This window comes from uncultured Marivirga sp., from assembly GCF_963974845.1.
In the GTDB taxonomy this organism is placed as follows: domain Bacteria; phylum Bacteroidota; class Bacteroidia; order Cytophagales; family Cyclobacteriaceae; genus Marivirga; species Marivirga harenae.
Genome location: NZ_CAXBEQ010000002.1, coordinates 288,357 through 346,027, shown reverse-complemented (window position 1 = coordinate 346,027; position 57,671 = coordinate 288,357). Strand labels below are relative to the sequence as shown.

Here is a 57,671-nt window from a genome sequence, read left to right as displayed (position 1 = left end):
CCAGTAATTTCTTTGAATTGGCAGTGGCAGTAGCCATAGCTTTGTTCGGATTGCAAAGCCCGGCTGCATTAGTAACGGTTGTGGGGGTTTTAGTGGAGGTACCAGTCATGCTTTCTTTAGTGGCATTGGCCAATAAATGGAAGTATTAGATTACAATTACGTATTGTAAAATTGCTTGATCAATTTTCGGTCGGTTAGCCCCCAACTCAGGAAAACAAAACTTGCATAATGGAATGACATGTATTTTTAATTCTCCGCTAGATGATCAAGCTTTATTTTATAAATTACCCCTTGCCCAAAACAGCATAATCCCGAATTAAATACCAATAGAGCAAAGGTTCCATAATAAATCCATTCTAATCCGTCTCTATGTTGCATTCGGTAAAAACCGGCATCAATCGCCAAGCTTAAACCAGCCCCGATTAATATTAATCCTAGAATTGAGAAAATTAACCATTTACGTTTTATCGCCTGCATGACATTAGTTACTTTACGTCCAACAAAAATTAACTATCTTCGTGTTTTATTTTTGTAAGTCGAACAGGCCTTATTAAAAGTTTATGAGATATTTAGTTTACAGCCTACTTTTGGTGGGTTTATTTTTGCAAAACACCTTTGCCCAAGTTATTAAACCCATCAGTTGGGAAAGCTCCATTTTAGAGGAAAATTTAGAAGTAGGCGATACAGCTACGCTTTCGTTCAGAGCAGAAATAGATCAAAATTGGTATTTATATTCTTCCGACTTTGATCCTGATTTAGGTCCAATGCTTACAGAATTTGATTTTGTGGAGGATGATTCTTATCAATTATTGGATAGTATTATCCCAATCAATCCTTCGGAAGGTTATGATGAAATATGGGAGGGAGATTATACTTATTTTAAAGGGAAAGGAGAATTCCAGCAAAAAGTTATTGTAAAGGAAATTCCTTTTATAATAGAGACTAGTAATAGCTACCAAGTCTGTTCTGATGTTGATGGAAAATGTATTCCATTTAGTGATGACTTCTCATTTGGAAAGAAAACTAAATCATCAACAAGCTCAATTCAGAAAGATAAAAAACAAGAATCATCATCTGATCAATCCCAAAAAGAAGGTAAAAAAAAATTAATTGACCTTCAACAAAAGGATTCTAACTCTCCTTATTCCCTCTTAGGGTTTATGTTAGTGGCTTTTTTGGCCGGATTAGCCGCATTATTAACGCCTTGTGTTTTTCCTATGATTCCTATGACGGTGACATTCTTTACTGGAAAAGCTAAAACCAGAGCAGGAGCCATTCGTCAAGCAGTGATTTATGGGTTATCAATTATCGTAATTTACGTGGTTGCAGGAACTATTATTGCGGTAATTAATGGTCCTGAATTTGCCAATTGGCTCAGCACGCATTGGATTCCAAATGTATTTTTCTTTTTGGTATTCTTCATTTTTGCCTTATCATTTTTGGGTCTTTTTGAAATCAATTTACCTTCTAGCTTTGTCAATAAAGTGGATGCTAAAGCTGATAAAGGTGGTTTAGGAGGCGTTTTCTTTATGGCTTTCACTTTGGTTTTGGTTTCATTCAGCTGTACTGGTCCGATTGTAGGCAGTATTTTAGTAGAATCTGCTGGAGGAATGGTAATTAAACCCTTATTAGGGATGTTTGCCTTTAGTTTGGCTTTTGCTATTCCATTTACGCTTTTTGCTATTTTCCCTGAATGGCTAAATAATTTACCAAAATCAGGTGGATGGCTAAATTCAGTAAAAGTAGTGCTAGGATTCTTAGAATTAGCCCTAGGGTTAAAATTCTTAAGCATAGCCGACCAAGTTTATCATTGGGGAATCTTAGACAGAGACATCTATTTAGTGCTTTGGATTGTGATCTTTGCTTTCCTAGGATTATATCTATTGGGTAAATTGAGATTACCGGGAGACAGCCCAATTGAAAAATTATCCGTGGGAAGGTTGATGTTGAGTATCGTGACTTTCAGCTTTGTACTCTATATGATCCCAGGTTTATTTGGCGCGCCTTTAAAAGCATTATCTGGCTATCTTCCTCCTATGAGCTCTCATGATTTTGATTTGCCAACATTGATCCGGGAAAACAGCGGGGTCTCGGGAGCTATAAGTGCTGAAGATCAATTATGCGAAGAGCCTAAATACGGAGATATGCTCCATTTTCCACATGGGATTAAAGGTTACTTCGACTATGAGCAAGCATTAGCCTGTGCAAAAGAGCAAGGAAAACCAATTTTTGTAGATTTCACTGGTCACGGATGTGTGAACTGCCGTGAAATGGAGGCTAGAGTCTGGTCAGATCCAAAAGTTTTGAGCCGATTAAAAAACGATTATGTGATGTTGGCTCTTTATGTGGATGAAAAAACTGAATTACCTGAAAACGAATGGTACACCAGTGAATATGACGGAAAAGTGAAAAAATCAATTGGTAAGCAAAATGCCGATTTTCAGATCACTCGTTTCAACAATAATGCACAGCCATATTATGTTCTCTTGGATACAAATGGAGAATTGTTGGTTGAGCCAATCGCTTATGAAAGAAGTATCAGTAAGTTTGTAGATTTTCTTGATGAAGGAAAAGAAAAGTTCGAAGCTAAAAACAAGCCTTAATTGACTATTATTCACTTATTGTGTAAAATTACATTTTATGGATAGTTTTATTGGTTCAGTTATTTTCGAGTTTTGGGGAGCACTTTTGGTCTATATATTTCAACTTGCATTCCGTCCCTTAATAGGAAAGAAGCCAAGAGCATTTAAAGAAATCTATAATGGAGGAAAAAAGGAAAAAAATGCTGGCATTTTTCTAAATGGGTCAATTCATATTATTGTGGGAATATTAAGCGTAGTTTTTACCTTATTATTATTAAACAAGTAATTTTAATCATAATGAATTTTATTATTGCGCATAAATAGTACGTATACTGGATTTGCTGACTAATTCTAGCAAAGTGTGCAATCCAAACTTAGTTTTAATTTAAATTGGCAGTAATTATCAAATTTTAATTATTTTGTTTGTCGACCGCTTTTGTGTTTTATCCTCTTGATTAGGCTTAGCTTTCTATTTACGTAAAAAAATTTGGTTTTATACCAATTGAATGCCTATGTATTATACTACAAAAGATAAAAAAATCTAACCCGACCACTTCCGAGGAACTCGGAAAAGCGGGAAGGAGGAAAGTTTAGCGGGCCAGCGTAGGCGTTGAGGGCAGAAGCATTAAACTTTCTTGATTTTTTGTTTCTTTTTGATCAAACAAAAAGAAAAAAATGAAAGCAAATGACATTAGCTTAACAATTAATATTGTCTGTAATCCATCTTTCCTGAAAATTGTATTAGAATTTTAAATCAAATTTTGTTACTTATAACAAACCTAATTAAAGAACTATTGTACCTTTGCGGGGTTATAAACATTTCAATAGAGACAATAATTAAGAATGGCAAAAAGAAGAAAGAGCGAATCGCTTAACGAGGAAGAGAAAAAGCCACTCAATAAAGAAAATTTTAAAAAGCTCAGCGGGGTTTTTCAATTTATTAAACCCTATAAAGGCTATTTCATTGCCGGGCTATTTTTCCTTTTAATTTCAAGTACAACACTTTTAGGTTTCCCCTATGTGATGGGAAAGTTAGTAGATGTAGCTCAGGGCAAAACATCAGGTATTTTTACTGAGATTAATACAGTAGCTTTTATCCTAATCGGGATATTGGCCGTACAAAGTTTCTTTTCTTTTTTTAGGGTATATTTATTTGCTCAAGTGAGTGAAAGAGCTATGGCCGATATGCGTGCCAAGCTTTATACAAAGTTGATGAGCCTACCCATGACTTTTTATGATAAAAGTAGAGTCGGGGAACTAGTGAGTCGAATAACTTCCGATGTTTCTCTTTTGCAAGATACTTTTTCAGTTACACTAGCGGAATTTATTAGACAAGTTTCAACTTTAATAATTGGCGCTGCCATTATTTTTTACTTTACGCCTAAGCTAGCCATTTTTATGGTAGCAACTTTCCCTATATTAGTAATTGCGGCTATGATCTTTGGTCGATTTATCAGGAAACTATCTAAAAAAACACAATCAGAGTTAGCCTCAGCAAATGTTATTGTGGAAGAAACTTTGCAGTCTATCAATATTGTAAAAGCCTTCACCAGCGAATTAACAGAAGTTTTGAGATATCGAAAATCACTTGATAAAGTAGTGAAGGTAGCTCTCAAATCCGCTACCTACCGAGGTGCTTTTATTTCGTTTATCATCTTTGCTATGTTTGGTGGGATAGTGGCAGTATTGTGGTATGGTGCTAGCTTAGTGCAAGAGGGTAGCATGAGTGTGGGTGATTTATTAAGTTTTGTGTTGTATACTACTTTCATAGGCGGTTCCATTGCCGGATTAGGAGATTTATATGGCCAAATCCAAAAAGCGATTGGTGCTTCAGAAAGAGTAATGGAAATTTTGCAAGAGGAAGAAGAATTTAAAATAGAGGCAAAAGAAAAAATACATCTTCAAGGATCAATTCAATTTAAAGATGTACAATTTTCTTATCCAACTCGAAAAGATGTGGAGGTATTGCAAGGCTTGAATCTATCCGTTGGTGCAGGCGAAAAGGTAGCCCTTGTTGGACATAGTGGAGCAGGAAAATCAACTGTCATTCAATTGCTGATGCGTTTTTACCCGTTGGCTTCAGGTGAAATTACAGTTGATGACCTTAATATTAATTCATTGTCCATCACAGCTTACCGACAAAATATCGGAATCGTTCCGCAAGAAATTATTTTATTTGGAGGGTCTATTCGTGAAAATATTGCTTATGGAAAACCAGATGCTTCAGATGAAGAAGTCATTGCTGCTGCCGAAAAAGCTAATGCATGGCTCTTTATTAAAGATTTTCCTGAAGGCTTAGATACAGTAGTGGGTGAAAGGGGCGTTAAGCTGTCTGGAGGTCAACGGCAGCGGATAGCAATAGCCAGAGCAATATTAAAAGATCCAAAAATTCTAGTATTAGATGAGGCCACATCCTCACTTGATGCAGAATCGGAACATTTAGTGCAACAGGCATTGGATGAGTTGATGAAAGATAGAACGACTATTATTATTGCACATCGTTTAGCCACTATCCGCAAAGTAGATAAGATTTTTGTGTTAAAAGAAGGACAAATTTCTGAAGAAGGCTCCCATCAAGAACTTCTAGAATCGGAAAACGGTACCTACAGCAATTTGGTAAAACTTCAATTACAAGATTAAATCATGAAAGCTAAATACTATTTTTTGAAAGCTGTTTTTTGGCTTTTGAGTAAAATTCCGTTTTGGTTCTACCACGGACTTTCGACTCTACTCGGATTCTTCTTCATTAAATTCAAACTTTACCGTCACAAAGTAGTGATGGATAACTTATCAAAATCTTTTCCCGATAAATCTGAAAAGGAAATTAAAGAGATAGCCAAGAAGTTTTACTACCATTTTGTTGATTTATTGATTGAAAGTATAAAAGCATTTAGTTTTTCGAAAAGGACAATCAAAAAACGGTATAAAATTAATACCAGCCCAGAAATTCAAAAACTGCTAGATCAAAAGCGCAATTTAGCGATAACATTACCACATTTTGGTAATTGGGAGTGGTCTGCACAAGGCTTTAATTTTATGACAGACCGTAATCAACCTTTTGGTTTAGCCATATATAAGCCTTTGAAAAACAAAGTCATGGATAAACTTATGAAAGAAAATCGAACCCGGTTTAAAGGGAGTTTGATGATTTCTAAGGACCATGTTTATAAAGAAATAAGAAAACGGCAAGAGGAACATATAATAGTAGGTTTTGCTGCAGATCAATCACCTAATAATCCATATAACTCATATTGGATGCAGTTCCTCGGCCGAGAAACAGGCGTTTTTTACGGGGTGGAAAAATTTAGTAAGCAATTTGACTTAGCTGTAGTTTACGCACATGTTAAAAAGGTAGCTCGATCTCGTTATGAAATTGATTTTGAACTGATCGCAGAGGAACCAAATAAAACCACTTATGGGTATATTACTGAGAAGCATATGCGTTTGCTAGAAGCGGATATCTATAAAACTCCACATCTTTGGCTTTGGACACATAAAAGATGGAAGCGTAATAAACCTTCTGATTATAAACAAAAAAGACAATCAGAGGAAATTTAACCCTCAATTTAAAAATTAAATCGAGCATTTTTTTAACTAATTAAAATGCTATATTAACCTTAAACATAAGTAAGAATGAGCGAATCAAATAACGAAGATAAACTAGAATTAAATAAAATAAGAAAGGCATTCAAAGACAGAGATTGGAACGAAATTAAAAGCTCGGATTCTTGGGCAATTTTTAAAATCATGTCTGAATTTGTAGAGGGTTTTGAAAAGCTTTCCAAAATAGGTCCATGTGTTTCTGTTTTTGGTTCTGCTAGAACAAAGCCCGATCATCCCTATTACAAGATGGCCGAAGAAGTAGCAGCAAAATTAGTTCGTCATGGCTACGGAGTAATTACTGGAGGTGGCCCTGGAATAATGGAAGCAGGAAATAAAGGGGCTAAAAGTGAAAATGGAAAATCAGTAGGGCTCAATATTGTACTACCATTTGAGCAATTCAATAATATCTACATCGATCCTGATAAATTGATAACATTTGATTATTTCTTCGTTAGAAAAGTAATGTTTGTTAAATATGCTCAAGGTTTTGTGGTTATGCCAGGTGGATTTGGCACAATGGATGAACTTTTTGAAGCCTTGACATTAATTCAAACCCATAAAATTGGGCGGTTCCCAATCGTTTTGGTAGGAAAAAAATTCTGGTCAGGTTTAATCGATTGGATAAAAGAAACCTTAATTGAAGCTGAAAATAATGTGAGCCCGGAGGACATGGAATTGTTCACGGTTGTGGATACACCAACTGAAGCTGTAAAAGTAATTGATAACTTCTACTCGCAGTTTATGCTTTCGCCAAATTTCTAAATTCTTTAACAGAAGCGATTCCTTATGTCAGATAGCAGATTAGCACTTTATATTTCAATAGCATCTTTGGTCACTTTCTTGATTGTTGCTTTTTTCGGGAATCAAAGAGGAACAGAAAGGGACAAGCCAATCATGGAACCGGTCCGACCGATTGCTTTCAAGAATGCTAAAACCATTCCGCTACCTGAGGAAATCGACCTTGCCGGAGAACCAGTGCCATTGCATATAGATGATGTGAAAGAACGATTAGACAAAGAATTGCATATCAATTCCTATTGGCATAATAATACTATATTTTTGTTTAAGCGAGCCAATCGTTGGTTTCCGGTAATTGAACCGATTTTAGAAAAAAATGGGGTTCCAGATGACTTTAAATACCTGGCTCTAATTGAAAGTGGACTAGAAAATGTTACTAGTTACGCAGGTGCTGTAGGTTTTTGGCAAATCTTGAAAAGCACTGGGAAGGAATATGGCTTAGAAATTAATAGAGATGTGGATGAACGCTATCATCCCGTAAAATCAACCGAGGCCGCCTGCAAATATTTAAAAAGAGCCTATGACAAATTCGGGAATTGGACTTTAGTAGCTGCTTCATATAATAGAGGAATGCGGGGCATGCAAAATGCTTTAGACAATCAAAAAGTAGACAATAGCTATTATGATTTAATGCTAAATGATGAAACTTCACGTTATGTGTTTAGAATTTTGGCAATCAAACAAATTTTTGAAAGTCCTCAAGATTACGGATTGGATATAAGCAAAGAGCATTTGTATGAACCCTATAGCTATCGAACTGATACGGTTCGCAATTCCACAAATTGGGTGGATTACTCCAGGGAGCAAAATACAACTTATAAAACCCTTAGAATTTACAACCCATGGATTCAAGATGATGACATCAGAATTGGAAGAAATGAATACTATGTAATTAACTTACCAATAGGAGACTAAAAGATAATGCCAATTTCTAAACCTACGAAGTCATTTCTCAATTTAAAATTATCGCCATAAGCATTGTCTTTGATAACATTTAATAAACCTCGTTGGTAAACGATTCCTCCAAATATTTTTGTATTTATGCCGATTCCGTATTCTAATCCAATTGCCAATAAAGAATTCAAATCAAAGAATTTAAAGCTTTGAACAATGTTTTCCTCTTCGCCCTCGCTATTGGTCATGAAATCAACTGTGCCGCCAAATTGGAAATAGATTTTCTTGTCCAAGCCTACTTCCTCAGTGAATAATTTTAATGTTATTGGAAGCTGTAAATACTGCGGATTATATGCTTCTTGATAAGTAGTATTCATTGAATCGGCCACAAAAGTTGATCGCTTGGACGTAAATATTATCCCAGTACTGAAATAATGATTCTCTTTAAACTCGAAATCGAAAACTGGACCCAATTGAAATTTAAGGCCAACTCCATCTGTTCTAAAATCGGTATTATCAGCCTCTGACTCTATTCTATTAAAAGAAATATTTGGCGCAGCTTTAAATCCAAACCTCACTTGCGCTTCAGTTATGTAAACTGAAAACAGGAATATGGCAGAAAAGAGCAATTTTTTCATTTATTTTGGGTTTTGATATTCAAGACAAATATAATTAATGACATATGCAAAGTAATAAATATTATATACTTACTTCTTTAATCTCTTTGATTGTTTTTTCAGCTTGCTCACATAAAGATGATTTTTGCGAAGAGGCACCAAATATTAGTAATATTGACGTGAATATACCTCTTAAAGATCTAACAGATGACATGATCGGTAGCGATACTCAAAATGAAGCGTTAGAATTCATTCAAAAGCATCCTTTTATTGCGGATTACTTTTTTGAAAGAAGAAGGTATGGGCAAGACTCAATTGTGGCAAAGAACATGGTAAATATTTTCTCAAATCCTGCATATAAGGACACACTTTACCAACAAGTGAAAAATAATTTTGATGATTTTGAAGGCTTGAAGTCTGAATTTGAATTAGCATTTAGATATTACAAAAACTACTATCCAGAAGTAGTGGTACCTGAGTTAGAAATCGTATTAGCGGGCTTACAAAAGGATTTATTTGTTTCAGATAGTTTAATTAGTATTGCAGCCGATTATTTCCTAGGTCCCGATGCGGCTTATGTTCCCAATGGTGTCCCTGAGTACATATTAATGCGCTACGAAAAGGAATATATCGTTCCTATGACCATGTTGTTGCTCACCCAAAAGCAAAATGAAACGGATCAAAGCGATCAAACGCTTTTAGCGGACATGGTTTTTTATGGAAAATCTTACTATATGACCAAAATGACTATTCCATGTACTTCGGATTCATTATTGATTGGTTACACGGCCAAAGAAATGGAGGACATTAATAAAAATGAGCACATAATATGGGCTAATTTTTTAGAGAATGACTTACTCTATGAAACCAGTCATTTCATGAAAAATAAGTTTATAGGGGAAAGGCCTAAAACATTTGAAATTAGTCAGGAATGTCCAGGAAGAATAGGGATCTGGGTAGGTTGGCAGATTGTACAGTCGTATATGAAAAATAATCCAGACGTTACATTGCAGGAATTGATGAAAAATAGCGATGCACAAGAGATTTTTAGTCTATCAAAGTACAAGCCTAAAGGGTAAAACTATTTTGAAAGTTGGGTGATATTTGAAAAATGCAATTTCATAATTTCTATTCTGGAAATATTTAGCTAATTTATATGTAATTAGAAAAAAGCTAAATGTTCGCTTATGAATCCTTCTGAAAAAGGTTGGTTAAAAGAATACATAAAATTTAGAGGGCCACATCCGATTGATTTTCTCCAATATCAAATAAAAGATCAAGATAACTTACTCTATAAAATTGTTCAACCCACTGGATTGATTTATGGCCATCCAATTCATGCCCCAGGTATTCGCCATCCGAAGGAGCAGAGATGGAACAGTTTGGGAAAAATGAAAATTGTCTTATTGGAGAGTTTTCTCCATAGTGCAAGTTTGAAGCAGGAAGTACTACCAACAACCCCTAATGATTGGCAAGATTTTTACTTGGAAACAAGTCAATCGATCGGACAGTTTTATTCTGTTTTGGACCCCCAGATAAGGAAAAAGGCTTTTTTCATTTTTGGTAAGAGAAGAAAAGATGAGTTTAGATTTGCAGAACAAGTACTGCATAAGAGGCTTTTTCTTAAATCTCGATGGGATCATTTTTGGGCGAGTCTCTTTCAAAATAGTTTACTCTTTTTAGATACGTATTATTTTGGAGAATGGAAGGCTGCGAGATTCCACAATATGAAGTGGCATAAAGATGCAATGAAGATTTTGCTTTTGAAAGTTATTGCAGCCGCTGCGCACGCTAATCAAATTATTGAGCGAGAGGAGAAAAACATGTTCTTCACCTTTTTAGGATCTTCAAATCTGACAAAGTCTCAAAATAAACTAGCCAAAGAGGCTTTTCGAGATGGGATTAGTTTGGATCAAATTGATTTGAGACAGGCTGACACTTGGTTACTCAAGAAGTATGTTTTGGAGTTAGCAATTTTAATGATTTGGGCTGATAAAGTGGTGAGTGCCGAAGAGCGAGCCTTTTTGAGTGAACTTGCTAGGCGCTTGGGTATATCAGAAGAGGAATTAGATATCAGTTTAATTGCCATTGAATCGTTTGTGATAGAAAACTGGAAAGAGGTATATTTTCTTCAAAGTAAACATTCATTTCAGCTTATCAGTGAAACTATGACTACCAGGATAACTTTTGTCCTTCAGCAGCATAAGGGAAGTATTGCAAAGGAGATTAAGAGTAACTCAGAGCTTTGTTCTTTGTTTGAGAAATCTAAAAACCAGCAATTAACTGAAGACGAACAAAAAAAAATGAAGTCTCAGTTAATAGAGATCCTCAAATCTATTCCCGCATTTGTCACAATTGCTTTACCAGGATCATTTCTGTCATTGCCCACTCTACTAAAGATTTTACCAAAAGACGTCTTTCCGTCTGGATTTCAAGACTAAATGTAATCTTTACTTTTACTTCTTTGAGGGATTAAAAGTGAAAGAAGTATAGACAACAGTAGAGTTGAAAAAATCACACCGAAAGAAACAAGCGTATTAATATGGATATGTACAATTTCCAGTAGCATTTTTGCACCAATAAAAATCAGGATAAATGATAGTCCTTTCTGTAGTAAATAGAATTTATCTATAATTCCTGCCAACAAGAAAAATTTAGCTCGCAATCCTAAAATCGCAAAAATATTTGATGTGTATAAAATGAATTCATTTTGGGAAATAGCAAACACAGCCGGAATTGAATCGACAGCAAAAATCAAATCGGTTGATTCTACTAATAGAATCACCAAAAACAGCGGAGTAAATAAAACTACTTTACCTCTTTTAATTATAAATTGACCACTAAAATTTCCTTTGGTGATTTTTAAGTACTTTCTAGCAAATTTAATTATTACATTTTTTTCGGGATCTAAATCATCCTCTTCTTTTTGGAAGAATATTTTTACACCGCTGTACACCAAGAAAGCACCAAAAATGTATAGGATCCAATGAAATTGCTCTACTAAAAAGGCGCCTAGGAATATGAAGATAGCCCTAAAAACTATTGCTCCTAATACCCCCCAAAATAGGATTTTATGATAGTAAGTTTCTTCTACTTTGAAGTAGCGTAGGATTAAAAGAATTACAAAAATATTGTCAACAGATAACGCATATTCTGCCACATATGCAGAAAAATATTCGAGCATTACTACAGTGCCACCATAGTATTCATAGATGAGGTAACCAAACCCGACTGATATCACAACCCAAAAGATTGATTGATAGGTCGCAGATTTTAAAGAAACCTTTTTGGCATCTTTATTGAAAAATCCTAAATCAAAAATGAGGAAGATGACAATAACAGCCCCGAAAATACTGTATAGTATATGTTCTGTGTTATCAAAAAACCCTATAATTCCATCCATATACTAATAATTCCCCAATTAAAACCGAAAGATAATTTATTTGTAACTTTTAATTAAATTTTATAAAGAAAATTATCTTTAATATACCTAAATCTATCTTCATGCTACATTATATTGACTTTTAAATATAGTGACTAATGTAAGGTTATGGCTAAAAAATAACCTTAATGATTAGTGTTTTTAGATAAATTGAGAGGGGAACAAGATAAAATTGAGTATTTGAAAGATTAAAGGCAAGCTCAAGATCAAGCTTGCCATGCAGGAAATAAATAAGATTGAACTATTTTACAGTTATTATGTCTTGATCTGATAAATTATAATGTTTCATTACAGCATTGTAATCTTTATAATCCACCGGTTCGCTTGTTCTTGAATTCGTAAATTGCCCAGGGACCACCACCACTCTCGCGATCCAATTATCAGTATAGCTTGCATCTAAGAGATTGAGATCAAAATTAGAATCTAGGAACAGATTCACATCAAAAATTGTAAAATCATAATTATAAACTAATGTCCCAAAATCTGTGAATTCGGTTTGAGGAAGTGCTCTCCAAATGTCAAGATCATCCTCTTCGATATAATCATAAAGAAAATAAACAAGAACCTTATCAGATTCCAGCATTTGGAAATCACCTGGGAATTCCAACAAAAGTCTGTATTCATTGGAGGCAGAAAAGGTTAAGTCAACATATTCAAAAACAAATGCTTCCTGCCCATTTTGGCCATCCTGTCCTGAAGGGCCTTGAGGTCCTCGTGGTCCCTGGGGTCCAGGAGCACCATCTTGGCCATTGAAAGTACAGCTTGCTAAAAATAGTAAACTTATTGCGTAGGTAAAATTGAAAAGATTTTTCATGGCTATATTATTTGTTGAGTAGTCAAAAGTAACCAAAAAATATGCCAAAACTGGAATAGTCCTGTGGAATGAAAGTGAAGAGTAATGTGCAGTTTTAAATCTACTTGCCTAAATAATATTTTATTAGCATCCCAATAAAGAGTAGAATAAATATTGCCCCTTTAATGATATTGTCATTAAGACGAGAATTTTTTAATGTTCTGAATACGTTAAAAATCATATGACAAATATAACCCAGTACTCATCAAGATACTAAAGCTATATTTTTTGATAGCGTAAGATTTGTTTCAGTTTTAATATTTGTAAAAAAAATGTTAAATATTATTTCTAAATAATACAGTGCTTTCCCTTAAAATTTTTACGAAAAAGTATGTCAGTAGACTGTCTATCGCTACATAGGCTTGATTTACCTTTTAAATACTCATTAAGAGATGGATTTTACTACATGAGTAAATTTCTTATGCTATTCCTTAAATCAAATCCTTGCCTGATAGGTATAAAGGTCAAAATACCGGCCTTCTTTAGCGATAAGCTCATCATGTTGACCTCGTTCAGCAATCTCACCATCTTCTATTACAAGGATTTGGTTTGCTTGTCTGATGGTACTTAAACGGTGAGCAATTACAAAGGTGGTTTTTCCTTTCATTAATTCTTTTAAGCTAGATTGAATAAAATGCTCGCTCTCAGTATCTAGATTTGATGTGGCCTCATCTAATATTAGTATTTTAGGGTCTGCTAAAATGGCTCTGGCAATGGCGATTCTCTGCTGTTGGCCACCAGATAACTTAACACCTCTTTCGCCAATTTGAGTATCCAAGCCAGCTTCGAATTTATCGGTAAATTGATTTACATAGGCAGAATTCACTGCATTCATCAATTCAGCTTCAGTCGCATTTGGCCTTGGGAATAGAATATTTTCTCTAATGGTACCTTCGAATAGAAAATCTTCCTGTAATACTACGCCTAATTTGCTTCTATAACTTTCTAAGGTCACTTTTTGCAAATCATGTTCGTCTACAAAAATTTGACCTTCATCCGGGTTTAGAAAGGAAGAAACTAAGCCTGAGATTGTACTTTTCCCTGAGCCAGAGGTTCCTACAAAGGCGGTCACTGAACCGGGGAGGGCTTCAAAACTAATGTTTTTAACCACATCTTTTGCTTCTTCATAAGCAAAAGAAACGTTCTGGAAGTGTATATGGCCTTTGATGTCTTTCAGATCAATAGTTCTGTTCGGATTATCCGTTTCCACAGGTGTATTCATGATTTCTTCTGTCCTATCCAGACCAGCAAATGCCTCAGTTAGTTGGCTTCCAATATTACTCATCTGAACTATAGGTGCTATCATGAAACCTAAATATAGCGTGAAAGCAAGAAAGTCTCCGAAAGTTAGTTGCTCGTTCATGATCATCCAACCCCCAATACCCATTATTCCAGCAGACGCTAGGCCTAGCAGCAAAGTGGCGGAACTAGTAATCAAACTTGTTGCAGTCAAACTAGATTTAATGTTTTTGAATAAACGATCAACGCCTTCAGCAAAAACCCTGATTTCTTGTAGTTCAGCATTAAATCCTTTTATCACTCTTATGCCACCTAAGGTCTCTGTTAACCTACCTGTAACATCGGCATTTATTTTTCCTCTTTCTCTGAAAATCGGCCGAATTCTTCCAAAAGCCTTAAGGGAAATAAAGCCGAAAATAGCTACGGGAACTAACACATAAAGTGTCATCATAGGACTGATGGTAATAAGAATGACCAAGCATACTACGGAAGTTAAAATTCCTCCTACCATTTGCGCTAATCCTGTACCTACCAAGTTTCGGACTCCTTCTACATCCGTCATGATTCTAGAAACCAATTCTCCCGTTTTTGCATTATCAAAATACCGGATCGGCAGCTTTAAAATATGAGACTGAACTTTAGAGCGGAGCTGAGCAATTAGGTTTTGAGCCTCAACACTTAAGATTTGTGTAAGGGCAAAAGAAGTGACTGCTTGTACGACTATTGCTCCCACAACAGCAAAAATCAGATACTTTAGCATTTCTAAATCCCCATTGGGAACAATATCATCAACTAAAATCTTGCTGGAACCGGGAAGAACTAAAGAGGCCGCTCTACTAATTATAATCAGTACAAGACCAATCAGAATATATTTTCTTCTTGGCCAAATAATGGTTTTAAATGCCTTACCTAAAGTGGTTTTGGAGGATTGATCTTGCTTTGCCATAAGTTAAAAGGAAAGCTTCTAAGTACGGCTTAGCAATCTAAAAGTTGTTTTATGTTTAACTCTTCTAACTTAGAATGAATGCTGAAACCTGTCAGGTTTTAGTACGATTTCAATTTTGAAAAGTAAATTTATTTTGATTGTTTAATTATTCGCATTAAATACTCACCATAACCACTTTTCACTAAAGGCTCAGCTAGTTTTTGTAATTGCGATTTATCAATGAATCCCATTCTGAAGGCAACCTCTTCTATACAGCCTATTTTCAAGCCCTGTCTTTCTTCAATTACCCTCACAAATTCTGAGGCTTGCATTAGAGATGAGAATGTCCCTGTATCCAACCAAGCGGTCCCCCTGTTTAGCACACTTACTTTTAATCTTCCTTCCTGTAGGTATTTTTTATTGATGTCAGTGATTTCCAATTCTCCCCTCGGACTTGGTTTAATGTTCTTTGCGATATCAATGACACGATTATCATAGAAATAAATACCAGGCACTGCAAAAGATGATTTCGGATTGTCAGGCTTCTCCTCTATGGAAATAGCCTTTCCTTCCTCATTAAATTCCACCACACCGTAACGTTCCGGGTCTTGAACATGATAGGCATAAACAATTCCGCCTTCAGGACTTGTATTGGATTGCAGCAAAGTGGACATTCCCGATCCATAAAAAATATTATCACCTAAAATGAGGGCTACATCATCATTACCAACAAAATCTTCTCCTATGATAAAAGCCTGTGCAAGGCCTTCGGGTTTTTCCTGAACCGCATACTCAAAATTGCAACCAAGCTGACTACCATCTCCTAATAACTGTTTGAAAAGCCCCGTGTGCTCTGGTGTAGAAATGATTAAAATATCTTTAATCCCTGCCAGCATTAGAGTGGAAAGTGGATAATAAATCATAGGCTTGTCATAAACCGGCATAAGCTGCTTACTCAACGCAATGGTTAATGGGTGTAATCTTGTTCCTGATCCTCCTGCTAATATTATTCCTTTCATAATTAAGATTTATAGATGTAAGAACCTAGATCCTAGACTGGCTCTGTAGTTACCTAAATTCTAATTTCTAGTCTTGATTCTAGTGCCTAGATTCTAGTCTTTCTATTTATACATTTCATCGTAATACTGCTGATAAGCACCTGAAGTCACATTTGTTAGCCACTCTTCATTTTGTAAGTACCAATCGATAGTCTTGGAAATCCCTTCCTCAAATTGGAGGCTCGGCTTCCAGCCTAATTCATTCATTATTTTGTTGGCGTCAATGGCATATCTTAAGTCATGCCCTGCCCTGTCTTTCACATAGGCAATTAGTTTTTCAGAAGTTCCTGCTTCTCTACCTAGCTTTTCGTCCATGGTCTTGCAAATAACCTTGATCAAATCTAGATTTTTCCATTCGTTAAAACCACCTATATTATAAGTCTCTTTGTTTTTTCCATTATGATAAACCAAATCAATTGCCTTTGCATGGTCTATTACATAAAGCCAATCTCTGATATTTTCTCCTTTTCCGTAAACAGGTAGTGGCTTGTTATTCCTGATATTATTGATAAAAAGAGGTATTAATTTTTCGGGAAATTGGTTGGGACCGTAATTGTTAGAGCAATTGCTAATCACTATAGGCAATCCATAAGTATTAGCGTAAGCCCTTACAAAATGATCTGATCCAGCTTTTGAGGCAGAATATGGTGACTGCGGGTCATAAGAAGTTTCTTCAGTGAAAAAGCCTCCATCATCAACAGAACCATAAACCTCATCAGTGGAAACATGGTAAAAGCGTTTTCCCTCAAAACTATCCTTCCAACTCTCTTTGGCTGCATTTAGCAGAGTCACAGTTCCAAATATATTAGTCCTCAAAAACTCCAGTGGATTGCTAATGGATCTGTCAACGTGCGATTCTGCTGCCAAATGGATGACGCCATCAAAGTCATATCTTTCAAATAGTTTGAAAATAAAACTCTCATCCGTTATGTCTCCTTTCTCAAAAACATAATTAGGTTTATCTTCTAGATCTTTTAAGTTTTCTAGATTACCTGCATAAGTCAGAGCATCCAGATTGATAATTTTATAATCTGGATATTGGTTCAGAAATAAACGGACAACATGAGAGCCAATGAATCCAGCTCCCCCTGTAATTAAGATAGTTTTCACTGTTTTAAGGTTTATATATAAATCCAAAAATAAAGATTGTCTGACAGAATAAAGGATTCATTACAAAATTTATTTCAATAGTATCCAAAACTTCCGTTTATTTGTAAAAATTTTTAATAAAAATGTCAGAAGCAGATCAAAAACCAAAAAATACGAATAGTTCAGATGAAATTGATTTGAGAGAATTATTTTCAGCCATTGGCAATTTTTTCAAAAGTATTTTCTTCAATATTATTCTTTTTATTGTAGCGATTAAAAATGCTATTGTTGGAAATATCAAGCTGATAGTAATTTTAGGCGTTTTAGGTGGGGTAGGTGGGATTGCAGTTCATTTTACCACTCCTGATGTATATAAAAGTTCTATTTTACTAAAATCCTCTTACTTAAGTGGCCGATTAATGGAAAGCTCAATTGAAAAATTGGACTTGTTAACTGAAGAGGAGAACCACAAGCAATTAGCTAAAGTACTAAAGATTGATACCGTTACTGCGAATAATATCATTGGTTTTTCTTACGAGCCTTTTGTTTCTGAGAATGAAGTAATTGAATTAGAGATATTTAAAGAGCAGTTGAGAGGTGAAATTGAGGATGAAGAAGTGATCAATCGTTTTGTAGAAAGGTTGAGCATGGATAATAAGTCTACCTATAGAATTTTTGTGGAGGTTTTAGACAGAAATCTGATTAATGACTTAGAGGCGCCATTATTGAACTATTTCAGGAATAATCCCTATGTTTCAAAAAGGCTTCAAATTCAAGAGGATAACTTAAAGCTTGAAGCTCAGAATCTTGAAGAAGAATTAAGTGAATTAGATAGTTTAAAGGAAATTCTTTTCAAAAACTTTAGAATGGTAGGTGAACGAGATAGAGATGGATCAAATAATGTGATTTTAGCAGATGAACAAACTACAAATCCTATTTCGGTATTCAATGAATCTAGAAGAGCATATGAAAAGAAGCTTGAAATTCAAAGAGAATTATTTTTGCAGCCTCAATTTGAATTAATTGATGGCTTTACGGTTTATTCTCAACCCGCGAGCTTAGGGCTTTTGGCGTTAGGTTTTTATGGAGGATTAACTGGTCTTAGTATAGCTGCTTTAATTATAGCTATTAGTTTATTTCTGCAATATCTAGAAAAAATTGAAAGAAAAACTAGAGAAGCTAAAGAAGGATTAAAAAAGAAAGTCGAAGCTAGAAAAAGTTAAGTTTTTCTGATCCTTATTAGAAATAATTCTTTTTTCAGGTTCAATTTTCCAATCAATATTCAAGGAGGCGTCATTGTAAATGATGCCTCTTTCATTTTCAGGGCTGTAATAATTATCACATTTGTAGAAGAATTCTGCTTCCTTACTTAGAACGGCAATTCCATGTGCAAAACCTCTTGGAATGAATAACTGCTGTTTATTTTCTGCAGAAAGATGAATAGAAAAGGATTTTCCGAAGGTTGGCTGATCTTTTCGTAAATCAACGACTACATCTAATACTTCACCTTTTAAAACTCTAACCAGTTTTGCCTGGGCCATTGGTGGTACTTGTAAATGTAATCCTCTAATAACACCATAAACGGAACGAGATTGATTGTCCTGGACGAATTCACATTGAATCCCTGTAGAATCCTCAAATTTCTTTTGATGAAAACTTTCAAAAAAATAGCCTCTTGAATCTTCAAAAACACTAGGCTTAATTATAAACAAACCATCAAATTCAGTTGGTGTAATATTCATGCTCAAGTTTTTCTGCAAATTAAGCACAACATTCCATTTTTACCATGTCTTATTAGTCTTTATATATTAAATTTGCACCGTGATAAAGCAAGTGATATCTATTTTAGAAAAAGAAGTAAAATTAGAATGGCGGAATAAAACGGCATTCAACGGAATCTTGCTCTATTTGGTCAGCACCATTTTCATTTGTTACTTAAGCTTTAATTTGAAAAGAGGGCAGATGCAGATAGACACCTGGAATGCTCTCTTTTGGATTATCATTGTTTTTGCCAATATCAATGGAGTAGCGAAAAGCTTTTTGCAAGAGGGAGAAGGTAGGATGTTGTATTATTATACGCTGTGTAAACCGCATATCATTTTAAGTGGTAAACTGATTTTTAATGTATTGCTTTCTATTTTAATTGCCTTACTGGGCTTTGTTGTTTATGCTGTTATAATAGGAAACCCTGTTAATAATTATACTTATTTTCTCCTAACTATACTTTTTGCATCGATTGGATTCTCGGGAGTGTTGACGCTGGTTTCGGGAATTGTTTCTAAAGCCAATAGTAGTACAGCACTAATGGCGGTGCTGAGTTTTCCAATTTTATTGCCCATTTTACTGATGTCGGTCAGGCTTTCTAAAAATGCAATAGATGGGATCAACATTAGCGTAATGAATGACAAACTGTTTACTTTAATATCCGTAGATGCAATTGTCATTACTACGGCATATATATTATTTCCTTTTATCTGGAGAAATTAAATAGAGCCTATTAGGCAAATACAAGAGATGAACTTATCTCTGTTTGAAAATGAGTATCAAATAAGTAAGTGTTTGTGAAATTTATTATTATTCTAAATGAGAAAAATTTGGTGGAAAATTATAGGGGTTGCGCTGGTGTTTTATACACTCATTGCAGGATTATTGATTGAAGCGCCTAGGTTAGCTATTTTAAATGAAACAATCCGTGCCATGCATTTCCATGTGCCTATGTGGTTTGGTATGGTGATTATGTTGACTGCTTCAGTTGTTTTTTCCATCAGATATTTAAGAACAGGCAATCTAAAATATGATACTTACGCCATTGAGTTAGTAAACACCTCCATTCTTTTTGGAATATTAGGCTTGGCAACAGGAATGATTTGGGCGAACTACACTTGGGGGGCTCCATGGAGTGGAGACCCTAAGCAAAATGCTTCTGCGATCGGGATGTTGATTTATTTTGCATATATCCTTTTACGAAATTCAATAACTGATCCGCAACAAAAAGCTAAAATCGGTGCAGTTTACAATATCTTCGCTTATGCTACTTTAATTCCATTATTATTCATTTTACCAAGACTGACTGATTCTTTACATCCAGGAAATGGAGGTAATCCAGGTTTCAATGCTTATGAATTAGATGGCAGATTAAGAATGGTCTTTTACCCTGCGGTAATTGGGTGGACTTTATTGGGAGTTTGGTTAACGGAATTAAGAATTAGATTATCATTTATTAAATCAAAGATTGATGAAGAAGATTAAGTATTTATTAGTTTTTTCTTTACTGATGATCAGCTTGGGGCTTTCTGCTCAGAAAACTGAAATAGTGGAAGAGGACTACACAAACGATAGAATTGAAATGGCAGATGCCATGAGAGCGGATGGTAAGATTTATGTATTAGTTGCTATTATTGTCACACTTTTTGTTGGCTTTATGCTTTACGCGGTAATGACCGAACGAAAAGTAAAAAAAATAGAAAAATCCTTAAAAGAGAGGGAATAAAGAATTTTTTGGATAGTACCTTTGTTCCAATCTGAAAATAAATTATAGTTATGAAGAGATCGTATATTTTCGGCATTATTGTAATTGCAGCAGCAATTATGATGATTGTTTCCACTGCAGGTGATGCCAGTTCTTATGTTTCGTTTAAAGATGCGCATGATATGGCATTGGAGGGAAACGATACAAAAATTCATGTGGTAGGTGAATTGAAGAAAAGTGAGAAAGGAGAAATTATTGGTTTAAACCCATCTGATGACAAACTATCTTTCACCTTTATGATGGTAGATGAAAATGGTATAGAACAAGAAGTTTTTTACAACGAGCCTATGCCAGCGGATTTTAAGCGCTCAGAGCAGGTAGTGGTAATTGGTTCATTCCAAAAAGGGACTTTCATAGCAGATAAGATTTTAATGAAGTGCCCATCAAAATATCAAGAAGAAACTGTTATTTAATTTGATTTCATAAAATATGATACATACTACAATAGGTGACATTGGTCACCTTTTTGTTATAATAAGCTTTGTAGCTGCCCTCATTTCTATATTCAATTTCTACAAAGCAGAAAAAAGTCCATTGCCGGAGATACAAAAAGGCTGGTTGAAAAATGGGCAAATCACTTATGTGATACATGGTTTAGCGGTATTCGGCATTGTCATCACGCTATTCACCATCATTTCTAATCATTATTATGAATATTTTTATGCATGGAGTCACTCATCGAAAGTGCTTCCCGTAGAATATATCATTTCCTCTTTCTGGGAAGGTCAGGAAGGTAGTTTCTTACTTTGGTCGTTCTGGAATGTTCTTTTGGGGTTTGTTATATTATTGACTAATAAAAAATGGGCGCCATCCGTTATGGTGAGTTTTTCTGTGGTTCAAGCATTCCTTGCGTCTATGATTTTAGGGGTTGTTATTGGAGACCTGAAAATCGGTAGCTCTCCCTTTATTTTGCTAAGAGATGCAATGGACGCACCAATTTTCAATATAAATCCAAATTATGTTCCGGAAGATGGAACTGGCTTGAATCCATTATTACAGAATTATTGGATGGTGATTCACCCACCAGTGTTGTTTCTAGGGTATGCTACCACTTTAATTCCCTTTGCATATGCCATTGCTGGTTTATGGAAGAAAGATTTTAAAGGTTGGGTTCGACCTGCATTACCTTGGGCATTATTCTCTGCAGCAATTCTAGGCGTAGGGATTCTGATGGGCGGCTACTGGGCTTATGAAACTTTAAACTTTGAAGGCTTTTGGAACTGGGATCCGGTTGAAAATGCTTCTTTAGTACCTTGGCTTGTTTTAGTGGCGAGTATCCATACGATGATTACTTATAAGAAAAGCGAAACAGCATTGAAAGCTTCTATCATTTTGGTGCTTTCTGTCTTTTTAATGGTATTGTACGCTACATTTATGGTAAGAAGTGGGGTATTGGGAGAATCGTCTGTTCATTCATTTACTGATTTAGGGCTGTCAGGCCAATTGCTTCTTTACTTGCTAAGCTTTTTAATAATTTCAATCGTTTTAGCAATAGTTCGCTGGAAACACATTCCTTCAACTGAGAAAGAAGTTTCAACCTATTCTAGAGAGTTTTGGATTTTCATGGGTGCTACTTTACTTTGTTTGATGGGCTTTCAGATCTTATTGCCCACCTCAATTCCAGTGTATAATTCTATTATTCAATCGTTCGGAGGAATTTCGAATTTAGCTCCTCCAGCAGATCAAGTAGAGTTCTATACGAAATGGCAGATGTGGTTTGCTGTAGGTCTAGCTATATTGTCGGGAACGGGTCAGTTCTTCTGGTGGCAAAAGATGAAAAAATCGGGAGTGAAGGACTCACTTTTGATGCCAATCTTGATCACTTTGGCCATTTCTGCATTAATTATTGTACTAGCCGGGATGACCAATATTCCCTATATTTTATTAGTTATAGCATCTGTCTACACGATTACTGCAAATGCTAAAATTTTCATTAAAATTGTAAAGAACAATTATAAATTATCTGGGGGTGCTATTGCTCATATGGGACTGGGGATGATGTTGTTGGGGATTTTGTTTTCGACTGGTTACTCTAGAACAATTTCTTTGAATGAAACAGGATTATTATTAACTAATTCTGAAGAGGTAGAAGATAACTTCAATCAAGAAAACATACCACTTTTCATTAATGACCCTCAAACGATGGGAGAATACACTCTCACATATAAGGGCCGGTTCTACGAAACTTATGATGGGGGATATGTGAAAGCTTCTTATTTGGAAGATACTCAAAATGAAAATGATAAAATCGTTAAAAGAGATATCAAAAGAGAAGACGAAAGTTTGACTAAGGGAGATACTCTAAAGGTCTATGGCGCTAATCATTATTATAAAGTAGATTACCTTCATGCTGATGGAGAAAAGTTCTCTCTTTTTCCCAGAGCTCAAATCAATGCTGATATGGGTGGGCTGATTTCCTCTCCCGATATCAGAAGAAAATTTACAAAAGATTTATATACTCACGTTTCGTCAGTTCCTGATCCTACTCAAGAGATTGAATGGTCGGAACCCAAGGAAATGGACGTTACTTTTGGAGAGAAATTCTTCCTCAATGATTTCGTTACCGTTTTAGAGGAAGTAAAAAGGGTGGACGAAATTGAAGGAGAGAAACTAAAGGGAAATGACTTAGCCGTAAGGGCAACGGTCAAAGTTTATGGAGATGGAGAAGACTATATCTTAAATCCCTATTATTTAATTAGAGATAATATGGCTGGAAGAATTCCAGATGAAAACCGAGAAATTGGTATAAAACTTAATATTGAGAGTATAAAGCCTGAATCCAATACATTTACTCTTTCAGTCCGCACGACTCAAAAGGATTATGTAATTCTAAAAGCGCTGGAAAAACCTTTCATTAACTTACTATGGATTGGTACTTTAGTGCTGACTATTGGTTTCGGAATGGCAATCTTTAGAAGATATTCTGAATTTTATAAAATGAAGCGTAAAGGCCTGGAGTGAAAAATGTAGCTTATCATATCAGTTTCATAGGAGCAGGCAATGTAGCTTGGCATTTGGCACCTGCTTTAGAGAACGTTGGACACTTTGTTAAGGAGGTTTATACTCCAAATGGAAAATCAGCAAAGAAATTGGTAGGGAATTTATACGATGCGGTGGTGAAATCTGATTTAGATTTTAAGGACAGTCCTTCTCAAATCTTCATCTTGGCTGTTCCAGACGATGCAATTAAAAGTATTGCTCAAGAGATTATTTTGCCTGAACAGAGCTTGATGGTTCATACTTCAGGAAGTAAGGGATTAGATGTTTTAGAGTATTCCTCTGCAGCGGCATCTGGTGTTTTTTATCCACTTCAAACCTTTTCCAAAAATAAAAAGCTCGATTTCGAACAAGTTCCATTCCTAGTGGAAAGTGAAAATAATGAGGCTTTAAAAATATTAAAAAGTCTTGCAAGATCCTTAAGTAAAAATACGCAGATAGTCTCGACCGCTCAGCGGAAGCAAATGCATTTAGCGGCAGTGTTTGCATGTAATTTCACTAATCACATGCTAAGTATTTCTGAAAAAATCATGAGTAACGCTCAACTGGATTTTTCTTTGCTCCATCCCTTAGTATCTGAAACTATAGATAAGGCCCTCAAACATTCACCTAATTCTGTTCAGACAGGTCCTGCTAAACGCGGTGATTTGGAAACCTTAGACAAGCACATGGAAATGCTAGGAAAGGATGAAACGGTGCAAGAAATTTATAGATTAATTAGCCAGAGTATTTTGGATAAGGAGTAATTTCTGAAAAATAGAACTTCACGAATTAGGACAATCGCACTTCTTTAGTGAAATTTAAAAAGTAAATCAGGTAACTTCAAAATGACACAGCAATTGCCAAAGAATTTCTCTTTTCCGGGTTTTGTAAAGTTGATTCGTGTCCAGAATTTGCTGATTATTGTATTGACTCAGTACCTCACTGCACTTTATTTGTTGCAAGGAATCCATATTCTTGATCTTGAGTTATTCCTTCTAAGCTTCAGCACGGTATTATTGGCTGCAGCTGGATATATTATCAATGATTACTATGACGTAAAAATTGATTATATCAATAAACCAGAAAAGGTAATTGTTGGAAAAGTTTTAAAAAGGAGAGTTGTTTTATTCTGGCACACCTTTTTAAATTTTACGGCCATAATTATCGGTACATTTTTAGATTGGAAAATCGGAGCTATACATTTTGCCTCTGCTTTTATGCTCTGGTTATATTCGAACCAATTGAAAAGACTACCATTTATAGGGAATTTTATAGTAGCATTGCTCACAGGTTTATCCATCTCAATTATTACCTTATACTTTGGTCAAAAACCAATCCTGGTTCATACTTACGCGCTTTTTGCATTTGCTATAAGCCTTATTAGGGAGATTGTGAAAGACATGGAAGACTGGCAAGGAGATGCTAATTTTGGGTGTAAAACATTGCCTATAATTTGGGGTATTCGTAAAACAAAACTCCTGCTTTACGTTCTAATTTCTCTTTTTTACTTTCTTATATTTTACATGACTCAATTCCTTGAGAATGATATCTTATATTTTTATTTCTCTGGCTTAACACTTTTTGTAATTTATTTTATCCATAGATTACGCTTGGCTGATACCATTAAACATTATCATTTTTTAAGCACTTTTTGTAAAGTAATAATGCTAAGCGGGATATTGAGTATGCTGTTTTTCGGCCCTAATTGATACTCTGTACCTTTGGAGTATTTTCTATTTAGTAAATTTCCTCAATTAGTTTCTTAAGCAAAAAAAATGATGCTCTTTGTTTCAATTATTCTTCATAAATGACCTGTAATAGCGTTTGTCCTACCGCTTTCAGTGTTTCTTGTGATATGATATCCATATTGTCATTGTGTGTATGATGGAAATCCGGAAAGAAATCTCCTGAAGTAGGGTCGTGAGCGATAATATCAATCATAGGAATTTTTCCTATTTCATTAACAAAATAATGGTCGTCTGTAATTGAGGCGACTTGCTTATTAATGAAAAATCGACCGTAACCAATTTGATCAGCGGTGTTCCAAACTTTTTCTACTATGCTCGGTGCGTATTTCATAGAGTAGCCTTCTTTATGGAACTGAGCATTACTTGCTCCCACCATGTCAAGCAAAACACCATAGTATGCTGAATATCCTGGTATATGTTTATTTTTACTCCAGTATTGAGAGCCTAAACACCACCAGATTTCGGAGGGGTTTCTTGCAGATAATCCTTGTGGCTCACCATTATCTTCTCCGTCAAAGAAAATCACATCTATTCCAACATTGGGCTTATTCTTTGCATTTTGTATTGCATTAACTATCTCTAGAATAACACCAACTCCACTAGCGCCATCATTAGCGCCATCAATGGGTTCCTCTTTTCTCTCGTTGTCCTTGTCTGCAATTTTCCGAGTATCCCAATGCGCGGCCAGGAGTATTCGCTTCTTTTTTTCTGGTTGGATAGATGCAATGATATTGGTTAAATCCCAAACTTCACCTTCATAGGTTTCTGCTTCAAACTTTTGAGTTTTGACGGTCGCTCCAAAAGTTTCTAACTGGCTTATTAAATACTGTTCTGTTTCTGCATGTGGTTTGGTGCCGGGAACTCTAGGGCCAAAATCCACTTGTGTCTGCACAAACTGGTAAGCATTCCCAGCATTAAATACAGGAACTTGTAAATCCTTCTTTTCACGATCTTCAGAAATACTTTCCTTTTTTTCTTTAGAAGAATCGCAAGAGATTAAAAAAAACACAATAAATATGACTGGAATTAAGTTTTTCATGTAGAGTTTTTTTTCAAAAATACAGATAATGAACGTAATGAGTTAAAAATTTATAGCAAAACTTACTATTGAGTATTATATCACAATTAAATAACTAAGTGTTTGATGTATTATTTTGCTCACAAATGTAAACTTTAATCAGACTGCTACAGTTAAAATATGAATCTTACAGTTAAAAATAGGCTGGTGAAAATATTGATCTCTAGTTTCTTGCTCTTTATTGTGAAAAATTAGTGGTTTGTCGATTAAAGACTCTTGTGACTATTATTTTTAGAAAGAAGTAACAAATCAGCCAATCGGTATTTTTTATCAATTATTATCAACTTAAATTTGTGACATCATTCATTCTTAAAAAAAGAACATTTATGAAAAAGTCTTTAAAATTATTCGCAGCAATATCAGGTTTAATACTTTTTGCTTCTGCATGTGCGCAAAGAACATGTCCTACTTATTCTTACGAAGAAGTAGAAAAGGAAAGTTCTATTGAAGCAACAGTATAATTTGCTTAGTTAAAATGATATAGGAATATCAAGGATGCGTTATAAGCAGGTTTTTTCTCGTCCTTAATTTCCATAACAATATCAATTTGAGCTTTGCTTACCCCTCTTAAATCTACTATAGAATTTAATCTAGCTTTTAATCGTACAGAGGAACCAACTTTAACGGCTTGATTGAATTTCATTTTCTCAATTCCATAGTTGATCATCATCTTTAGGTTTGTAACATTTGCAATTTGTTCCCATAAATAGGGAGCTAATGACAATGTTAAATACCCATGGGCAATAGTGCCACCAAAAGCACTTTTTGCAGCCCTTTTCTCGTCCAAATGAATCCACTGGTGGTCAAGTGTAGCATCTGCAAATTGATTGACTTGTTTTTGATCAATTGTATGCCAATCCGATACACCTAACTCTTGGCCTTCATAAGCTTTAAATTCTTCGAAACTGCTGATTTCTATTGGTTGCATAGTATATAATGATGTTTTAATATCAGTTTGCAATATAAAAGCTTATTTACAATTTATTGAATGGAAAAGACAATATGTACTTCTGCTTTTAATTTGATCTCCTTAAAATCTAAATCTGATTCCATTGAAGCAGTTTCTTCTGCCGATGTTGACATCATTCTGTTATTTTGATAGGATTTATAATAAATGGGCTGGAAATTTTGCTGATTTTCATTCAATTCTATTACCTTACCTACTTTCTCATCCAGGGGTTTCAATAAAGCTTCGGCTTTAGCTTTGGCATTTTTCACTGCTTCTACCTGTAATTCTTGATTTAGGTCTTGAAGACGTGAGTGGGTGTATTGACTGACTCTTACGTACTCAATTGACTTTGGATCAATTTTGGAAAGGATAAGGTTTAATTTTTTGGTATCCGACAATTTTAATTGAAATTGCTTTCTTGCCATGAAGTCTTTGTTTTCATTCTTTTTATTCCAGCTGTAATTATAGCCATAGACATTTTCAACTGTCAAGTTTTTCTTATCTACCCCAGCTTTTTCAACGGCATTTATTAATTGATTTTCCAATTCACTGATTTCGAATTTGCTGCCTGTTTTTAACTGATATTCTTTGAGTGAAATGGTGAAATAGATGATATCTGGGAGGATTTCCTTTTCTGCAACCCCTGTAACTGAAATAGTTCTGATGTTTTTATTTACTAATTTCTCTTGAGCTTGTAATTCCGAAGCTGCAAGAATGATTGTTATGACGATAATAAATAAACTTAGCTTTTTCATGTTTTATATTGGTTAAGTTTTCTAAAGATAAACAAGCATTATCAAATGTTGTGCATTGTTTATCTTGTCTATTTCTAAACTGTTTAAAATCTATCAAAAGTAGCCTGACTGGAATAGGCTCAACATTCAATTGATTATCTACCTTTCTAGTTTAGATTTAAGGTTTTCAATATGATTTATGAGTGCTTCTTGCCAATTTTTTCCTGCATCCCAGGTATCTCCTAAATATATGTCTTTTGTATAAAGCTGTTGAATATAATATTTTTGAACATGCTCTTCAATTCCATATTTCATCACTTTAGCATTTTCACCTTTTCTTTCAGATATTAAAATTGTTTCTTCATCTGACAAATTATAGCCTAACATTCTTCTAAGACTTTCACCATTATTTTGCAGTTTTTTCAAAACCATCAAATACCCTTCACTAATCATTTCTTCTACGGTCATATTGGGTTCTACCAAGCCGTATTTAAATGGGTAATGTTCACTCATAATCGAATCCAATTCCGCATTGGCTTTATCTACATCTATATTAAGCATAATATTAGATTCAAATTTCGGCACTGCCAATTTATCTATTCTTATATCAGGATTGAAATTTGCTATTCTTCTCGATTTAATTACGTTGGTTCTTTTGAATGTTTCTGGGATATCAATAATTAGAAAATTTTCTCTTTCCAGGTCTGACTTATTCACCAAGGTCTGTAATGTAGAACCTAAATCTTTTAAGTTAGGAGCTTGTATATGAAAGGCGTTCATTCCATTTTGAAAGAAACCGCCTGATTCGGGTATTTTCGATGCATAAAGCTCAAATCCTTTATCAGTCTGGTGAATTATTAGCATATTTTCAATGCTCCTTTTGGTAATATCAGAATAGAAGGCCGTTGTAGCATCTTCCCCTGACATGATATCAGATAAAGAATAATAGGCTACTGCGTCTATTCCAATCTGGATGAAACTATTATGGATTTTTTGCGCTTCTTCTTCCCATTTTAAGGAATTTACATTCATAAAAACTGCAGCTCTTCTACTGAGGAGATCTTCAGGTAAGTCATTGGTTTTACTAAAAAATGGAAAGTCGTCCTGTCCAAAACCATTAAAACTAATCAAAATCAATAAAATAGAGATTATATGTTTTTTCATAAAAATACATAATATGTAGTCGCTGAATAAGTCAGATGCAAAATATAAACCCTGAAAATCAATAAGTTATATTTAATTCTAGGGTAAAAGTTTAATTATCCCCTTTTAAAATTAGAGGAAAATTAAAGATTTTTGAATAATCGGCTGAATCTTAACGTCATTATCTATAAATTTATTCTTTATCTCTGTAAATTCAACAACATAAAAGTATACTTGTCCTAATGAAGTCTTTAAAGCATTGCCTCGTTCTCCTGTCCCTTTTAATTGCTCAGCAAGGCTTTGCACAAAAGGACTCAATTGCTGTTTTTCCTGATTCTGCCAAAGTAATGGAGGATTTGTTTTTTCTGGCTTCTGATTCACTTCAGGGACGGAAGACCAATAGTCAAGGCAATAAAATAGCCAGAAATTTTATAATAAAGAGACTGCAAAAAGTGGGGGTGTCAGCTTATGTGCAGGATTACACTCAGCCTTTTGCGTTTGGAAAGGATAGCATTCCTGCTGTGAATATCTTGGGTTTCATCGAAGGCTTTTCTAGTAAAAATTATATCGTGATTTCGGCACATTACGATCATGTTGGGATGGAAGATAGTACTAAAATATATAATGGTGCCGATGATAATGCCAGTGGAGTGGTCACACTATTGGCTCTAGCTAAGTATTTCAGAGAAAATCAACCTGAGAATAACTTGCTTTTTGCCTTTTTTGATGCAGAAGAAATGGGTTTGCAAGGGGCAAAGCATTTTATGCAATCAGTCGTGATGGACACCAGTCGAATAAAAATGAATATTAATTTAGATATGGTGAGTCGCGGAGATAAAAATGAAATATATGCTGTAGGAACTTATTTCACACCCTATTTAAAGCCCTTATTAAATGAAGCATCAAAGGATAAAAGTATTAAACTGTTATTCGGAAGGGATATTCCCAAGAAAAAGCCATATTGGGTCAATGCCTCAGACCATGCCCCTTTCCATCAGGCAGAAATACCTTTTATATATTTTGGCGTAGATGATCATCCTGATTATCACAAAATCACTGATACTGCAGATAAAGTTAATCCAGATTTCTATTTGGAAGCCATTCGACTGATTAAAGATGCAATCGAGATTTTTGATGCTAATTTGGACGAGATTGTTTATGGGAAATAATGTTTAGAGGCATTATACTTTTTTCCGAGAGGATAATTTTTAAAATTACAGACTTTAAGAAATTGATAAAATGCAAGAAAGACATACCTACGACCTTGGAATGATAGGCAATTGTGCTTATTTGGCACTTATTGGAAAAGATACGGACATCAAATGGATGTGTATGCCCCGTTTTGACAGTTCCTTTATTTTTGGCAGTCTGATTGGCGGGGAAAAAGGAGGAGAATTCTCCATTAAGCCCACTTCAGAAAACTATAAAATAACACAAGACTATATTCCCAATACCAATGTATTGGAGACCGTAGTGGAAACTGATGAATTTGCATATAAAATAATTGATTGTGCTCCAAGGTTTCGTCAGTTCGACCGCTATTATCGGCCTCAGATGTTGATCAGGAAAATCGAGCCATTGAGAGGTTTACCCCAGCTCAAAGTGGTTTGCAATCCAGTAGGAGATTACGGACAGAAAAAGCTTACTAGAGAAAGAGGTAGCAGTCATATCCGATATTTTGGGTTGCCAGAGACTTTAAGGCTCACTACCAATATTCCAATTAATATGGTGATGGATAGCAGTCCTTTTGTGCTTACTAAAACCCGCTATATGGTGATGACATATGGTGCTCCTTTGGAAGCAGAATTGCAAGAAACAGCTGAAAATTTTATAAGCAAAACTATTTTCTATTGGCAAAATTGGGTGAAATCTACAAGTATTGGTCAACATTATCAAGAACAAGTGATACGGTCTTCTTTGGCACTAAAAATCCATCAGTATGAGGATACAGGTGGAATTATAGCATCGCCTACCATGTCATTGCCCGAGTCACCAGGAAGTACTCGAAACTGGGATTATCGATATTGTTGGATGCGTGACACTTATTATACTCTTACAGCCTTCAATAATATCGGTCACTTTGAAGAAATGGAGAATTACTTTCTATATCTCACCAATATTCCTATGAGAGGAAAGGAAAGAGTTCAGCCTCTTTATAATTTGGTTGGGGAGAGTACCATTATTGAAAAGGAGTTGGATTTGCCAGGTTATTTAGGAAATCAACCCGTGCGAGTCGGAAATGATGCTTATACTCATATTCAGAATGATGTTTATGGACAGATTTTGTTAGCGATTCTTCCTCTATATACGGATAAACGCTTTGCCAACATGGAAAAGTCTCAGTCTGCTTATTTGCTCAAAACAATTTTAGAGAAGATAGAATTTACGATGGATGAGGCAGACGCTGGTTTATGGGAATTCAGAAATCTGAAACAAAAACATGCTTATACCCATCTTTTTCAGTGGGCGGGTAGTCATGCAGCAATGAAAATAGCTAAAGAAATTGGTGAGATTGAGCTTGGCAAAAAAGCAGAAAAATTACTAAAACAGGCCGCGGCTCACTTGGAGAAATGCTATGCGCCAAGCAGGAAGGCTTACGCTCAAGCAGAAGGCGTAGAAAGAATGGATGCAAGTACGCTCCAGCTCATTATGATGAATTATATGCCGCACAATAGCCAGAAAGCCAAAGATCATTTGAAGGCTTTGGAAGAGGATTTGAAAGTAGGAAAAGGGCTATTTTACCGGTATAAGCATGCTGATGATTTCGGAGAACCAGAAACTACATTTTTGATCTGTGCTTTCTGGTATGCTGAGGCCCTCGCCTGCGTAGGCAGAACGGAAGAGGCTATGGAAGCATTTGAGGAGGTAATTGGCTATTCAAATCATGTTGGATTATTGAGTGAAGATGTGAAATCTTCAGATGGCTCTATGTGGGGAAATTTTCCTCAGGCATACAGCCACGTGGGATTGGTAAATGCAGCATATAGAATTAATAATAAATTGGATAAACCAGATTTTTTGCCATAAGTTTTGATTGATAATATTTTTTTAGCGATTGCCTTATTATTCCCCTTATTGATTGTTCTTCTTATGTTGAAGGCTGTTAGGGATGTAATTAAGGTAACATTAAACTACTTCGGTATTTTCGGACTAGGTCGATTGAATCAGGAGCAAGTAAGGAAGCTGAAGAAATATTCTCCATATTTTAGGCAACTCAAATTAAAGTATCAGAAAGAGTTTATTTGGCGTGTGAGCCAGTTTATAAGTGCCAAAAAGTTTGTTTCTAGAGGAATGGAGGAAGTAACCGATGAAATGAAAATTGTGGTCGCAGCTCTGTCTGTTCAAATAACTTTTGGTCTGCCTCGAGTATATCTCACACATTTTAAGAAAATTCTGATTTATCCAGATAATTATTACTCAACGATTAATAATCAATACCATAAAGGAGAGGTGAATCCTCGCTTTGGAATTATAGTCTTGTCATGGAAGAATCTCGTTCAGGGAATAGCTGATGAAACAGATGGTGTTAATTTGGGAATACATGAATTAGCTCATGCCATCCATCTTGAAAACAGGATTTCTAATCATGAATATGGTTTTTTGGATGAGAAATTATGGAAGAAATATTATAGCCTTGCTGAATTTGAGATGTTTAAAATTAAAGAAGGAGATACTTCTCTTTTCAGATCTGTAGCGGCCATTGACCATCATGAATTTTTTGCAGTACTACTCGAAAACTTTTTTGAAAGACCCAAAGCCTTGAAAGCCTACAGCCCTGTATTGTATGAAAAGACAACTAAGTTGTTAAAGCAAGATCCTTTAAAATTGCTTTTGAATTACTAAAGAAGCTAAACGATTAATAAGTAATAATGAGTACCACTAAAATGAACCCTAATGGATGGTTAAGAATTTTAGGAATTAGTATACCTTTTTGACTTTCAATTATTTTCTTTCAGTATTTGTTTGGTTATACCTAGCGGAGCCTCTTCTTATTCTTTAATTGAGCTTGAACTACATAATGATACTCTATTGAACCGTGGAGCTTTCGGATTTGAAGGCTCTTACTTAGCAATAATTGCACATTTAATTGTCATTATTTGTATATGGAATTATTTTAATGCTAGGGCAGGAAATGGCAAACCACCTGAATATTGCTAAGTATTGTTTTGAGAAAAATTATAAATAAGGATGCGTATTCAAAGGAATTTCAACCGATCGTAGTTGTCTTATAGCTTGGATTATGAATTTGGATCAGGAGATACAAAAACTGTTTCATGTTATAATGTTAAGAATATGTAGGAAGAGCATTTCTAATTTACTTAATCCCGACTATCCATGAGATAAGGATTGTGTAGCTCTAAAGATCCTGAAAATAAGGTGCCATCCCTATCCTTTCCATTGAAGCTCATTTTGAAATAAGATGGATCATCTGCATATTCAAGATTGACCTTTCCAGTTTTTAATACGATATATTCTTCTGCCTGCATTTTGTCAATTCTTCTGAATTTGAAGTTAAGAACGTCATTGTCTTTTCCAGATTCAGACTTATAAATATCTAACATTGTTTTAGGTTTCTCTTTCTTGGCACCTAAATCAAAGTTGTGAATTTTACTATTGTATATCTTCGTTGAAAGAATAGTGATCTCGGCTATAGTGCCATCACCAGTTGGGTTTACTATATAAACAACAATGCCTTTTTCTTGAAAGGACAACCTGGAATCAGTTCTGGTCATGTCATCGTACAGATAGCTTTCTCCAGCTATTTCTAACAAAAGTTTGCCCGAGAAATCTGCTTTTTTCTGGCTAGCCGCTGAACCAAATAAGATTAAAATAAATATAATGTATATACTTTTATTCTTCATGAGCTATGCTTTTAATTAAAAGACCTAAGGAGAACATAATTTAGTAAAAAAGTCATATAAAAAATAATTTACTTCAAATTGAGAGGTTTAATGACTTTTGCTAAAAAAATCGAGATCGCTTTTTCCAAAAGAAATCCTAATAGAATCTTCAATAAACTTTTGTTAAGCCGTAGGTTTCGTAACTTTGTACTTTAGAATACGGATAATACCATTATTCAAGGCACAATAAAATATTAATAAACATTACAATGGGTACAGTGGAGAATAAGAACGAGGGAAATAGCAGTACATATGAAGCACTTAAGACATTATATTATTCTGGTAAGGTAAAGCCTTCTCTCAACAAGATTATACCAGCATTAGAGAATGACCCTAAAGACAAAGACCTGACCCTTCTAGTCTGCCAAGTCCTAGAAAGAGCGAAGGATTTTGATCGTTTATCTACCTATGCGGATGATTTAATAAAATTATCTCCTAAAATTTCAGATGGGTATTACTATAAAGGAGTTGCCCTCCAATTTGTGAAAGGAAAAGAGCAAGAAGCACTTAAAAACTTTAACACAGCTTTAGAAATAGATCCAGAAAATTTGCTTTGCCTGAAAAGTAAGGCGACTACGCATTTGTTACTTTTCAAAGATTTCGATCTACCCATAAAATTTGCTGACAAACACAGGATAAAGGCCGAAACCTCCTTGCTAAAAATTGTAGAGTTGGTTGAAAAAGATGAGAATCCATCTTATCAAGATTTATATATCTTAGCAGAAGTAAATATGATGATGGATCAAGCACTTAATGCTAAAATGTTTTACTTGAAAGCAGTAAATGCGTATGAGGAGGCAGATGCAGCCGAACAGGATAAGAATATTTATAAGGATATCATTAAGGCTCAGAAAAAATGTATAAAGCAGTTGGAGAAATTTACTGAATAATTAGCATTATCTACTAGAAAAAAATGGCGGTAAGTTAAGCCTAATATTTTTTTGGTATTTGAGCTATTATTTCAGTAATCCCTATCATGAGCCCGGATGAATATAGAGATATTAAATTCGAAAAACCCATGCTTGAAAAATGGGAGAAAATATAGGATAAGACCAATGAGATTAAAGCATTAGATTCAGCAGAATAATTTTCCCAAACTAGAGATTAAGATTAAGGAGAGTTGCTTTAAGCTTTTGTCCAGATTCCATAACGATTTGCGTGCTACTCCATAACTATTTCCATTTCAAATAATTTTGCCATGGAGCGTTTTTTGACAGGTTTCAGCCTGTTTAAATGATTGTTAATGTTCAGGAAAAGCCATATCTTGCTACTAAAGTAAATTTTCAGAAATATTTTAGAACAGAAATATTTGAAATAAAGATTTCTTAAATCAGAATGGAACAATATTTTTCAAAATATCGCAAAGGAATTATTGGTTATGACAGTTTTATCAGGACTCCTAATCATGCTTCGATCCCGCTCGTTTATGCTGATTGGACTGCAAGTGGTCGTCTATATTTACCCATCGAAGAGCGATTGAGAAAAGAATTAATGCCTTTTGTGGCGAATACACATACAGAAACCAATTACACAGGCTCTTTGATGACTATTGCCTACCATCAGGCTCAGGAAATCATAAAATCACATGTAGGAGCTCATAAAGAGGACGTTCTTATTTCCTCAGATTCGGGAATGACTGGGGTAGTGAATAAATTTCAGAGAATATTGGGCCTAAGAATTCATGAATCTTTCAAAAATTCTATTCAAATCAAAGAAATAGATAAGCCTGTAGTATTCATAACGCATATGGAGCATCATTCCAATCAAACAAGTTGGTTAGAAACTATTGCAGATGTTGTTGTTGTTCCGCCAAATGGAGATGGCCTCGTTTCTTTAAATAATTTCAAGGAAAAAGTAGCGGAGTATGGCCATCGGAAATTAAAGATTGCGGCAATAACTTCTTGCTCAAATGTAACTGGAATTATGACGCCCTATTTTGAAATTGCAAGTTTGATGCACCAAAATAATGGTCTTTGTTTTGTGGATTTTGCTTGTTCGGCACCCTACGTTGATATAAATATGCATCCTGAAGCCCCCGTAAATAGTGATCTGGATGCTATCTATTTTTCACCCCATAAGTTTCTTGGCGGACCAGGGACCACTGGGGTTCTAGTATTCAATAGGCGACTGTATTCCAATAATGTTCCTGATAATCCAGGGGGTGGAACAGTAGATTGGACCAATCCATGGGGAGAACATAAATATTTAGAAGATATTGAAGCTCGTGAAGATGGAGGAACCCCAGCCTTTCTCCAAACCATAAAAGCTGCCATGTGCATGCAATTAAAAGAAGAGATGGGAGTTGATAATATTCAAAAAAGAGAGAATGAAATTTTGGATATAATTTGGCCAAAGCTCAGTATTATTCCCAACCTCCACCTCTTAGCAGCTGATCATCGAGACAGATTAGGAGTCATTTCTTTCTATATAGATGATCTCCACTACAACTTGGCTGTGAAAATGCTTAATGATAGATACGGAATTCAGACCAGGGGAGGATGCTCATGCGCTGGAACCTACGGCCATTATTTGCTTCATGTAACTCAAGAAAATTCGAAAAGTATAACAGATAAAATAGACGAGGGGGATTATTCATTTAAACCTGGATGGATTCGATTGTCGATTCATCCAACACATACTAACTCTGAAATAGAATTTATGCTTGGTGCTATAAAAGATCTAGCTGAAAATCATGAAGAATGGAGCAAAGAATATGAGTTCGATACCACATCTGGAAATATCTTCCATTCAAACAACCAGGCTTCTATGGAATTACGAAATAAATTAAGCACTTTTTTCTCTAAAGCGTTTGCTTAGATTATCTATTAACTTGAGGGATTAATTATTATTACTTGAATTTTTTTTCATTAGCCCTCAGCTACATCATTCTTCACCGCCTTAAAAAATTTCTTTTGAAAGATTAAGATTACGGCTACTCCACAGAAAATTGCTGCGTCAGCTATATTGAAAATCGGCCAAAGAGAAATATAATCTCCGCCCCAAAATGGTATCCATTCTGCAACTCTTCCTTCCCAGATGTCGATGTAGAACATATCAACTACTTGTCCGTGGAACCAGGGGGAAATGGCATTGTACGGAGCGTTATCCAACCAAATTCCATAAAACATACTGTCTATTAAATTCCCAATTGCACCTGCTAGAACAGCCGCCATGCTCCATAAAACGCCCGGATGAGTTTTATCTTTTGCCAATTTGTAAAGGTAGTAGGCAATGAAAAACATTGCCACTAGGCGGAATAAAGTCAAACCTAATTTGCCGTATTCAGAGCCAAATTGCATGCCAAAGGCCATTCCTGGATTCAGCGTATAATACAATTTAAACCATTCGCCAAAGACTTCAATCTGTCCCGCAATGCCCATTTCCATATTAAAATGTACCCAAAGCTTTACCACTTGGTCTAGGGCTATTAAAAAAAATGTCAGTAAAAAATATTTTGTGTATTTCACTTTTATTGGTTTTTCACCACTAAAGACAATTCAATTTTCAAATCGTCTATTTCTAATTCTGTGGTTTCGGTTAAATTTTCAGCCAAATCTAATGAAACTGCCTGAGTTTCGGAACAAATGTAATCTTTGTTTTGCGAAATGGCTGCATCCACTAATTCATTTCCTTTTTTTACCGCAACAGCAATCTTATCTTGAACTTCTAATCCTTTTTCTTTTCTTAAGTTTTGAATCCTGTTCACCAAGTCCCTAGCCAGTCCTTCTCTTCGCAAATCATCATCTATGCTGATGTCCAAAGCAACAGTTATGCCAGCTTCTGAAGCCACTGACCAACCTGGAATATCTTGTGAAGTAATATCTACATCTTCCAAAGTTAATATATGAACTTCTCCATCCAATTCAATTTCAAAAGCATTATTTTGCTCTATTTTAGCGATTTCTTCCTGTCCCCATTGGCTAATAATTTGCGTTACGGCCTTCATTTTAGGGCCAAAATGCTGTCCAAGTTTACGGAAATTAGGCTTTATATTTTTCACCAAAACTCCTGAAGCATCATCTATATATTCAATAGATTTTACATTTACTTCAGAGATGATTAAATCCTCCACAGCTTCAATTTGATGACGCGTTTTATCATTTAAAACAGGTACTAAAATTTTATGAAGCGGTTGTCTCACCTTTATTTTCTGTGCTTTTCTGATGGAGTGCGTTAAGGAACTGATGTGCTGCGCCAAGAACATTCTCTCTTCCAAATCTTTATTAATGACTTTTTCGTCAGCTTGAGGGAAATTCACCAAATGCACTGACTCTTCAGTCATTCTTGCACTCACTTTATTCAAGCTCTGGAATAAGTTGTCCATATAGAAAGGTGCGATGGGTGCACTCATGATAGCAATACTTTCCAAGCACTCATAAAGTGATTGATAAGCTGCTTTTTTGTCTTCATTGTATTCGCCTTTCCAGAAGCGCTTACGGTTCAATCGAACATACCAGTTACTTACATCATCCTGAACGAAATCCTGGATTAAGCGAGCAGCACGAGTTGGCTCATAATCATCATAAGCGGCATCAACGGCTTTTTTAAGAGAATTTAATTTAGATAATATCCAACGATCACTTTCGGTACGATTCTCCAAAGGAATATTGTCCCCTTCAAAAGTAAAGCCGTCTAAGTTGGCGTAAAGCGCAAAGAAGTTATAGGTGTTTTGGAGCGTTCCGAAGAATTTTCGCTGCACTTCCTCAACTCCTTGCAAATTAAATTTTAGGTTGTCCCAAGGATTGGCATTTGCGATCATATACCAACGTGTTGCATCTGGACCGTACTTCTTCAAGGTCTCAAATGGATTGATGGCATTGCCCAATCTTTTAGACATTTTGTTACCCTCTTTATCCAATACCAATCCGTTAGCTATAACATTTTTATAGGCTACCGAGTCAAATAGCATTCCTGATATAGCATGCAAAGTAAAGAACCAACCGCGGGTTTGATCGACTCCTTCAGCGATAAAATCTGCGGGGTAATTTTTCTCAAAAGTCTGGTTATTTTCAAATGGATAATGCCATTGCGCAAACGGCATAGCACCTGAATCAAACCAAACATCGATCAAGTCTGGCTCACGAAACATTTTCTGACCAGATGGACTCGTTAAAATTACGTCATCCACATAAGGTCGGTGCAAATCAAAATCTTCAGCAAGTTCTTCCTGCATAAAACCAGCTTTTACAGACTTTACCACTTCGGCACTTAATTCATCCATAGAGCCTATGCATATTTGCTCTTTTCTATCTTCTGTTACCCAGATTGGCAACGGAGTACCCCAATATCTTGATCGGCTTAAGTTCCAATCCACTAAGTTTTCCAACCAATTGCCAAAACGACCTTCACCCGTTGAGGCTGGTTTCCAGTTGATTGTTTTATTTAATTCCACCAATCGGTCTTTCATTGCTGTGGTTTTGATAAACCAAGAATCTAATGGGTAGTATAAAATTGGCTTATCTGTTCTCCAACAATGAGGATAGGAGTGCTCGTATTTTTCTACTTTAAAAGCTTTATTATCTTCTTTTAACTTGATGGCAATGAGAACATCAGTAGGTTTGAAATCAGGGTCATTACGGGTGGTATCGTCATAATACTCTTCCTTCACGTACTTTCCTGCAAAATCCGTCACTTCATTTACAAATTTGCCTTGCTTATCGACCAAGGGAACATCTTTGCCTTGTTCATCCTTCACCATGACAGCAGGTACATTATTCTGCTGGGCTACTTTAAAGTCATCAGCACCAAAAACTGAAGCGGTGTGCACGATTCCGGTACCATCCTCTGTAGTTACAAAATCACCAGGGATTACTCGGAATGCATTTTGCGCTAAATCTTCTGAAGTAACATAAGGCATCAATTGTTCATAGCGGGTTTCCACTATATCTTTTCCCTTGAAAGTTTGAGCAATTTCATAAGGCACTAACTTATCACCTTCTTTGTAATCCTCAAGTTTTAAATCTTTAGCCTTAGCGTTAAAGTGCTTATTGACCAAGTCTTTGGCCATGACCACAGAAACAGGCTGAAAGGTATATTGATTGAAAGTTCTAACCTTTACATATTCAATTTTCTCACCAATAGCTAATGCACAATTCGAAGGCAAAGTCCATGGGGTAGTCGTCCAGGCAATAAAGCGAACATCTTCATTTTCTTCTTCAAATAAGAAAGCTGATTTGTCGTCCTTTTTTACAGTAAACTGAGCCGTGATGGAAGTGTCTTTTACATCCCGGTAGCATCCTGGTTGGTTTAATTCGTGTGAACTTAAACCAGTTCCTGCCGCAGGGGAGTAGGGCTGAACAGTATAGCCTTTATACAATAAATCTTTATCGTAAAATTTCTTGAGCAAATGCCATAAGGTTTCCATGTATTTGCGGTCGAAAGTGATGTATGGATCATCTAAATCAACCCAATAACCCATTTTACGAGTTAAGTCATCCCATTCGCCCTTGAATTTCATGACTGCTTTTCGGCATCTTTCATTGTATTCGGCTACGGAGATCTTTTTGCCAATATCTTCTTTTGTAATGCCGAGCTCTTTTTCAACCTGCAGTTCTACAGGTAAACCATGAGTATCCCAGCCACCTTTTCTTTTTACCTGAAAGCCTTTTAGGGTTTTGTATCGGCAGAAAATATCTTTTACAGCACGCGCCATCACATGGTGAATTCCAGGTGTGCCATTAGCAGATGGTGGCCCTTCATAAAAAGTAAAAGTGGGTTTCCCTTCGCGGGATGTCATCGATTTTTGAAAAATATCATTTTGATTCCAAAATTCTAAGACTTCATCTGCCAGCTCGGCATAATTCAAGTTTTTGTATTCTTTATATTGACCCATTTTCATGAATTTTTCTGTCCCTCAGGCTTATAAGGAACTTTAGGTTCTGCTTTTTTAATTCTTTTTAAATTGATTTCTTCATCTTCGGACTCCAGATAGAACTCATCATCATATTGTTCGATAAGCGGGTGGCTTCCTTTTCTTCTTTTTCCATCATCGAAAGTCAGTAAAAGAGAGGGTAAAACCAATAAGTTGGTAAGCATTGCTACCAGTAATGTTGTAGAAGTTAATGCTCCCAAAGCAACGGTGCCACCAAAACTTGAAGTCACAAAAATTATAAATCCGGCAAAAAGTACAACTGATGTATAAATCATACTCTTGCCGGTCTCTTTTAATGTCTTGGTTACTGCCAATGGAACGAAGAAATTATTGGCAAATAATTCTTGCCTGTATTTTGCTAAGAAGTGGATAGTGTCATCCACAGAGATACCGAAGGCTATACTAAATACTAAAACTGTACTTGGTTTTAGCGGTACGCCTAAATAGCCCATCAATCCGCCCGTTATTAATAAAGGAATAACATTAGGGATTAGGGACAGGATTATCATTCTTATATTTTGAAATAAAACACCCATTACAAGTGCTATTATCAAAAACGCGATGAATAGGCTCATTCTCAGATTTTCGACCAGGTATTCATTTCCTTTGATAAAAATTGGCGTTGTCCCCGTAATCTGAATATCAAAATCTTCACCTTCAAAAATATCATTCATACGAGGTTTGATAGACTCCTCCAAAAGTGCATTCATTTTATCGGAACCAATATCTGCTATTTTAAGCGATATTCTCATTTCAGATAGTTCTTCATTGGTGAAATTACTCATGACAGATATATTTTCTTCATCCTGTTGAAGATATCGCATGATGAAATTATAATCTCTGGAGTTTGGTAAATCGTAGAAAGCAGGATTTCCATTGTAATAAGCCTGCCTAGCTGCTTTCACCATATCTACAATTGAGATGGGTTGACTAATAGCCGGGATGCTATCAAGAAATTCTTCAAACTGATTTACTTTTCTCAGTGTATTTCTTTGCACGATACCTCTTTTATTCTTGGTATCAATAATGATTTCCATAGGCATAATACCACTGAAATTCTCTTCGAAAAAGCGTAAATCCTTAATGGTCTTACCGTCTTTTGGGAGATCATCCACCATATAACTGATGGAATTCAGTTGAAATCCTCCGATAAAGGCAGCAATCACAATTACTACTGTGACGAAGTAAATGACAGTTCTATGATAATGAACAGACTTATTAAGCCATTTCAAGGCGTAGTCTGTCATTTTGAAATTCATATGTTTCAACTGCTTTCTGCCAGGCTCCGGCAGATAAGAGAAAACAGCTGGTATAAGAATTATGCTGACGATGAAAGTGGCAAAGATATTTACACCAGCAACTATACCGAACTCTTCCAATAGTTTTATTTCCGTAAATGTTAATACTAAAAATCCAACAGCAGTCGTGAAATTCGTAATCAAGGTAACAATCCCGATTTTACGTGTAATGGTACTGATGGCTTTAATTTTATTGCCATGCTCTTCAAACTCCTGATGATATTTGTTGAGCAAATATATACTGTTGGGAATCCCAATGACGACTATTATAGTGGGGATTAAACTCGTGAGAATAGTGATTTTGTAACCCAGCAGATCGAGAGTACCAACTGACCAAATAACCACTGAGAAAATTACTAACAAAGGAAATAATACGGCATCCCAAGAACGGAAGAAAGCCAATAAAATCAAGGCTGTCACTATAACGGATAGAACCAATAATTGAATGATTTCCTGACGGACTTTGCTCATCATGGTCGAGCGAACAAAAGGTAGACCTGCATAATGCAGCTCAATTCCAGTTTTTTCTTCAAATGCGTCCCCGAGTTGTATAATGTCTGACATTAAAGTCTGGCGGTCGGGAGAGTTGAAAATCTTCTCATCTAATGTCAAAATAACAGCAGTTGCTCCGTTTTCTGCATTTAGCAATTGAGAAGAAAAGAATTTTTGGCCTTTAATTTCATTCAATAAACTGTCTAAAGTTGCTTGATCTTTTGGCAACTTGTCCACCATCGGTTGCATTTCAAATTTCCGTTCTTCAGTATTTTTTTGAAGTTTTTGAAAATTCGCAATTGAAAGGATGTTATTGACCCCATTAATATCTTTTAAAGCTTTTGAGAGATACTGAAGTCGAGCAAAGTTTTCTGGCGTATAGAGGGCACTGTCTTTTATTCCCAAGGCAAGGATATTGTCATCTACGCCAAATTTTCTCTCAAATTCTTTTAAGGCTTTATAGTCTTCATCGGCTTCAGGAACCAATTTTGCCAGATCATAATCCAACTCAACATTTCGGGCACGGTAGCCCATAAAGATGGTCACCAATGCCAAAATGATGATTAGAGGCAGTCGATATTTTATTACGTTATGCGCTAGTTGTGTCCACATATTTTTAAACAAGCCACAAAGGTAATGATTTTTCCAGTCGAGGCACTTTAAAAACCATGCTTTTCAGCTTAAATGTAGTATTTTTATGAATTTTAAATTTAGATTATAAAACTCCTTGACGAAGAGAGTGTTTAAGGGTTATATAAATTTGTGATTTTGGATAAAAATAAGTTTAAGGTAATAGTTGTCGGAGGTGGTTTAGCGGGTTTGATTTCGTCAATATGTTTACAAAGGTCAGGCGTTAAAACTCTTTTGATTGAGAAAAAAGAGTACCCTTTTCATCGTGTTTGCGGAGAATATATCTCCAACGAAGTGAAGCCATTTTTGGAAAGAATGGATTTATTTCCTGCTCATTTTAATCCTTCAGTACTCAACAAATTCAACTTATCGGATATTAAAGGTAATATTGCGGAAATTGATTTGCCTTTGGGCGGATTTGGCATTAGCCGTTTTCAGTTGGATGACTTTTTATATCAAAAAGCTGTGGAAACGGGAGTAGAGGTTAAAACCAAAACAGAGGTAAGTGATATTTCATTTAATGAAGATGAGTTTACAGTGAAGCTGAAAACTGGAGAACAGCTCAATTCAGATTTTGTAATCAATGCATATGGAAAAAGATCGAAGCTCGACAAGACTTTCAATAGAGATTTTATAAAGCGGAAATCCCCTTTCCTGGGGGTGAAATATCATGCAAAAATTGATTTCCCGAAAGATGTTATTGGCCTATATAATTTCAAAGGAGGCTATTGCGGGGTAAGTCATGTGGAGGATGAAAAAGTTAATATCTGTTATTTAAGTAGGAGGGAAAATTTAAAAAATAACAGTAATATAGCAGAGATGGAACAGGCCATTTTGTTTCAGAATCCTATTTTGAAAGATATTTTTGAAAGTGCTGAAATGCTTTTTGAAAAGCCTGAAGTCATCAATGAGATTTCATTTGAAAGAAAAGCCTCAGTTGAGAATCATATGCTGATGGCAGGGGATACTGCCGGACTGATTACACCTCTTTGTGGTAATGGGATGGCCATGGCCATTCACAGTGGATTCATAGCTAGTTCTACTATAATTAATTTCTATGAACAGAAAATTAAGGATAGGGCAGAAGTAGAATCTCAATACGAAAAGGTTTGGAATAATCACTTCGCAAAAAGATTGTGGGTTGGAAGGAAAACGCAAAACCTATTTGGAAACCAATTCAGGGCTAGCTTATCAGTGGGGTTTGTAAATAAATTTCCCTCAATGGCTAAAAAGTTAATTCAGCAAACTCATGGTGAAGTTTTTTAGCAATGAAATTTGCTTTAAGCCTGAGGATTACTGAATTCTAATTCGAAGTGAAACTGATTCTAATGTCAACATCATACATCCTTACTTATATGACATAAAAATAGCGCCCCAACTTAATCCTGAAGCGCTATTTTCTGTTTTTTGGAAAACGTATTACTACTTTTAAAACGAATATCCAATTCCTATAGAAGGCACCGTAAAAGATGGTTTTTCCCCAAATATTAAATCCATTCCATAAATTACAGCGTTTCCAATTGCCATTTCAACCAAATCATCAGAAGCAAAACCCAATAGTGTGGTAGAAGTGAATCCTACTTGAAAAAAGACACTATGAGAGGGTTTTTGGAATCTATAATGCATGGAGAAAGTGCTTGTAGGAATTCCGTAATTTCTTGTTTCCTCTTGTCTATTGGAGTACCATTGCCCATAGTATCCTGCCCAGCCAAAACCCATAGTAAACAAATGGCTTTTTCTTCCAACCAACATATTAAACTCAAAGCTTGCATTTGCTAGTGTTAACTTATTATACTCAGGAAATTTAAAGTAAAACCCGCCAATTTTTGCTCCAAAGTTAATAAGACCATTTTTGGTTATTATTCGCTCGTAGTTAATTGATGCTGGAACAGAAGTTCCGAGAAGGTTTAAGTATATCGTATTTCTACTAAACTTTTCACCCTTTATCCTTTGCTCGCCCTTTATTGTGCGAAGCTGGGGAGGGGTAGTTGCTGCTTCCACTCGCGTAGTTGGGGTAGGTTTTTTCTTTGGTTCTATTTTTATGGTTGTTTGTGCATGTGCGGCAATGTATCCCAACACTAATATTATCGTAAATAATTTTTTCATAGTATTTTTTTTGATGAAGAAAGCAAATATCAAACTTAGTGCCACTATGAAAAATCTGGTATTTTCATTGTTCAATTTCATTAAACCAGGTAGCAAAAAACACTTAAATATGATAAGTGGCTATAAATCTAATGTAAATATTCCAATTTTGATATAATTATTAGCATCATTCTTTTACTACTCGCTTTCTATAAATCCCGTTTAGAACTGGGATAGAGGCTTGAATGATCCGAGATCTGCACTTGGGGTGCTATGACTAGCATTAGAGTTTCAACTTTAGAAATCTGCTTTGACTTGACTTTAATTCCACAATACTAAAGAGAGGGCCACAGTTAGAGTAATAGAATCAAACTTCTTCACAGAATTAAAAAAACAAGATCAGCCAGCAGCAGCACTTGCAATACAAAAATTAGTGTACTTATTTTCTTTTTTGAAAAATAAGCAAATGCCATAGTAATCAGTACCAGGAGAGGTATGAAAAGACTCGATATATAACGGAGAGAATAAGTATCACTTTTCTCAAAACTGAGCAGTCTATACTCATTTACTTCTTTGAAGAGCAATGACACCTCAAATTCTATTCTTTCATTAATGTCTATTTCTTTGGCATAATCTCCTGTAATGTAGAAATCATATTGAGAAGTGGAAACTTTATAGGAATAATGAAAATTTCGTGCTGCATTAAAGTATTGTTGTCGCTCTTTTTGTACAGTAGAGATTTCATCTATCACCTTATTCCCTGGTATCAGAAAATCAACCATGATAATTAGAGCAAGTATACTATACAGACTGTAAAAAAAGAAACGTAACTTATTGTGATCAAAACTCATCTCTGTCTGTCATATTATATTTTCTTGTAATTAGATGGTTATTGATAACCAGCAGCCTGCAAATTAAATAATTCTGAATATAGTTGCTTGTTTGCCATCAATTCTTCGTGTGTTCCAATCTCCAATACCTTTCCTCCTTTGAGGACCATGATACGGTCTGCAATCCGGACGGTACTAAATCGATGGGAAATAATGACCGCTGTTTTGCCTTCCGTCAAGGAGATAAAGCGATCAAAGGTTTCTGATTCAGCTCTAGCATCCAGTGCTGAAGTCGGTTCGTCCAGAATCAGAACGTCTGCATCTTTCATATAAGCTCGAGCCATGGCAATTTTCTGCCACTGTCCTCCAGATAAATCTTTTCCATCTCTAAATCGCCTGCCTAATTTTTGATCATAGCCATTGGGTAGCTCTTGAATGACCTCCTCGGCAAGACTCTTCTCTGCTGCCTTTTGAAGTCGATCTTGATTTTCCAATTCTTCAATTTCACCCACTGCAATATTTTCTCGAAGGCTCAGGTCAAACTTCACGAAATCCTGAAAAATAACCCCAAACCGATCGTGATATTCGACAGCATCAAACTTATGAATTGGAATGCCATCAAGTAGAATCTCTCCTTCCGTGGGCGCATAAAATTGCAATAGTAATTTAATGAGTGTTGATTTGCCTGCTCCGTTTTCTCCAACTAACGCTAGTTTTTCTCCAACTTTTAGTTGAAAGCTAACGTTTCGGATTACCCAGTTTTCTGAACGAGGATATTTAAATCCAAGGTTGCGAAATTCGAAACCTTCTTTAATAGTTTCAGGCAAAGGAAGGTTTTCCTCTTTCATTGTTTCAGTGATCTGATCTGAGCTGTAGGAAGTCCGCAAATCCAGAAACTCGAAATAATCTTGTAAATACAGGGCGCGCTCCGTTATGGCTGTGAATCTTATAAACAGACCTTGCAGCTTGCTTCTTAGACGATTAAATGAGCCTGACAGAAAGGTAAGATCACCTATGGTGAGCACGCCAGCAACGGTTCGGAAAACAATAAGTACATAAGCACCATAATAAGCACAGGTGCTGATAATGTTGAAAAAGGAGCCCCAGGTTGCACGTTGATAGGATAGCTTCTTGCTCTCTTTATAATATTGCTGAGATAGCACGCTAAATCGATCTGCCAGGTAGCCGGAGAGCCCAAAAAGTTTGACCTCTTTTGCTGTGACATCACTTGCACCTACATAGCGGAGATAGTCCAATTCTCTGCGCTCCTGCGTCCAGCTTCTGGCTAGAGAATAGCTTGTGCCGCTAAACTTGATTTCATTTAATATTGTAGGGATGATAGACAGCACCAATAAAATAATGAGCCAGGGTTCAAATACCACGACACCAGTAAGGAGGGAGGCAATTACAATAATATCCTGTCCTTGGGTAAGTATATTAGACATTAGCCCTACTCGACCGGTTGTTTGCTGTCTTGCCCGTTCCAGTTTGTCATAAAATTCAGAATCTTCCAGTTGCGAAAGCGTGAGCTGGGCGGTTTTTTTGATGATTTTTACTGATGAGCCAATCGAATATTGATCTCCTAAAAGCGCATCTGTATGAGTAGTAAGCCTGCTAAGTAAATCAGAGGCAATCGCTAAACCAAATTCAAGAAGTATGAACAACCATAACTGACTCATGTCTTCTGTTTTGGCATTTATCTGCAAAACGATTTCATCAATAATCAGCTTCCCGACCCAAAGCATACTTATCGGTAGTAAAGCGCTAATTATGCGACAAATCAAGTTTGAATAAAAAAGGAAAGGGTTTACCTTTCGGATTTCAGTGAAGAAACGTGGGACAAATTGGAGCGTAGCAAAACTATCTTTTAGACTTACACGCTGGGGTTTAAAGGATTGAGGCGCCAAATGCTGTTGTTTTTAGATTGAAGACTATAAGCTAATTTACTCTTTTATGGGCTGATTGTTTTCCGGAGGTGCTAACCTTCCTTAAGAACATACATTTATTACAGGTCTTTGGTGCTTAATCAGTCAGACTGCCTTCATTTTTCTAAGAAGACTTTCTCATTTGACCTATTTTGTCTTCATCTATAAATACTTCAAACCCACCAGCTCTTCCGACTTTTCCCACAGTCGATTAGCAGTATCCTCATCTTTTGCTAAGTCCGTGCTCGACACTTTACCAGGCTTCCCTTTGAACTCATTAAACCCAGTTGGACCAAAATAATCACCACCTTCTGCATCGCCAATTGCTGCTACAAGGGTAGGTTTAGCACCTTCTTTTGGAGCATGCGTGAGGAAAGGGGCCACTGTATATTTTAAAAGTGAGTAAACTATTTTCGGCATATGTCTCGCTAATTCAGTAGTGGCAATACCTGGATGTGATGCGGTTGAGATTGTATTTTCATAACCTGCTTTCTCTAATCTCCTCTGTAATTCAAAAGTAAACATCAAGCAAGCTAACTTTGATTGCCCATATGCATCTGATGCCGAATATTTCTTTTCACTTTGCAAGTCGTCAAAATTGATTTTACCGCTTTTATGCGCAATAGAACTTAAGGTAACGATTCTGGAATTCGGTGTTTTCAAGACCGTATCCAATAACAAACCTGTGAGAAGGAAATGCCCAAGGAAATTGGCTTGCAGCTGAAGTTCGTACCCATCTTTAGTCTTTGTGTAGGGTGGCATCATTACTCCTGCATTATTAATTAAAACGTCTAGGTGATCATATTTAGATTGATAGGATTTAGCAAAATTATGAACTGACTCTAAGCTACTTAAGTCGATCTCCATTACTTCCAGGTCTGCCGTTGGAACTTCCTCTTTTATGCTGTCTTTAGCGGCATTGGCTTTATTCATGCTACGGCAAGCCATTATCACTTTAGCTCCTTTTTTCGCCAGAGATAAACTGTTCTCGTAACCTAGCCCAGTATTTGCTCCAGTCACAATGAAGTTCCGTCCGTCTTGTTCTGGTAAATTATTTATCTCGTCCATGTTTTGTTGTTTTTACTAAGCTTAATTAATCTGTGACTCCATGCATTAGTTGATTGAAATCTTGAGGTCATTCATAAATTATCAAAATGCAATGCTTTAATTAAAAATAGCGACAATTTCGATTTACACCCTATTGTTGTAATGAACATTAACTGAATTCAGGCCATAAGTGTTACTTTCAATTTGTTCTTAAAAAATCAGTTACCACAGTATTATGGCCAGACTCCATTTCACAAGTCCAACTATCTATCCACCACCTACCATTCTCGTAATGAAGCTGGATGCTATTTAATCCGCGTAAATTTGATTTCCTTTCAGGATCAGTCCTGATCTCAAATGCACTCCATACCTGAGCCATATTGCCAAACCGGCTTACCTTTCTTTTCAGTTCGTGCTCGTAAAAATCTTCTTTGGGAGATAATGCCAACGGGATATATTCCTCTGCCAATGAATGCGATTGAGCGTTTCCGTTTTCGTCAATTCTAGTGATGACAGCATTCTTAGCATGAATAAATTGATCTCTTTCAAATTGCCATGGATCTTCACTTGAACCAGAAATGACCTGATAATAAGCATTGATGATGCCATCTATTGATTTTACATCGTTCGCATATTTGTCTTCTGCAGTTTGAGCGAAAAGAGCTGACGAACCCATCAATGCGGTTAGGAGTAATAGGTGTTTCATGATGTAAGAGTGATTGTTTAATGATTCTTTTTTTCAGTTTTCGGCTTCCCTTTTTTTAAAATCATTATTTTCTAGTGCTTTTATATTTAAAATATTGTCAACAATTGTTCATTTTACAAGTCATTCAAAAACACGAATATTTTTGCGTATGCAGCTTCTAATTCTTCCTCGTTTGGACTGTGTTTTCCATCAGGCACGTAAGTTAGGACATCTTTACGCTCTCGTAATTTTGCAGTGAATTCCTCAAATGTTGAAGGGGGAATTTGATCGTCTTGCCCGCCATGCCATAAAAAAATGGGAGGGTCATTTTCATCAAAATAAGTATTAGGCTCATAAACAGCCACTACTTCTTTTGTTGCATAACCTTCTGATGGGAATAGTGCCTTCCCTGCCTTTCTGAATAGTTCGTAATCGTAATCGATAAATATTTTTTCTATTACTTCCAGATCATCTACCGGACCAGAAAAGTTGATTATACCCTTAATTGTTATTCCATCATCTAGTTTGTCCGGAAAAGAGGGGTTATTTTGAGCTAAACCGACATTTGATGCGATCTGTGCACCTGCAGAAAAACCAGTTAAGATGATGTTGTTTAAATTTAAATTATACTTACTGTTTTGGTCTTTTAGGTAATTGAGGGCATTGGTAAGATCGTTTGTAGCGAGCGGAATGCCCCTTTTAATTCGATAATTCATATTCACCACATTCAAACCTTTTTTCAAGTAGGGTTGGATATAAATTTCCTCTTCAGTTTTATCGCTTAAGTAATACGCTCCACCATGGAGGAAAACGATTGTGTAATTATTATTCCTGTAAGATTTTGCGTCTTTAGAAAGATAGATGTCCATTTTTTGTTCAGCATCTGAGCTGTAGAAAACATCTTTCAATATTTCGTAAGTCTCAGAAATTTCATCGCTTGTCTTGTCTGGTATTGAAGTCAACTCTTTAGAACAAGATGATAAAATCACTAAGCTTATGATTGACAAATAGATTATTATATTTCTCATTTTTTTGCATGTATTGTAAAAGAGGATGAATTAGTATTTCATCGAATTTTCCTATCGTAGATTTCATTTAAAAGGAATTTCAACCCTCTTGTTGTAGTAAGTTGAGAATTATTTATCTAAGGAGAAACCGATCAAGGACGAATGCGCTGTCTTACTGTCCAAGGGTGGTGGTTTTCTGTCCGGAGGAAACAAATTGGAAATCTAGAAAAAAACAGGTCTGAAGTTACGATTAGAGAATATAGTTTCCCTAGATGAATTACGTAGTTGTTAGTATTGAGAGTACGAGTAAGGTTGCTTGACCTTTGGGAAAGTAATAGAATTCTAAATTGTCTGAATGCGCTTTAGCAATTCATCTTTTTGTGATTTAGTAACTGGAAGTGCTTTGTTCCCAATGACTACATGTGTGTTACCTATTTCTTTTATTTGAGAAAGGTTAATAATGTACGACCTGTGAGTTCTTAAAAAATGCTTAGCTGGAAGCTTTTCATCCATTTCTTTTAGTGACATAACTACCAAATACTCTTTGCTATTAGAGAAAATGCGACAGTAGTTTCGTTCGGCTTCAATGTAGAGGATATCCTTAATATCTACCTTTACCATTGAATTTAAATGCCTTACAAAAATACAATCACTTAAAAGGAAGGAATTATTATTTTGAGATTCTAGATCAGCATTGTTTTTGACCTTCGACTCCATTTGGTTTATAGTCAGTTCAATGGTCCGTTGCAAATCTAATTTCTTAAAAGGCTTGGAGATAAAGCCGAATGGTTTCGTTGCTTTTGCTCTGTTGAAATGCGCATCATCTGTATTGGCCGTCAAGTAAATAATAGGAATATCATGTGTTTTTTGCATGGTTAAAGCAGTCTCAATTCCATCTAAATCTCCTTTAAGGTTAATGTCCAGCAACATGATGTCTGGGGTGTTTTTCTCTATCTGTTGCAGAGCCTCTTCACCCCTTGGAATGATTCCAGTCACCTCGTAACCTAATTCATTTAGTTGTAATGAAATGTTTGCTCCAATTAGCATTTCATCTTCTACGATTAATATTTTTAGCTTTTCGCTCATTTATGCACTTTTCTTAATAAGGAAATCAAATTCAATATGAGTGCCTTCTTTGGTATGCTCCTTCATCTTTCCGTTCAATTGCTGAGTTAATAACTGCACTAATTGTGAGCCAAAGCCTGTTCCTTTAGGGGCTAAACCAACTACTTTACCCACACCATTATCGTCAACTTTTAGTCTTAAATTATCATCCGAAGTCTTTTCTAAACTGATGAGAATAGTCCCCTGATCTTTTTTTACAAATGCATATTTGAGTGCATTAGTCAAAAGCTCGTTTACAATAAGCCCGATGGGGACTGCTGTATCCACATCCAGCTCTAAATTATCCATAGCGCATTCAATCTTTACTTTTTCTTCTGCATTGAAGGTATCCAGAATGCCTTCGCTAAGGTTTAGGAAGTAGTCCTTCATTTCTATACTGCCAAGATTTGTTCCCTGATATAATTTTTGATGGATGATGCCCATTGATTGTACTCTATTTTGGCTAGCGATCATAGCCTCCTTCGTGGCAGGGTCATCAATCTGAGCAGACTGCAAAGCAATTAGACTTTTGACCATCTCTAGATTATTTTTCACTCGATGATGTATTTCTTTGAGGAGTAGTTCATTTTCTTCATTTCGCTTATCAAGCAACTCGTTTTTATGAGCCAACTCTTCATTCAATCCTTTTAGCTTCTTATTACTCTTTTGTTTTAACCTGAAATTGCGATATAATAAAGCGATCAATAAAGCACCAATAACTAAGGCGGCAATATAAATGAATTGTCGTTGCCGATTTGCTGCGAGCTGTTTATCTTGATTAAGAACGTTTAGTTGTAATTCACTTTCTCGCAGGCTTCTCTGGTTTCTCTCCACCTCAATCACATTATTTGCCTCTGAATATTCAATATAGTGCTCAAGTGCTTTTTTGTAGTCACCTTGAAGTTCGTATGCATTAAATAATTTCCAAATAAAAAATGCAGTATTTGCCCTGGTATTAATTGTAATCGAGGCATTCTTTGCTATTTCAAAGTATTGAATTGCCTTAATATAATTACCTTCCACCTCTGCAATCTCTCCCAACAAGAGGTGAGCAAATTGATACAGGTCAATAGTTTTTAGATTATATTTTTCCAAATTTTCGATAGTCTTATAGAGGTAGGTTTTCGCCTCTTCGTATTTTTCTTTTTTAATCAGCTTGCTGCCCATGGAATAAGAGTGCCATGTATGATGAAATGGATTAGTGATTTGAGGTAATAGCCCTGCAATTTGATCCATATAATAGTAGCTCGAATCAGAATTGGCATCTGCATAATGATAAGTTAAAACCTTATAAATCGTCATAAGTGCCTCATTCTTGTCCGGATAATCGGAATTCTCGTAAGCAATCACACTTTCTCTCATATATTGAAAAGACTCTTCTTGCTCCTCTAGCAAACCGTATTGATATAAAAATCTACCTTTATCTTTCAATAATTTAAGCTGTATTTCAGGTCGTGGATCATTTTCTAATAGGTTTTGGGCTTTGACAAAAAGCTCAAGCCCAGGTTTTGGCTCTCCTCTAATAATTTTTATTAAGGCCCAATTGATCAGCAAATCATAACCCAAAATCTTGTCTTTCCTACTTTCTGGAATTTTTTCATAATACCCCCAGCCTATTGGTGCAAGCGAATCCACTACATTGAAATTATGAGACCTGTTTGCTCTATCCGTGATATCGCGATATAGGTCAGCCAAAAGATCATAACGTAAAGGTTCAGTATTTTGGAGAAGTGCTGCAGCAGAGTCCAAATAAAAAACGGTACTATCTCTATTAAAATGAGGCATTTCTTTAAACCACAACGCTTTCTGTTGATATCTGCTACTTCGTGCAACTGCTTCATCATAAGAAAGGTCCTGGCTGATGCCATGGCCCAGCTCAAAAAGGAGAAATGAAACTATACAAAATACTTTAAACATATTACCTCTCGTAATCATTTCTGAAAATGAACTTGTAGTAGTTTTAAATATACAACAGATTCTAAGTAAAATGCATGTAAATAGTAATAATTTTGTACTAAAAAGGAATAATTTTTAGTATTTGATGTTGTTGTGAGAATGGATATTTTTTGCAGGAAATGCTTTTTACTAGCTTCACTAGACAGGAATTTGAACTAAGTTTTATAGACTATTTAAAACAAAAAAAATAGCACCAAGAAAAATCCTGATGCTATGTAAGTATTTTAATAAGATTAAAAACTGAATTATGTATGGGTCCTTACAATTATTTCAATCCAGCACGCTGTAGTAAAGCCTCAATTTTGGGCTCTCTGCCTCTGAATCTTTTGTATAATTCCATTGGGTGTTCGCTGCCTCCTTTTGAAAGAATATTGTCTTTAAAGGATTGAGAGACTTCCTTGTTGAATATGCCTTTTTCTTTGAATAAGGAGAAAGCATCGGCATCCAAGACTTCCGCCCATTTGTAGCTGTAATAACCAGATGCATACCCACCAGAAAATATATGTCCGAACTGGGTGCTCATCAAAGTCCCTTCCACACTCGGAAATAACTTGGTAGGTGCCATGGCTTTTTCTTCAAATTCTTCGACATCTTTAATGTCCTTTGCTTCTTCTCTTTCCAATGTGAAATAAGCCATATCCAAAAGCGCTAAGCTCACTTGCCTAACAGTGGCATAGGCTTCATGATAAGTACTGCTGGCCTTTATTTTATCTACATAGTCTTGCGGGATTTTCTCTCCTGTTTCATAATGCTTAGCAAATAAATCGAGGCATTCTTTCTCATAACACCAGTTTTCAAATATCTGTGAAGGTAACTCCACAAAATCCCAATACACATTTGCTCCTGTTAGGCTTCCATATCGGCCATTACCTAACATGGCATGTAAGGCATGACCAAATTCATGGAAAAGAGTGGTGACTTCGTTGAAAGTCAATAAACTCGGATTGTCTGGAGTGGAAGGAGTAAAATTACAAACATTGGAAACTAACGGTCTGAATTCTTCTCCGTTTTTTCTGTATTGATCCCTATAAGTCGTCATCCAAGCGCCTCCTCTTTTGCCTTCTCTTGGGTGAAAATCAGCATAGAAAATAGCCACTTGTTCACCAGCCAAATTGCTCACTTCATAAGTGGTGACGTCCTCATGATAGACCGGAATACTCTTAACTTCTTTAAAGCGGATATCATATAATTTCTCCGCGGATTGAAATACGCCATCTAAAACATTTTCTAGTTTGAAATAAGGTCGAAGCAATTCATCGTCTATCGCATATTTCTTCTTTTTCAACTTTTCAGAATAATAAGCCCAATCCCAACGCTGGAGGTCAATATCTTCTCCTAATTCTTTAACAAAGGACTCTATTTCGGCCACTTCTTCTTGTGCCTTAGGCAAAGATTGCTTTAATAGGTCACTTAAAAACTGCTGGACGTTGTCTTTGCTTTCAGCCATTCGTTCTTCAAGTACATAATCTGCATAAGTATCATAACCTAAAAGGGATGTTTTTTCACTTCTTAGGTTGACAATTTCTTTGATGATGGTTTTATTATCATACTCATCGTTTTTGTTGGCCTTAGACATAAAGGCTTTATAAAGCTCCTTTCTTAAAGCACGATTGTCTGCATTTTCCATAAAAGGAACAAAGCTTGGAGCTTGTAAAGTAAACACCCATTTTCCTTCTTTACCTTTAGCTCTTGCAGTATTTTTGGCTTGTTTTTTAGCAGAATCAGGTAATCCACCTAAATCCTTTTCATCCGAAATGACCAATTCATAATCATTGGTTTCCGCCAATACGTTTTCCCCAAATGTGAGACTGAGTTGGGAAAGCTTTTTGGTCATGTCCTTAAAACGCGCTTTATCTTTTTCATTCAAATCCGCACCGTTTCTGATAAAGGCTTTATATGTTTTATCCAGTAGCATTTTCTGCTCATGATCTAGCTCCAGTTGGTTTTTCTGATTGTAAACCACTTTTACTCGCTCAAATAAATCAGCGTTTTGCCAAATGTCATTTCCAAATTCCGAAAGAATGGGAGAGGCTTCTCTCGTTACTTCTTGAATTTTCTCATTGGTTTCGGCACTATTTAGGTTAAATAAAATAGAGGAAACCGAACTTAATTTTTCACCAGCAAATTCCATCGCCTCTAGTGTATTTTCAAAAGTGGGCGTCTCAGACTGCGAGGTAATGTTTTTAATTTCTTGTTTAGCCTCTGTAATAGCGCCCTCTATAGCCGGCATAAAATGCTCTGATTTTATATGGTCAAATGGAGGGGTTTGAAATGGGGTGTTAAATTCTTTTAATAATGGATTATCCATAAATATATTTTCTTGTTAGAATTTCGAATGCAAACTTAAGTTGTTTAGTACGGAATTGGGGAATGGATAGATTAATAAAAAGTAAAAAAAGCCATTTCCTTCTGATATTCCTGGGTGGTTTATGATTACCATTTATGCCTTGAGTTTTCTTTTTAATCTTTTTTATCAAGAAAAAAGGATAGAACAAATCAAGAAAGTTTAATGCTTCTGCCCTCATGGCCTCGCTGGCTTGTCTGCACAAGCAGGCCCGCTAAACTTTCCTCCCCCTCGCTTTTCCGAGTTCCTCGAAATTGGTCGTGTTAGTTCTTTTTCAACTTATTGGTAAAAGTATCATTATCAAATTAAAAAGCTAAAGTTATTCTGTGCGTTTTTCCCCAGTTGGGGGGAATTAAAAGGGGGCTATAATTTCTTTTTTATGGATCGGATTATACTTCCCAAAATAGGAATGTTTTCATAGAACAGCTCGCCTGCATCAAAATAGTCTCTCTGGCTGATTATTTCATTTTCGAAGATCAGGACCGAAATTCCGGATGCTTTTACATTCTTTTTTGGTCTTTTTAATTTTAAATTCATTTCCCAAGATAGATAGGCTTTATTACCCATAATTGATTCATCTGTAAAATGGAAAGTACCTTCTATCAGATTTTCATTTAACTTTTGAAAGTATGCTTTGAGATTTTCAATTCCATCTATTTCGTGAATAGGATCTTTGAAAACTATATCTTCAGAATAAATCTCTTCCAGTATAGAAATGTTATTAAAATCTATTGGAGAGAAGTAATGCTTAAATTTTTCAAGGGTTGTAGTGTTCATGATCTTAGGTAGGTCGCTGTCTTGGAAATTTAACCAAAAAAATAGTTTACAAAAAACACTACAAAAAGAAATAGCGTCAGTCGCCTAACGCTATTGCAATATTTCCTAAATCATTTGACTTAGAATTTTGAATCTACTTCCTACTATAATTCGGAGCTTCTCTAGTGATATGTACATCATGCGGATGACTTTCGGCTACTCCTGCTGCAGTGATTTTAACAAATTTAGCTTCTTTTAATTGCGCTAGGTTTGCTGCTCCGCAATATCCCATACCAGCTTTTAGTCCTCCAATCATTTGGTGTAGTACTTCAGAAACCAAGCCCTTGAATGGCACTCTACCAGAAATTCCTTCCGGCACTAATTTTTTAATATCATCTTCTGCATCTTGGAAGTAACGATCTTTACTTCCCATATTCATGGCTTCCACAGAACCCATACCACGGTAAGATTTGAATTTCC

At 35.7% G+C, this 57,671-nt stretch carries 51 protein-coding genes (2 of these 51 cut by a window edge); 24 read left to right on the top strand and 27 right to left on the bottom strand.

Features of this window, described 5'->3' with window-relative positions; translation table 11 throughout:
• A protein-coding gene (gene arsB, locus AAC601_RS06020; protein ID WP_340152768.1) for an ACR3 family arsenite efflux transporter crosses the window boundary here: on the top strand, nt 1–149 show its 3' end. 889 nt of this gene lie to the left of the window's left edge; only the last 149 of its 1,038 coding nucleotides appear in the window; its start codon lies off the left edge, out of view; its stop codon occupies nt 147–149.
• A 97-nt stretch (nt 150–246) separates the two neighbouring features.
• Here arsB and AAC601_RS06015 read toward each other — a convergent pair whose 3' ends face one another.
• Complete coding sequence (locus tag AAC601_RS06015; protein WP_303271023.1) at nt 247–477, bottom strand: hypothetical protein; 231 nt, start codon at nt 475–477, stop codon at nt 247–249.
• A gap of 83 nt (nt 478–560) precedes the next feature.
• Here AAC601_RS06015 and AAC601_RS06010 point away from each other — a divergent pair, with 83 nt between their 5' ends.
• From AAC601_RS06010 to AAC601_RS05985, 6 genes are all read left to right on the top strand, one after another.
• Entirely contained in the window at nt 561–2,603 is a 2,043-nt protein-coding gene (locus AAC601_RS06010) for a cytochrome c biogenesis protein CcdA (protein ID WP_340152767.1), read from the top strand.
• Between the two features lie 37 nt (nt 2,604–2,640).
• A complete protein-coding gene (locus AAC601_RS06005; protein WP_340152766.1) occupies nt 2,641–2,868 on the top strand; it encodes a hypothetical protein in 228 nt (75 codons plus the stop codon).
• Between the two features lie 557 nt (nt 2,869–3,425).
• A complete protein-coding gene (locus tag AAC601_RS06000; protein ID WP_340152765.1) occupies nt 3,426–5,222 on the top strand; it encodes an ABC transporter transmembrane domain-containing protein in 1,797 nt (598 codons plus the stop codon).
• Nucleotides 5,223–5,225: 3 nt separating this feature from the next.
• Nucleotides 5,226–6,140 (top strand): hypothetical protein, encoded by a 915-nt coding sequence (locus AAC601_RS05995; protein ID WP_340152764.1) that lies wholly within the window; start codon nt 5,226–5,228, stop codon nt 6,138–6,140.
• A gap of 75 nt (nt 6,141–6,215) precedes the next feature.
• On the top strand, nt 6,216–6,947 hold the full coding sequence (locus tag AAC601_RS05990) for a TIGR00730 family Rossman fold protein (RefSeq protein WP_303271019.1): 732 nt from the start codon (nt 6,216–6,218) through the stop codon (nt 6,945–6,947).
• 24 nt (nt 6,948–6,971) lie between these two features.
• Nucleotides 6,972–7,898, top strand: a complete 927-nt coding sequence (locus AAC601_RS05985; RefSeq protein ID WP_340152763.1) for a lytic transglycosylase domain-containing protein — start codon at nt 6,972–6,974, stop codon at nt 7,896–7,898.
• On the opposite strand, the gene AAC601_RS05980 is transcribed toward AAC601_RS05985, so the two are convergent.
• A complete protein-coding gene (locus tag AAC601_RS05980) occupies nt 7,895–8,515 on the bottom strand; it encodes an outer membrane beta-barrel protein (RefSeq protein WP_340152762.1) in 621 nt (206 codons plus the stop codon). The genes AAC601_RS05985 and AAC601_RS05980 overlap by 4 nt on opposite strands.
• Nucleotides 8,516–8,559: 44 nt before the next feature.
• Between AAC601_RS05980 and AAC601_RS05975 the strand changes: the two genes are divergently transcribed.
• Both AAC601_RS05975 and AAC601_RS05970 read left to right on the top strand, forming a co-directional pair.
• Nucleotides 8,560–9,573 (top strand): gliding motility lipoprotein GldB, encoded by a 1,014-nt coding sequence (locus AAC601_RS05975; RefSeq protein WP_340152761.1) that lies wholly within the window; start codon nt 8,560–8,562, stop codon nt 9,571–9,573.
• 108 nt (nt 9,574–9,681) lie between these two features.
• Nucleotides 9,682–10,935 carry a DUF533 domain-containing protein gene (locus tag AAC601_RS05970; protein ID WP_340152760.1) on the top strand — a complete coding sequence of 418 codons (1,254 nt, stop codon included), beginning with the start codon at nt 9,682–9,684 and terminating at the stop codon, nt 10,933–10,935.
• Here the strand turns inward: AAC601_RS05970 and AAC601_RS05965 are convergent.
• The 5 genes from AAC601_RS05965 to rfbB all read right to left on the bottom strand — a co-directional run bounded on the left by AAC601_RS05965 (nt 10,932) and on the right by rfbB (nt 17,121).
• Nucleotides 10,932–11,897 carry a TerC/Alx family metal homeostasis membrane protein gene (locus AAC601_RS05965; RefSeq protein ID WP_303271014.1) on the bottom strand — a complete coding sequence of 322 codons (966 nt, stop codon included), beginning with the start codon at nt 11,895–11,897 and terminating at the stop codon, nt 10,932–10,934. The two genes, AAC601_RS05970 and AAC601_RS05965, sit on opposite strands and share 4 nt — an antisense overlap.
• A 280-nt stretch (nt 11,898–12,177) precedes the next feature.
• Nucleotides 12,178–12,750 (bottom strand): collagen-like protein, encoded by a 573-nt coding sequence (locus AAC601_RS05960; RefSeq protein WP_340152759.1) that lies wholly within the window; start codon nt 12,748–12,750, stop codon nt 12,178–12,180.
• 475 nt (nt 12,751–13,225) lie between these two features.
• Complete coding sequence (locus AAC601_RS05955) at nt 13,226–14,974, bottom strand: ABC transporter ATP-binding protein (protein ID WP_340152758.1); 1,749 nt, start codon at nt 14,972–14,974, stop codon at nt 13,226–13,228.
• Between the two features lie 128 nt (nt 14,975–15,102).
• The gene (rfbA, locus tag AAC601_RS05950) at nt 15,103–15,972 is read right to left on the bottom strand and encodes a glucose-1-phosphate thymidylyltransferase RfbA (protein WP_340152757.1); all 870 of its coding nucleotides are present in this window, start codon (nt 15,970–15,972) and stop codon (nt 15,103–15,105) included.
• A 102-nt stretch (nt 15,973–16,074) separates the two neighbouring features.
• On the bottom strand, nt 16,075–17,121 hold the full coding sequence (gene rfbB, locus AAC601_RS05945) for a dTDP-glucose 4,6-dehydratase (RefSeq protein WP_340152756.1): 1,047 nt from the start codon (nt 17,119–17,121) through the stop codon (nt 16,075–16,077).
• Between the two features lie 122 nt (nt 17,122–17,243).
• Here rfbB and AAC601_RS05940 point away from each other — a divergent pair, with 122 nt between their 5' ends.
• Entirely contained in the window at nt 17,244–18,323 is a 1,080-nt protein-coding gene (locus AAC601_RS05940; protein ID WP_303271008.1) for a hypothetical protein, read from the top strand.
• On the opposite strand, the gene rfbC is transcribed toward AAC601_RS05940, so the two are convergent.
• The gene (gene rfbC / locus AAC601_RS05935) at nt 18,291–18,842 is read right to left on the bottom strand and encodes a dTDP-4-dehydrorhamnose 3,5-epimerase (RefSeq protein ID WP_303271007.1); all 552 of its coding nucleotides are present in this window, start codon (nt 18,840–18,842) and stop codon (nt 18,291–18,293) included. The genes AAC601_RS05940 and rfbC overlap by 33 nt on opposite strands.
• Nucleotides 18,843–18,921: 79 nt before the next feature.
• Between rfbC and AAC601_RS05930 the strand changes: the two genes are divergently transcribed.
• The 7 genes from AAC601_RS05930 (at nt 18,922) to AAC601_RS05900 (ending at nt 25,317) form a co-directional block, all read left to right on the top strand.
• Nucleotides 18,922–19,587, top strand: a complete 666-nt coding sequence (locus AAC601_RS05930; protein ID WP_340152755.1) for a heme exporter protein CcmB — start codon at nt 18,922–18,924, stop codon at nt 19,585–19,587.
• Nucleotides 19,588–19,683: 96 nt separating this feature from the next.
• Complete coding sequence (gene ccsA, locus AAC601_RS05925; RefSeq protein WP_340152754.1) at nt 19,684–20,349, top strand: cytochrome c biogenesis protein CcsA; 666 nt, start codon at nt 19,684–19,686, stop codon at nt 20,347–20,349.
• Nucleotides 20,336–20,590, top strand: coding sequence for a CcmD family protein (locus AAC601_RS05920; protein ID WP_303271005.1), 255 nt, complete (start codon nt 20,336–20,338; stop codon nt 20,588–20,590). The genes ccsA (AAC601_RS05925) and AAC601_RS05920 overlap by 14 nt, the downstream gene beginning before the upstream one ends.
• A gap of 50 nt (nt 20,591–20,640) precedes the next feature.
• Entirely contained in the window at nt 20,641–21,042 is a 402-nt protein-coding gene (locus AAC601_RS05915) for a cytochrome c maturation protein CcmE (protein ID WP_303271004.1), read from the top strand.
• A 16-nt stretch (nt 21,043–21,058) separates the two neighbouring features.
• Nucleotides 21,059–23,590 (top strand): cytochrome c biogenesis protein CcsA, encoded by a 2,532-nt coding sequence (gene ccsA, locus AAC601_RS05910; protein WP_340152753.1) that lies wholly within the window; start codon nt 21,059–21,061, stop codon nt 23,588–23,590.
• Nucleotides 23,587–24,372 carry a Rossmann-like and DUF2520 domain-containing protein gene (locus AAC601_RS05905; protein ID WP_303271002.1) on the top strand — a complete coding sequence of 262 codons (786 nt, stop codon included), beginning with the start codon at nt 23,587–23,589 and terminating at the stop codon, nt 24,370–24,372. The genes ccsA (AAC601_RS05910) and AAC601_RS05905 overlap by 4 nt, the downstream gene beginning before the upstream one ends.
• A gap of 81 nt (nt 24,373–24,453) precedes the next feature.
• The gene (locus tag AAC601_RS05900) at nt 24,454–25,317 is read left to right on the top strand and encodes a geranylgeranylglycerol-phosphate geranylgeranyltransferase (RefSeq protein ID WP_340152752.1); all 864 of its coding nucleotides are present in this window, start codon (nt 24,454–24,456) and stop codon (nt 25,315–25,317) included.
• 85 nt (nt 25,318–25,402) lie between these two features.
• Here AAC601_RS05900 and AAC601_RS05895 read toward each other — a convergent pair whose 3' ends face one another.
• A complete protein-coding gene (locus tag AAC601_RS05895) occupies nt 25,403–26,395 on the bottom strand; it encodes a M28 family peptidase (RefSeq protein ID WP_303271000.1) in 993 nt (330 codons plus the stop codon).
• Between the two features lie 365 nt (nt 26,396–26,760).
• Here AAC601_RS05895 and AAC601_RS05890 point away from each other — a divergent pair, with 365 nt between their 5' ends.
• Complete coding sequence (locus AAC601_RS05890; protein ID WP_303270999.1) at nt 26,761–26,895, top strand: hypothetical protein; 135 nt, start codon at nt 26,761–26,763, stop codon at nt 26,893–26,895.
• A gap of 5 nt (nt 26,896–26,900) precedes the next feature.
• Here the strand turns inward: AAC601_RS05890 and AAC601_RS05885 are convergent, their stop codons facing one another.
• The 3 genes from AAC601_RS05885 to AAC601_RS05875 form a co-directional block, all read right to left on the bottom strand.
• On the bottom strand, nt 26,901–27,362 hold the full coding sequence (locus AAC601_RS05885) for a MaoC family dehydratase (RefSeq protein ID WP_303270998.1): 462 nt from the start codon (nt 27,360–27,362) through the stop codon (nt 26,901–26,903).
• A 53-nt stretch (nt 27,363–27,415) separates the two neighbouring features.
• Entirely contained in the window at nt 27,416–28,138 is a 723-nt protein-coding gene (locus tag AAC601_RS05880; RefSeq protein WP_340152751.1) for an SIMPL domain-containing protein, read from the bottom strand.
• A 138-nt stretch (nt 28,139–28,276) separates the two neighbouring features.
• Nucleotides 28,277–29,281: a hypothetical protein gene (locus AAC601_RS05875; RefSeq protein ID WP_340152750.1), complete on the bottom strand. Its 1,005-nt coding sequence runs from the start codon at nt 29,279–29,281 to the stop codon at nt 28,277–28,279.
• Nucleotides 29,282–29,502: 221 nt separating this feature from the next.
• Here AAC601_RS05875 and AAC601_RS05870 point away from each other — a divergent pair, with 221 nt between their 5' ends.
• The 3 genes from AAC601_RS05870 (at nt 29,503) to AAC601_RS05860 (ending at nt 33,103) form a co-directional block, all read left to right on the top strand.
• Entirely contained in the window at nt 29,503–30,429 is a 927-nt protein-coding gene (locus AAC601_RS05870) for a M20/M25/M40 family metallo-hydrolase (protein WP_340152749.1), read from the top strand.
• 70 nt (nt 30,430–30,499) lie between these two features.
• Nucleotides 30,500–32,287, top strand: coding sequence for a glycoside hydrolase family 15 protein (locus AAC601_RS05865; RefSeq protein ID WP_303270994.1), 1,788 nt, complete (start codon nt 30,500–30,502; stop codon nt 32,285–32,287).
• A 63-nt stretch (nt 32,288–32,350) separates the two neighbouring features.
• Entirely contained in the window at nt 32,351–33,103 is a 753-nt protein-coding gene (locus tag AAC601_RS05860) for a zinc-dependent peptidase (protein WP_340152748.1), read from the top strand.
• A 476-nt stretch (nt 33,104–33,579) separates the two neighbouring features.
• Here AAC601_RS05860 and AAC601_RS05855 read toward each other — a convergent pair whose 3' ends face one another.
• On the bottom strand, nt 33,580–34,122 hold the full coding sequence (locus AAC601_RS05855; RefSeq protein ID WP_340152747.1) for a hypothetical protein: 543 nt from the start codon (nt 34,120–34,122) through the stop codon (nt 33,580–33,582).
• 248 nt (nt 34,123–34,370) lie between these two features.
• Here AAC601_RS05855 and AAC601_RS05850 point away from each other — a divergent pair, with 248 nt between their 5' ends.
• On the top strand, nt 34,371–35,051 hold the full coding sequence (locus AAC601_RS05850) for a hypothetical protein (protein ID WP_340152746.1): 681 nt from the start codon (nt 34,371–34,373) through the stop codon (nt 35,049–35,051).
• Between the two features lie 445 nt (nt 35,052–35,496).
• Nucleotides 35,497–36,978: an aminotransferase class V-fold PLP-dependent enzyme gene (locus tag AAC601_RS05845; protein WP_340152745.1), complete on the top strand. Its 1,482-nt coding sequence runs from the start codon at nt 35,497–35,499 to the stop codon at nt 36,976–36,978.
• Between the two features lie 50 nt (nt 36,979–37,028).
• On the opposite strand, the gene AAC601_RS05840 is transcribed toward AAC601_RS05845, so the two are convergent.
• Genes AAC601_RS05840 through AAC601_RS05830 form a run of 3 tightly spaced genes read right to left on the bottom strand, consistent with a single transcriptional unit; the run spans nt 37,029 to nt 43,434 of the window.
• Nucleotides 37,029–37,628: a lipoprotein signal peptidase gene (locus AAC601_RS05840; protein WP_340152744.1), complete on the bottom strand. Its 600-nt coding sequence runs from the start codon at nt 37,626–37,628 to the stop codon at nt 37,029–37,031.
• A gap of 2 nt (nt 37,629–37,630) precedes the next feature.
• A complete protein-coding gene (gene ileS, locus AAC601_RS05835; RefSeq protein ID WP_340152743.1) occupies nt 37,631–40,993 on the bottom strand; it encodes an isoleucine--tRNA ligase in 3,363 nt (1,120 codons plus the stop codon).
• Nucleotides 40,994–40,995: 2 nt separating this feature from the next.
• On the bottom strand, nt 40,996–43,434 hold the full coding sequence (locus AAC601_RS05830) for an MMPL family transporter (RefSeq protein WP_340152742.1): 2,439 nt from the start codon (nt 43,432–43,434) through the stop codon (nt 40,996–40,998).
• A gap of 156 nt (nt 43,435–43,590) precedes the next feature.
• Here AAC601_RS05830 and AAC601_RS05825 point away from each other — a divergent pair, with 156 nt between their 5' ends.
• Nucleotides 43,591–44,718, top strand: a complete 1,128-nt coding sequence (locus AAC601_RS05825; protein WP_303270986.1) for an NAD(P)/FAD-dependent oxidoreductase — start codon at nt 43,591–43,593, stop codon at nt 44,716–44,718.
• A gap of 162 nt (nt 44,719–44,880) precedes the next feature.
• Here AAC601_RS05825 and AAC601_RS05820 read toward each other — a convergent pair whose 3' ends face one another.
• From AAC601_RS05820 to guaB, 11 genes are all read right to left on the bottom strand, one after another.
• Nucleotides 44,881–45,558, bottom strand: a complete 678-nt coding sequence (locus AAC601_RS05820) for a hypothetical protein (protein ID WP_303270985.1) — start codon at nt 45,556–45,558, stop codon at nt 44,881–44,883.
• Between the two features lie 356 nt (nt 45,559–45,914).
• On the bottom strand, nt 45,915–46,319 hold the full coding sequence (locus AAC601_RS05815) for a hypothetical protein (protein ID WP_303270984.1): 405 nt from the start codon (nt 46,317–46,319) through the stop codon (nt 45,915–45,917).
• Nucleotides 46,320–46,426: 107 nt separating this feature from the next.
• Nucleotides 46,427–48,274, bottom strand: coding sequence for an ABC transporter ATP-binding protein (locus AAC601_RS05810; protein ID WP_340152741.1), 1,848 nt, complete (start codon nt 48,272–48,274; stop codon nt 46,427–46,429).
• A gap of 180 nt (nt 48,275–48,454) precedes the next feature.
• A complete protein-coding gene (locus AAC601_RS05805; RefSeq protein ID WP_303270982.1) occupies nt 48,455–49,360 on the bottom strand; it encodes an oxidoreductase in 906 nt (301 codons plus the stop codon).
• 178 nt (nt 49,361–49,538) lie between these two features.
• Nucleotides 49,539–50,045: a hypothetical protein gene (locus AAC601_RS05800; RefSeq protein WP_303270981.1), complete on the bottom strand. Its 507-nt coding sequence runs from the start codon at nt 50,043–50,045 to the stop codon at nt 49,539–49,541.
• A 113-nt stretch (nt 50,046–50,158) separates the two neighbouring features.
• Nucleotides 50,159–51,052, bottom strand: coding sequence for an alpha/beta hydrolase (locus tag AAC601_RS05795; protein WP_303270980.1), 894 nt, complete (start codon nt 51,050–51,052; stop codon nt 50,159–50,161).
• A gap of 321 nt (nt 51,053–51,373) precedes the next feature.
• On the bottom strand, nt 51,374–52,117 hold the full coding sequence (locus tag AAC601_RS05790) for a response regulator (RefSeq protein ID WP_303270979.1): 744 nt from the start codon (nt 52,115–52,117) through the stop codon (nt 51,374–51,376).
• Nucleotides 52,118–54,070, bottom strand: coding sequence for a sensor histidine kinase (locus tag AAC601_RS05785; RefSeq protein ID WP_340152740.1), 1,953 nt, complete (start codon nt 54,068–54,070; stop codon nt 52,118–52,120).
• Between the two features lie 286 nt (nt 54,071–54,356).
• Nucleotides 54,357–56,399: a M3 family metallopeptidase gene (locus AAC601_RS05780; protein ID WP_340152739.1), complete on the bottom strand. Its 2,043-nt coding sequence runs from the start codon at nt 56,397–56,399 to the stop codon at nt 54,357–54,359.
• A gap of 399 nt (nt 56,400–56,798) precedes the next feature.
• Complete coding sequence (locus AAC601_RS05775) at nt 56,799–57,212, bottom strand: nuclear transport factor 2 family protein (RefSeq protein WP_303270976.1); 414 nt, start codon at nt 57,210–57,212, stop codon at nt 56,799–56,801.
• 133 nt (nt 57,213–57,345) lie between these two features.
• Nucleotides 57,346–57,671 carry the 3' end of an IMP dehydrogenase gene (guaB, locus tag AAC601_RS05770; protein WP_303270975.1) on the bottom strand. It continues 1,147 nt past the right edge of the window, so only the last 326 of its 1,473 coding nucleotides appear in the window; its start codon lies off the right edge, out of view — the gene reads right to left on this strand; it ends in the stop codon at nt 57,346–57,348.

What these genes read in the sequence shown, in the direction of transcription:
- AAC601_RS06015 (WP_303271023.1), bottom strand. Translation starts at nt 477, where the DNA reads ATGCAGGCGATAAAACGTAAATGGTTAATTTTCTCAATTCTAGGATTA.
- AAC601_RS06010 (WP_340152767.1), top strand. Translation starts at nt 561, where the DNA reads ATGAGATATTTAGTTTACAGCCTACTTTTGGTGGGTTTATTTTTGCAA.
- AAC601_RS06005 (WP_340152766.1), top strand. Translation starts at nt 2,641, where the DNA reads ATGGATAGTTTTATTGGTTCAGTTATTTTCGAGTTTTGGGGAGCACTT.
- AAC601_RS06000 (WP_340152765.1), top strand. Translation starts at nt 3,426, where the DNA reads ATGGCAAAAAGAAGAAAGAGCGAATCGCTTAACGAGGAAGAGAAAAAG.
- AAC601_RS05995 (WP_340152764.1), top strand. Translation starts at nt 5,226, where the DNA reads ATGAAAGCTAAATACTATTTTTTGAAAGCTGTTTTTTGGCTTTTGAGT.
- AAC601_RS05990 (WP_303271019.1), top strand. Translation starts at nt 6,216, where the DNA reads ATGAGCGAATCAAATAACGAAGATAAACTAGAATTAAATAAAATAAGA.
- AAC601_RS05985 (WP_340152763.1), top strand. Translation starts at nt 6,972, where the DNA reads ATGTCAGATAGCAGATTAGCACTTTATATTTCAATAGCATCTTTGGTC.
- AAC601_RS05980 (WP_340152762.1), bottom strand. Translation starts at nt 8,515, where the DNA reads ATGAAAAAATTGCTCTTTTCTGCCATATTCCTGTTTTCAGTTTACATA.
- AAC601_RS05975 (WP_340152761.1), top strand. Translation starts at nt 8,560, where the DNA reads ATGCAAAGTAATAAATATTATATACTTACTTCTTTAATCTCTTTGATT.
- AAC601_RS05970 (WP_340152760.1), top strand. Translation starts at nt 9,682, where the DNA reads ATGAATCCTTCTGAAAAAGGTTGGTTAAAAGAATACATAAAATTTAGA.
- AAC601_RS05965 (WP_303271014.1), bottom strand. Translation starts at nt 11,897, where the DNA reads ATGGATGGAATTATAGGGTTTTTTGATAACACAGAACATATACTATAC.
- AAC601_RS05960 (WP_340152759.1), bottom strand. Translation starts at nt 12,750, where the DNA reads ATGAAAAATCTTTTCAATTTTACCTACGCAATAAGTTTACTATTTTTA.
- AAC601_RS05955 (WP_340152758.1), bottom strand. Translation starts at nt 14,974, where the DNA reads ATGGCAAAGCAAGATCAATCCTCCAAAACCACTTTAGGTAAGGCATTT.
- rfbA (WP_340152757.1), bottom strand. Translation starts at nt 15,972, where the DNA reads ATGAAAGGAATAATATTAGCAGGAGGATCAGGAACAAGATTACACCCA.
- AAC601_RS05940 (WP_303271008.1), top strand. Translation starts at nt 17,244, where the DNA reads ATGTCAGAAGCAGATCAAAAACCAAAAAATACGAATAGTTCAGATGAA.
- rfbC (WP_303271007.1), bottom strand. Translation starts at nt 18,842, where the DNA reads ATGAATATTACACCAACTGAATTTGATGGTTTGTTTATAATTAAGCCT.
- ccsA (WP_340152754.1), top strand. Translation starts at nt 19,684, where the DNA reads ATGAGAAAAATTTGGTGGAAAATTATAGGGGTTGCGCTGGTGTTTTAT.
- AAC601_RS05920 (WP_303271005.1), top strand. Translation starts at nt 20,336, where the DNA reads ATGAAGAAGATTAAGTATTTATTAGTTTTTTCTTTACTGATGATCAGC.
- AAC601_RS05915 (WP_303271004.1), top strand. Translation starts at nt 20,641, where the DNA reads ATGAAGAGATCGTATATTTTCGGCATTATTGTAATTGCAGCAGCAATT.
- ccsA (WP_340152753.1), top strand. Translation starts at nt 21,059, where the DNA reads ATGATACATACTACAATAGGTGACATTGGTCACCTTTTTGTTATAATA.
- AAC601_RS05900 (WP_340152752.1), top strand. Translation starts at nt 24,454, where the DNA reads ATGACACAGCAATTGCCAAAGAATTTCTCTTTTCCGGGTTTTGTAAAG.
- AAC601_RS05895 (WP_303271000.1), bottom strand. Translation starts at nt 26,395, where the DNA reads ATGAAAAACTTAATTCCAGTCATATTTATTGTGTTTTTTTTAATCTCT.
- AAC601_RS05890 (WP_303270999.1), top strand. Translation starts at nt 26,761, where the DNA reads ATGAAAAAGTCTTTAAAATTATTCGCAGCAATATCAGGTTTAATACTT.
- AAC601_RS05885 (WP_303270998.1), bottom strand. Translation starts at nt 27,362, where the DNA reads ATGCAACCAATAGAAATCAGCAGTTTCGAAGAATTTAAAGCTTATGAA.
- AAC601_RS05880 (WP_340152751.1), bottom strand. Translation starts at nt 28,138, where the DNA reads ATGAAAAAGCTAAGTTTATTTATTATCGTCATAACAATCATTCTTGCA.
- AAC601_RS05875 (WP_340152750.1), bottom strand. Translation starts at nt 29,281, where the DNA reads ATGAAAAAACATATAATCTCTATTTTATTGATTTTGATTAGTTTTAAT.
- AAC601_RS05870 (WP_340152749.1), top strand. Translation starts at nt 29,503, where the DNA reads ATGAAGTCTTTAAAGCATTGCCTCGTTCTCCTGTCCCTTTTAATTGCT.
- AAC601_RS05865 (WP_303270994.1), top strand. Translation starts at nt 30,500, where the DNA reads ATGCAAGAAAGACATACCTACGACCTTGGAATGATAGGCAATTGTGCT.
- AAC601_RS05860 (WP_340152748.1), top strand. Translation starts at nt 32,351, where the DNA reads ATGTTGAAGGCTGTTAGGGATGTAATTAAGGTAACATTAAACTACTTC.
- AAC601_RS05855 (WP_340152747.1), bottom strand. Translation starts at nt 34,122, where the DNA reads ATGAAGAATAAAAGTATATACATTATATTTATTTTAATCTTATTTGGT.
- AAC601_RS05850 (WP_340152746.1), top strand. Translation starts at nt 34,371, where the DNA reads ATGGGTACAGTGGAGAATAAGAACGAGGGAAATAGCAGTACATATGAA.
- AAC601_RS05845 (WP_340152745.1), top strand. Translation starts at nt 35,497, where the DNA reads ATGGAACAATATTTTTCAAAATATCGCAAAGGAATTATTGGTTATGAC.
- ileS (WP_340152743.1), bottom strand. Translation starts at nt 40,993, where the DNA reads ATGGGTCAATATAAAGAATACAAAAACTTGAATTATGCCGAGCTGGCA.
- AAC601_RS05830 (WP_340152742.1), bottom strand. Translation starts at nt 43,434, where the DNA reads ATGTGGACACAACTAGCGCATAACGTAATAAAATATCGACTGCCTCTA.
- AAC601_RS05820 (WP_303270985.1), bottom strand. Translation starts at nt 45,558, where the DNA reads ATGAAAAAATTATTTACGATAATATTAGTGTTGGGATACATTGCCGCA.
- AAC601_RS05815 (WP_303270984.1), bottom strand. Translation starts at nt 46,319, where the DNA reads ATGGTTGATTTTCTGATACCAGGGAATAAGGTGATAGATGAAATCTCT.
- AAC601_RS05805 (WP_303270982.1), bottom strand. Translation starts at nt 49,360, where the DNA reads ATGGACGAGATAAATAATTTACCAGAACAAGACGGACGGAACTTCATT.
- AAC601_RS05800 (WP_303270981.1), bottom strand. Translation starts at nt 50,045, where the DNA reads ATGAAACACCTATTACTCCTAACCGCATTGATGGGTTCGTCAGCTCTT.
- AAC601_RS05795 (WP_303270980.1), bottom strand. Translation starts at nt 51,052, where the DNA reads ATGAGAAATATAATAATCTATTTGTCAATCATAAGCTTAGTGATTTTA.
- AAC601_RS05790 (WP_303270979.1), bottom strand. Translation starts at nt 52,117, where the DNA reads ATGAGCGAAAAGCTAAAAATATTAATCGTAGAAGATGAAATGCTAATT.
- AAC601_RS05785 (WP_340152740.1), bottom strand. Translation starts at nt 54,070, where the DNA reads ATGATTACGAGAGGTAATATGTTTAAAGTATTTTGTATAGTTTCATTT.
- AAC601_RS05780 (WP_340152739.1), bottom strand. Translation starts at nt 56,399, where the DNA reads ATGGATAATCCATTATTAAAAGAATTTAACACCCCATTTCAAACCCCT.
- AAC601_RS05775 (WP_303270976.1), bottom strand. Translation starts at nt 57,212, where the DNA reads ATGAACACTACAACCCTTGAAAAATTTAAGCATTACTTCTCTCCAATA.